The sequence below is a fragment of the Hydrogenoanaerobacterium saccharovorans genome (genome assembly GCF_003814745.1).
Taxonomy (GTDB): domain Bacteria; phylum Bacillota; class Clostridia; order Oscillospirales; family Ruminococcaceae; genus Hydrogenoanaerobacterium; species Hydrogenoanaerobacterium saccharovorans.
In genome coordinates, this window is record NZ_RKRD01000005.1 from 1 (window position 1) to 57671 (window position 57671).

Below are 57671 nucleotides of genomic sequence, written 5' to 3' on the forward strand. Positions count from 1 at the left end.
ATAAACCCGCAGGCTACAAGCTGGATGAAGAGAAATCAACAGAACTTCCGTTTACCGTAACTTCATCGAACAATGTAATTAAGGTTTATTATGCAGGGGATTATACCCAAACCAAAGAGTTGAGCTACACCGTAGAGTACTACAAAGATGATGCTAAGGTTGATACTCTCACCGAAACCCAAACCGTTTGGATTAACGCAGGGAATACAATAGATGTAAAACCTGTGGATACCTCCAACGACAAATACACCGGCTACAAGTTTGAGAAAACCAACCCCGAAACTCTACCGGAAACCATAGCAAACGGCAGCGTTATCCAGGTGTACTATGTAAAAGATGACGCACAGACACTGCCATATACGGTTGAGTATTACAAGGATGAAGAAACAGCACCGTTTGAAAGTAACGATAAGCTGACCGTACCGATGCATACCCCCACGGTCAACAGTGTAGTGTATGCAAATAAACCCGCAGGTTACAAGCTGGATGAAGAGAAATCAACAAAACTCCCATTTACAGTAACCTCGGCAAACAAGGTCATCAAGGTGTATTACATCAAGGATGATACTCAGAAACTTTCTTACAGCATAGAGTACTATTATGACGAAGAATTAGAGCCATTTGAAACATCTGAAAATACTGTTCTAAAATCTAATCCTATCGTTGAATTTGTACCCGATGCAGAAAGCTTGAAGAAAGGATTTACAAGAGACCGAATCGAACCCGATTTGCCTTTTGAAATTTCTGAAGAAAAGAACGTTATCAAGGTGTATTACAAAGAAATTCCCGACGGCAGCGTGAGTATTCCTGTAACTCATGAGTACTTTACCAATGGCGATAAAGATGGCGTTCAAAACAGTGCTGAAGTTGCACTTACCATTCCATCGGATGGCTCAGAGTTTAAGGTTGAACTTGCTAAAATGTTTGCCGAAAGAATGCGGAGTTTTAATGGTAGAAGCTATTCATTCTCTAAAATTGAAGTAAGAGGCACCTTAAAAGAAAAGCCAATCAATTCGTTGCTTGATGAATCCAAAACAGAAGCACCCGTAACGGAAGAACCTAAAGCTGAGGAGCCAAAACCGGAAGTTCCAGTAACGGAAGAACCTAAGGTTGAGGAGCCAAAACCGGAAGTTCCAGTAACGGAAGAGCCTAAGGTTGAGGAGCCAAAACCGGAAGTTCCAGTAACGGAAGAACCTAAAGTTGAAGAGCCAAAACCGGAAATTCCAGTAACGGAAGAGCCTAAAGCTGAGGAGCCCAAACCGGAAGTTCCAGTAACGGAAGAGCCTAAGGCTGAGGAGCCCAAACCGGAAGTTCCAGTAACGGAAGAGCCTAAAGTTGAAGAGCCAAAGCCGGAAGTTCCTGTAACGGAAGAGCCTAAAGCCGAAGAACCAAAGAGTGACGAACAGAATGTTTCTCAATCTGTAATTGCTAAGACAGCTTCTCGCTCAAGGGCAGTTGTAGTGATGCAATTGTCAACAATAGATGGAATTGCTGCTCAACTCGAAGCACTTGCCCAACAGGCAGCAGCTGCTGAAAAGCAAGACGCCGCACTAAATGAGGTACCATCTGTTCCGCAAGCAGGAGATAAAATTGAGACTCCTGCTCCGTCAAATGCAGAGTCTAAATCCGTTGAGCCAGCCACTGGTACAGATGCTGTTATCACAGAAGAAGCCTTATCTGATACCGAAACTCAGGTTCAACCCAAAGCAGCAGAAGTTACTATTACAAAACCTAAAACAGTTTTGTATACCGATGATTTTGTTTATGACCCTGATTATGACTACGAGGTAATCATCACTTACAAGCGTACTACCGGCGGCGGTGGCGGAGGCGGTAACAAAGACCGCGGTAACAATAATAACGATGATGATGACAATACCGTTATCATCGAAGATCCGGCTGTACCACTGGCACCATTACCGGACGGATTGGTTACTATAGTGGATCCTAAACTTCCTCTTGGCAACCTACCCAAATTTGGCGGCAGCTCCAGAGTGCTGGCTGTGTTCGGTTGCCTTGCTATCGTTGGTTCACTGGCGCTGAAACTGAAAAAAGACGATGAAGATTCTAACGAAAAATAAGCTGTAATCTCATCAACTGCAAACAAATCTATAAGCAAAGAGCTGTTTCACAAGTTAAATTGTGAGGCAGCTCTTTTTTATGCTTTGCTTTTATATTCTTGTGGTGCAATACTGTTTATGGTAACATTAATTGACAAAACGATTTATAATGTGCTAAAATAATAGAAACTAAATATTGGGGAGCTTGTATAGCAGGCTGAGAGGAAGTAATCGAACTTCGACCCTTAAACCTGATTTGGATAATGCCAACGTAGGGAAGATACTGCTTTATCAGCGGAGAACCTTATATTGGTTCTCCGCTATTTTTTTTGAAAGAGATGGATAAAATGAAAAATCTGAACAAACTTGCTCTGGCAGGGATACTAATTGCAGTGGGTGTTGTATGCTCTCCAATTTCTGTCCCGATAGGTGCTGCAAAATGCTTTCCGGTCCAGCACATAATCAACGTGGTGGCGTCGGTTTTGTTAGGGCCGACTTATGCCGTAACGATGGCATTTATTACTTCATTTATTCGTGTGGTTACAGGTACGGGCACACTTTTGGCTTTCCCGGGCAGCATGGTAGGTGCACTGTGCGGTGGGTTGTTGTATAAGTACAGTAGTAAACTTGTTTTTGCGGTAACTGGCGAAATAATCGGCACAGGAGTATTGGGAGCAATAGCAGCTTACCCTATTGCCGTATGGCTTATGGGGCGCAACGCTGCAATTTTGGGGTTTGTTGTACCGTTTTTAATTAGTACGGCAGTGGGCTCGTCCGCTGCTGTTATCATTATTCAAGCACTTAAAAAAGCTGGAGTACTAAAAATTAAAACAAGAAAAGAAGGCGAACACGTAGGCTCATAAAACCAATTGGCATAGTAATTTATTATTTTTTGGGAGTGTAAAATCATGAAAAAAGGTGAAACCTCAATTCTCAGCAATGGGCTGATTTGGTTTGGAGCAGCAGTTTCTATTGCTGAAATATTAACCGGAACATTGCTGGCACCTTTGGGCTTTGCAAAGGGTATTGCGGCAATATTGCTGGGGCATGCAATAGGTTGTATCCTACTTTATTTTGCAGGGTTGATAGGTGCAAAAAGCAAAAAAAGTGCCATGGAAACTGTAAAAATGTCATTCGGCAGCAAAGGTGCACTGCTTTTTTCGGTGCTCAATGTTCTTCAGCTGGTAGGGTGGACAGCCGTTATGATTATTGGCGGAGCAAGAGCAACCGGGGTGATTGCCAACCCGGTTTTACATACACAAGGTGAAGCACTATGGTGTGTTTTGATTGGTGTGTTGATTATTGTATGGATTTTGATAGGCATCAGTAACCTTGGCAAAATCAATGCAATTACCATGAGTGCTCTTTTTCTCATGACAATTGTTATGAGCATGGTTGTATTTCGCGGCGGCACAACATTTGCCCCATTTGGAGAGATGAGCTTTGGCGCAGCGGTAGAGCTCTCGGTTGCTATGCCGCTTTCTTGGCTGCCATTGATCTCAGACTATACCCAATACGCACAACAGCCTAAAGCTGCTACGGCGGTAAGTGCTGTGGTATACTTTTTTACGAGCTGCTGGATGTACATCATCGGTTTGGGTGCCGCAATCTTTACAGCACAATCGGATGTTGCATTGATAATGATGCAGGCGGGGTTGGGTGTGATTGGTGCACTGATTATTATTTTTTCAACTGTAACCACTACTTTTTTGGATGCTTATTCTGCAGGTATAAGTTTTGGCACTATAACAAAAAAAGTAAGCGAAAAATGGGCCGCTGTGGCAGTTTGCATTATTGGTACACTGTTGGCGATTTTTACGCCGATAGAGCAGTATGAGAACTTCTTATATCTCATCGGGTCTGTATTTGCTCCTATGGTTGCCATCTTAATTGCCGACTATTTTATACTAAAAAAAGACCGCTCAAGCCGACCCGTGGATAGTACAAATCTTATTCTATGGGGTATCGGTTTTGTTGTTTACCGCCTATTCATGTCTATAAACACTGTTTTGGGCAATACATTGCCTGTAATGATAATTACTGCAATATTATGTATTCTAGTAAATGGAGGGAAAAGCTATGTTCAGCACAATTTTAAAAAATGTAAAGATTAAAACGCCTTTGGTGCACTGCATTACAAATTACGTTACCGTTAACGATTGTGCAAATATCTTGTTGGCATGCGGTGGCTCTCCGATTATGGCAGACGATGAAGATGAGGTAGAAGAAATTACCTCCATCTGTAATGCACTCGTCATCAACATCGGTACGCTGAATAAAAGAAGCATTCAGTCTATGATGAAAGCAGGCATAAAGGCAAATGAAATGAACCACCCTGTTATTCTTGACCCTGTTGGTGCCGGGGCATCTGCCTTGCGTACTTCTACCACGTTTCAGCTCATGGATAAAATAAAGTTTTCGGTTATTCGCGGGAATATATCTGAAATTAAAACAGTAGCACAGGGCAGCGGTACAACCAAAGGGGTAGATGCTGACATCAGTGATGCCATTACAGATGCAAATTTAGACGAAGCCATTACTTACGCAAAGCAACTGAGCGCAAAAACAGGTGCTGTAATTGCCATTACGGGCGCGATAGATATAGTGGCAGACAGCAGTAAGGCATATGTTATCCGTAACGGAAATGCAATGATGTCGAAAGTTACCGGTACAGGCTGTATGCTTACTGCCGTGATAGCGGCATTTTGCGCAGCAAACCCCGCGCAGCTTACAGAAGCAGTGGCTGCCGCGGTGAGTGCAATGGGCTTATGCGGAGAATTAGCATACAGTCGGCTGCTGAATAATGGAGGAGGGACGTCCACTTATCGCAGTTATATCATAGATGAGATGAGCAAAATGGACGAAACTATCTTAGAAAGAGGGATGAAAATTGAGAGTCGATAAATCTTCCATGCTGCTTTACGCGGTAACTGACCGCACGTGGTTGGGCAGAAGTACTTTGTCTTCGCAGGTAGAAGAATCAATCAAGGCTGGTGTTACTTTTGTGCAGTTGCGCGAAAAGCAACTTGATTTTGATGCATTTGTGGCACAAGCAAAAGAAATCAAATCGGTAACCGATCGGTATCGTATTCCTTTTGTAATCAACGATAATATTGAAGTGGCGCTTGCCTGCAATGCAGATGGAGTGCATGTAGGGCAAGGGGATTTATCTGCCTCTGCTGCGCGCAAAAAATTGGGTGAGCAGAAAATCTTGGGTGTTTCTGTTCAAACAGTGCAGCAAGCGATAGCAGCAGAACAAAGCGGAGCGGATTATCTGGGGGTGGGTGCTGTATTTTCTACTTCCACCAAGATGGATGCAGATGCAGTATCTTTTGAAACATTAAAAAAGATTTGTTCGGCGGTTTCTATCCCTGTGGTTGCCATAGGCGGGATAAACAAAGACAACATTTTGCAGCTCTCCGGCAGCGGAATTGACGGAATAGCCGTTGTTTCGGCAATTTTTGCACAGCCTGACATTACTGTTGCAACAGCTGAATTGCATCAACTGGCACAGAAGATGGTAAATATATAATTAACCTTGTAAGTATAAGAACCGGAGACGCAAAGTTCAGTGTCTCCGGTTCAATTTATGTTGACGGTATCTACAAAATGTAATTCTCAGGAAATAATATATTCCTCAGGAAATTAATTTAGCGATATATTGCTAAGCCAACTTAAAAAATAGATTTACTGCTTAATCAACTGCTACTACTATAAAAAGCCCGATGTGAGATATTTCATCTCGGTTACAAAGGTATAACGCCTAAAGACCAAGCGATTATAAAGCCCCTTCAAACAATACTGCAAACAGTAAAATGATGTTAATGGCAGTTTAAAGTTGACCTAAGTTTGAAAACAATAGTATAATAGGGTAAAGGATGTAGAAAAAGAAGGAGATTTGTCATGCCCCCTTTACACTTATTGATAAAGCCTGCGTCAGGGAATTGTAATATGCGGTGCAACTATTGTTTTTATGCAGATATTACAGAAAACAGAGAAGTTGCGTCTTACGGAATAATGAACCTCTCTACATTAGAGAACATAGTAAAAAAGACTTTGTCGGCTGCTTCAATGGAATGCACTTTTGCCTTTCAGGGTGGCGAACCGACGCTTGCAGGTCTTGATTTTTATAAGAAGTTGATTGAATTCGAACAAAAATACAATACCAAGAATCTTACCATACATCATGCCATACAAACCAATGGCTATGTTATTGACCGTGAATGGGCACAATTTTTGGCGGAACATCGTTTTTTGGTTGGGCTTTCTTTGGATGGAATTAAGGATACTCATGATTTGTACCGTATGGATAATGCCCAGAAGGGCACTTTTTCCAAAACAATGCATGCGGCTCAGTTGTTCGACACCTATGGGGTGGAATACAATATCCTTACGGTAGTAGCCAAACAGCTTGCAAAAAATATTAGAAAAGTATATGCTTTTTATAAAAGAAATCATTTTATATATCAGCAGTATATCCCTTGTCTTGACCCCATTGGCGAACAGCGGGGGGGGCATGATTACTCGCTTACTCCGAAGTTATACGGTGAATTTTTGATGAATTTGTTTGACCTGTGGTATAGGGATATGATGCAGGGTGAAAAGGTTTCTATCAGATATTTTGATAACCTTATATCTATGTTGTGGGGTTACCCCCCCGAAAGCTGCAGTATGTGGGGGCAGTGCAGCAGGCAAAATGTTGTAGAATCAGACGGAGAGGTTTACCCATGCGATTTTTATGTGCTGGATGAATATAAGTTGGGGAACCTCAACAACAGCGATTTTGCGCAGATCAATGATTGCAGAGAGGGGATTGGATTTATTAATCAATCCCTTTCCATAGCAACTGAATGCAGCGAATGTCAATGGTATCCGCTTTGCCGCGGAGGATGCCGAAGAGACCGCGACTACATTGAAAACGGCGCATTGGCTCTCAACTTTTTTTGCGAATCTTATAAGATGTTTTTTAATTACGCGTACGACCGATTGAAAGAAATCGCACTAAAATACAGCAAATAAAACAAATATCATTGTCCCCAAGCATTTACAGTACATTTGCTCTATATGTTGTTTTTAAACATAAAACACAACCAAAACTTGTTTATTGCATAACGCAAAAATAATAGATTACAATAATAGCAAGTACTATGCGGCAAATGTAATTTATGCTATACTAAAATAAAAAGGGGCATTGGTATGAAACGCTTGATTGGCTATGCAGAAGAGTATTTAAAAATAGCAAACTGGAAAGATATTGCACTTTTAAAAATTTGCCTTTATGCAGCAGGCATTATGATGGGGATGGCATTGCCTAAAAAGTTCCATAAACCTGCCGCATTTATTACAACAACAGTTTTTACCGCCACCTATATTCCTTTGGTTTTGAAGTTTTTAAACGTTGTAGGCTCTCACGATTTAAAAAATTGAATGATTCACCAAGGTTTCCCATCCTCGCTTTTTTGTGCACAAAAGGCGAGGACTGTTTTTTGTTAAAATGGTAGCATAAATACAAGGAGATGATGGCATGGAATGGCTAGACCAATTGAACGACGCGCTTGATTACATGGAGCAAAATCTACAAGGTGAAATTGACTATCATCAGGCGGCAAAGCTTGCGTGCTGCTCGGTATTTCACTTTCAGCGTATGTTCTCGTACATTGCAGGGGTGCCGTTATCGGAGTATATTCGGCGCAGACGTATGACGGCAGCGGCATTCGATTTGCAAAACGGTGAAAGAGTACTGGATGTAGCACTCAAATACGGCTACAATTCACCAACCTCATTTAACCGTGCATTTCAAAGCATCCATGGGATATCGCCGTCAACTGCGCAAAAACAGGGCGTTGGTCTCAAAGCGTTTCCGCGCATCAGCTTCAAAATTACCATTAAAGGAGAAGCAGAAATGGATTACCGCATCGAAAAAAAAGAGGCATTTCGGGTAGTTGGCGTAAAAACGCCGATGGAAAAGGATGTAGAAAAAAATTTCACGACTATCCCCCAATTTTGGCAACAGGTTAGCGAGCAGGGGAAAATTCCGCAGCTTTGCGAGCTGATGAACAGCCAGCCTATGGGGATAATGGGGCTTAGCGCTTGTATGGATGCAGACGAAAACTGGGAATATTATATTGCCGTATCCAGCAATAAAAAAGCTGTAGAGGGTTTGTCTGAGTACACAATTCCTGCAAAAACATGGGCAATCTTTTCGGGGGAAGGGGCAATGCCGCTTGCGATACAGGAACTTGAAAAACGTATTATTACAGAATGGCTGCCTACCTCCGGGTATGAGTATGCAGATGCGCCCGACATTGAATTGTACCTAAATGCAGACCCCGCCAATGCAAAATTTGAGGTGTGGGTGCCCGTTCAAAAGAAAGCTAAAAATTAGCCCAAAAGTACTGTATTCTATTTTTAATTGAATTGTTTTTTATGGTATAATTAAAATGCACCTTCTGTGAGTAATTTTACTGCTCAGAAGGTGCATTTGTATTTTAGATTATTCTGTTGTTTTTTAAGCCTTGTTTTGTACAATACGGTAATAGGTGCGTGCGGTGAGCTGATATACGATTAAATAGAATATTGCAAATATCAAAACTGCACCTAAGGTACACAGCAGAAACAACGTGGTGTTGTACATATTAAATGCCATCAACATTTTGCACAGTACGCGGAACGCAACTGAGATATGAACCACAGCCATACCAAGCGGCAAAAAGAATACCATAAGCACCTGCTTTTGAATGGTACTGCGAACCTCTTTATCGCTCATACCTACTTTTTGCATAATCTGAAAACGGTCGTGGTCATCATAGCCCTCGGTAATCTGTTTGTAGTAGATAATGAGTACGGCTGCAATGAGAAACAATGTTACAAAAAAGATGCCGACAAAAAGCATACTGCCGTAAACTTGGTAAAAACCGCTGCGAGCGGAATCAATGTTATCTACCATGCCGAGATGAGGTACCGTTTCGTTGTAAGCATCTCGCATTGATTCATAAAATTCGGGCAGTTTTTCTGAATCCCCTTTTACATCATATTTGTAATTGTACCAGAGCTTATACCCATCTTTGTTGCTGTTCGTTAGCTCTAAGTTGTTGCTCAAATGTTGTAAATCTTTAAAAGTTGGCACAACAATATACACTCCGTTACCTACACCGATGGTGCTTATATACTTGGGGGGTGCAATTGTACCAGCAACTTTATAACTGCTGTTGACTATTTGAATTGTATTACCATTTAAAGGTGTGCCGCTGATATTAACCAAAACCTCGCCGTCTTTTAGAGATAAATCCGCTCCTGTAATGCGGTTATAATCCTGTAAATTCAAAGCATACATTTCATAAGTGTCTGCGTTGTATATCTTATTTATTTGAAAAGTATCGTCATTTCTTTTTGCAGCAAAAGAGAGCCCGGTATAGCCAACGGCATTTTTTACTTCAAAACCATATCTTTGAGCATGATTTTCTGCGGCTGCTTCCATAAGCTCTTCGCTTTGTTCGCTGGCAATGCTGTTTACTTGTACTTGGCGGTAAAACTTGCCCTGCAAAATATCTTCCTCACCAATAAACAAACAAACGGTGGATGACAACGTAACCAAAACACACGTAGACAAGATGCATATGTTTGCAAGTCCGGTGGCATTTTGCTTCATGCGGTAAATCATACCCGAAACCGAAATAAAGTTTTTGGGCTTATAGTAAAATGTTTTATTTTTGCGCAAGAATTTGAGTACAACAATGCTGCCTGCAATAAACAAACAATATGTGCCAATCATAACCAGCACAACTGCAAATAAAAATGCTCCGATTGCGTCTGAGGCTGTGCGCACCATCAACGAAAGTGTGTAACCGCCGCCTAAAGTGATTGCACCTATTAACGCAATCAGCCAGCGAGATTTGGGCTCGCGTTCGCCCTCTTTGGTACTGTGCAGCAAAGATATGGGGTTTGAGCGTATAATGCCAATGATATCGAATAGCAGTACAACTGCAAAACCCAAACCAAACAGGATAAAGGTAGAAAATATGGACTGTAGAGGAATTTGAAAGGTAAGTGCTGACGGTAAACCAACAATTTTTAGCAACAGAAGGAATAAAAGTTGGCTGAACAGTGCACCGCTTGCAATACCGCAAAAAATGCTGATTGCTCCGGCAATGGCAACCTCCCAAAGCATTACAATGGAGATATGCCGTTTTTCCATACCTAAAATGCTGTACAAACCAAACTCTTTTTTGCGGCGTTTCATAATAAAACTATTGATGTAAAAAAGAATAATCAGCGATAAAAATCCGCATATCCATGTGCTAAACATTAAAATGATGCCCATGGTTCCTCCACCCTTAATATTGCTGTGCGACACCATATAGGTAACCGAACTGAGGATGTAGAACAGCGAGACAATCAGCGACCCTGCCAGTAAATACGGCACGTAAATGCTTTTATTCTTTTTGATATTGGTAACTGCTAAACGAGGGTAAAAAGCCTTATTCACGTGCTTTCCCTCCTGTAGCCAGAACAGTAAGCGTATCCGATATTTTTTGGTACATTTCCTCGTTGCTCAGCTTGCCTTTATAAAGCTGATGGAACACGGTGCCGTCTTTGATAAACAATACGCGCCCTGCATGGCTTGCCGCACGTGTACTGTGGGTTACCATTAAAATTGTTTGCCCCTCGTTGTTAATTCCCTGAAAAACACGCAGCAATCCGTCCGTCGCTTTCGAATCCAAAGCGCCCGTTGGTTCATCTGCTAGTACCAGCTTTGGCGAGGTAATCAGTGCACGGGCAACAGCCGCACGCTGTTTTTGCCCGCCCGAAACTTCATAAGGGTATTTCTCCAATAAATCGGCTATGCCAAGCTTTTCGGCAATTGGTTTTAAACGTTTTTCCATTTCATCATAAGGCTTGTGTGACAATACAAGAGGAAGAAAGATGTTATCTTTCAACGAAAAGGTATCTAACAGGTTGAAATCTTGAAACACAAATCCCAAATTATCACGACGGAATTTAGACATTTGCCCGTCAGGAATATTTGCTGTGCTTTTGCCGTTTAACAAAACCTCGCCGCCGGTGGGCTTGTCCAAAGATGCCAAAATATTCAGCAGGGTGGTTTTACCCGACCCCGATTCACCCATAATTGCTACATACTCACCTTGTTCTACCGTAAAATTAACGTCGGTTAAAGCTTGTACCTGGTTACCTCCAAAACGGGTTGTATATATTTTTTTCAAATGCTTTACCTCTAAAAGTGACATCGCGTAAATCCTCCTAGATAATTTAGTTTATAGATATAGTATAAGAAAAAAAGAAATGTACAGCCATCGAAAGGACTTACATTTCTTTTCTCAAACCTTACATTTGTGTAAGGTGCTGTGTTTTACTCGATGTCGAACTTCTCTCGTGAGAGTAAAAGCTTTACGGTTGTACCCTTGCCCACCATAGAGGTAACTGTAATAGAATGCCCTAAAATCAGCAGCGCCTGTTTGCAAAGGCTTAAGCCAATGCCTGTAGAGCGTTTATCTAATCTGCCGTTATAGCCCGTATATCCCCAATCAAAAACTCTTGGTAAATCTTCCGGCTGTATGCCGATACCCGTATCCTCAATCACGAGTGTATCCGCTGAATATTTGTCAAGATAGATGGAAACTTTGCCCTCCTGTGTGTACTTTACCGCGTTGGTAAGCAGTTGTTCAATTACAAACACCAACCATTTTTCATCTGTGATGATACGTCGGTTAAGGTTGGATAGATTTACACCGATGTTTTTATGAATAAATAAAGTGGATACTCTTTTCAAAGCTTGCTTTACCAAAGCATCCAGTGAGTATTCCTGTAAAACCAAATCTTTTGCATCCATACCCAACCGCTGGTATTGCAATACCATTTCTACATACTGTTCTGTTTTGAATAATTCCTGTTCCAGCGCGCTGCAGTTTAAATTTTCTTCTTGCAAAAGCAGCCGAATGGCAGCAATGGGTGTTTTAATTTGGTGCGACCATAATGTATAATATCGGTTGGCATCAACTGCATTTTGGCGCGTTTTTTCTTCTGCATTTTGGCATCGTTCTTCCATAAGATAGAGCATATCCTGGTAGTTTTTCTCCAATAGGTCATAGGCGAGAGGTAATTCGCCTAAATGCAGTGTTGCCTGCTTTTTCAGGATATGCAGCTGTGAGGTTTTTTTGTGGTAGCTATGAAAATCCAAAACACAAAAACCAATTGTAACTGCAATTATAATGATGGATGCATAAAAGGCAGGCCCCCACGGCAAGCCATATAACCAGTATACCAACAGAATGATCGTCAAATAAATAGCAACCAATAATAAAGTGTTTCTTCGGCTTTTACAATAGGCGGTTAACACTGTAATCCAATTCATTATGAAGCCTCCACCAAATAGCCTATGCCTTTTTTGGTTACAATATAGTCTGCAAGCCCGATGCTCTCGAGTTTTCTGCGTAAGCGGGTGATGTTTACGGTAAGCGTATTGTCGTCGATAAAGCTTTCAGTTTCCCACAAAGTTTTCATGATGTGCTCTCTTGTAACCGTGTTGCCGATGTTTTCCATCAGTAACTGCATAATTTTAAACTCATTTTTGGTAAGCTCTATGCGCTCTTCGCCGTAAAGCAAAGTAGATTCGCCCAAGTTTAGAGTAACGCCATTGTGTGTTAGTATGTTTAAATCGGCACCAAAAGAATAGGTACGCCGAAGGATTGCCTGTATTTTTGCCGTTATAACTTCCAAATTAAAAGGTTTCGATACAAAATCGTCCGCCCCCAAATTAATTGCCATAACCAAATTCATATCGTCACTTGCGGATGAAATGAAAATAATTGGTGTCTGGCTGATTTTACGTATTTCGGAGCACCAATGGTAACCATTAAAAAACGGCAAAGAGATATCAAGGAGCACTAAATGCGGCTGATAAGCTTCAAACTGCTCTAGCACGCTGCCAAAGTTTGTTACCGTCTCAACTAAGTATCCCCACTTTTTCAGTTGACGCTCCAATACCTCAGTAATTGTGGTGTCATCTTCTACAATTAAAATTTTATACACCATATTCCTCCTTTATGGACAAGAAGACTCTTGAAAAAATCTGGCTCTTTATCAATAAATTTATTCTTATCATATTCATTATTTTAAATCATGAGTTAAATAAGTTAAAGCAATATTTGTAAATTCCCATACAATGCAAACATCGCGGCAAGATTTGTGCCGCGATGTTGCTGTGTTATAGTAATTAAGAATTAAAAACTAAACGGGTTGTGGGTTATATGCCAAAAAACATCATCTGCTTACGTAAATTTTCTGCTTGGGGAGGTAATGTTAAAGGATTTACATCTTTGTTTGCTTTATATAGGTGCATAATTTCGGTAAATACCTCGTAAAATCCATTTTTTAATTCAAAATTTTCGCTTAGCTTTACTTTTTTCTTGTATCTGTCTAATAATTCGTAGTATTTACCGTTTGCGTTATTCAGTTGGTATAAATCCATTTCAGAATCAGCCCAACAGCAATTAAATGGGTCTATAACTGCGGATACCGATGTCATAGGTTCATTCAACAAAATGTTCCAAGTGTTGTAATCGCCATGAATTAAACGCGCATGTTCAATAGGTAAATAAAAAACTTTGTCATAATTGTCATAAGCCTTACAAACAACTTTAAAAATAAAATCATCCAGCCTTTGCTGTAAATGCATCGTTTGGGCATTTAAAAAAATGGAATCGGCTTGTTTTTTATAGTGAACCCGCCAGTCGGTGTCGTATTGTTTTGCACCTATATCACCAAAGCCTTTAGGGTTAATGGTTTGATGATAGCTAATTAAGTTTTCCACCATTTTATCTGCAATTGTCTCTTTGGTTTGTTCAGGCAATGGTTCGATGTTTCCTGCATTTACTCCATCGATGTACTCCATTGCCAATATGTCGTATGGGATAACATCATCACTGTCATGCATAAAATAGACTTTTGGCATTTTAACAGTAGCATGGCTTGCAAGAATCTCCAATTGCAGTGCTTCTTTTTCTGCCAAATGGGGGTAGAGATAAATTTTTAATACTACTTTAAAAGGTTCCTGCTTTAATGCAGCCGCATAAACACGACCGTAAAAACCTCCGCCTAAAAATTTAATTTGTACCGGATCTTCATCATAATACCTTTGAACTATATTTTTTACTGCCTGTTCCATCTTTTCACCTCAATTACCATTATAACCCAATAAGTTTTGCGTGCCTAGCTAACTTTAATCAAAGTTTATGGACTTTTATCTCGAAATAGCCATAAAAACAATTGTAATGTCAATGCGTGGTCGCACATTACAAAGGTCGAAATGATGGAAAACGTTTTATCATCGGAGTGGACAGGTTATTGAAGATACAATATTATAGATCAAAGTAATAAGAATTCAGCAAATAATCCTGCTGATATTTCACAGCAAGCTTTAACAGGTAATTTTTTATGGTATGCTCTGAAATGTTTCCTTGTTCAAAATTTTTAGTCATCTTAATAAAACTTGCTTTTTCTTTTTCGGATGCTGTGTTTTTAAAATAGCCCCAAACATGCTGCAATGCATTTATAAATTTACCTTGATTGGTTTGTTGATAAAGTGCATCTTCGAGCAATTCGTAAAACCCAACTGCGGGATATTTGCTTTTATTTTTTAGAATCTTTCTGATTTCAAGATAATCTTGCGGAGATTTTTCTAAAACAGAATATTTGTATTTACTCCATTCATCCTCAAGCGCACCAATTTTTTTCGTATCCGAAGTACAAAGGATGCACTTAACGGCAGAAAGGTTTTTATCTTTAACTTCGAGCATAATATCAATGTCTTTTGAGTCCAAGCCGTTATAATAATCTAAAAAATCCCGTATGTGAATGGTAGATGAATGCGAACCGGGCTTTTTCGACGGTTCTTGCTGCGAATAGTGTATTTTTTGACATCCGTCGGTTTGCTTCCATGTCTTTTTGCATTCATTAATCCAAAAATTATCCGTATGCAAATTGTCGCAAGGGTTTACGGAGTGATGCAAATTATCAAAAACAACAGGGGCACTCAACTTTGAAGCAATGTCTAATACATCTGCAATATGATAGGACTTATCATCATTTTCAAAGATGAGGCGTTTTTTTATTGCTTCGCTCAAATAACTGTAGTGGATAAGAAAACGTTCGATTGCAGCCTTTTTATCTTGATAGATACCCCCGATGTGCAAGATGATTTTGCTGTCACTGCCAAGCCTCATACTGTCCATCAGGCTACAGTGGTACTCTAAATCAGATATCGCATTTTTAACCACCTCTGCATTCGGAGAATTCAAAACTGTATACTGCCCTGGGTGCATAGATAAGCGAATTCGGTTTTGTAATGCTTTATCACCCAGCTGTTTTAATTTTTGTGAAAATTTCTCTTGCCAAGAAAAAGGGTAATCGGGCCTTGAGGCGAAGGGGATCAAATCAGAACTTACACGAAACAGATGTATTCCGGTACGGATATTATAATTGAGCATATTATCGAAACAATTCAGGTTATGCTCGGTTATTTCAAAAAGGCGGGCAGCATCGGCATTTTTGAGCATACAGTTTTTTAACGCAGTATCGCGTACGCCAACGGTTAGGCATGCATATCCTATTCTCATATTACCATTCCTTTCTTGTAAAACCGTGCCAACATTATGTTACATAAACAATACAACTTTTTGATGAATTTTGTCAATTGATTTCAATTTTAACTCATTGATTCAAATGGTCACCAATTAAATGAAAAAAACGTGCAGCTAAACAATGTGTTTTGCTGCACGCCTTTTTACGCAATTATTTGCTGGCAAAGCTGTAATAATTTTTGATTGGCTCGATTGTTTTTACGGTTGGCTTTTTCAAAAGCAAAAGGCTCTCTGTATGCCATCGAATATTCACCGCATACATCCATACCGATGACTGTATGTGTGTTTGCTATTGTTTCAAATGCATTTAAAAATTCTTCAGGTTCCATTTCTCCATGATTCCAGTTGGTTTCGGCTACTTTCTTGCAAAACACGTCTTTATCAACCGAAATGTATACCGGATAATGGATTTTTTTAGATAAATCAAGGTGCCAATTGGGCGTTTTTTCAATCTTGCTGTATGGATACAAAATTACTTTTTCTTTTAAGGATTTATCAATCATATGTAAAGAATGCTCGCTGGTACCAACAATTGCAACCTGTTTTAATCGTTTTTGCTTGAGCAAAGCTGTTCTTAACCAGCCGCCGCACGAAAGCAGTTCATCAAACACAGGTTTTTGCATATCACTGTGGTTATCAAACAAAATCAGTGCGTAGTCTTCTTGGATTTTTTGTGTAAGGAATAAACTGATGTAATGGTAATTGCCTGAGCCGAGAAAGCTTAGTTTTGACAGTTGGATATCTTTAAGCCTTTCTTGCAAATTCTTTTGTGCATAAATATCACAATAAGAATTGGTACCGATTAATTTTTGCGTATCAATCCATCGGCAGTTGTGTCCTTGATAAAAATCCTGGGTTTTATAAATGCCGTCAAAGTCAAATAAAAGAATTTTATTTTCCATTGTACCTCCATCGTATTTACAAAACATTTTTAATCAAAAGCACAGTGCTTTTGTATGAAGATGCTAAATTCACTTTGTACTTTTAGCTTAAAGTCACCCCGCAAACATAAATAAACTACATTTCATTCTATCATGCAAACCAAGAAAAAGCCAATGTGCGCCGTTTAACGTTATTTATATAGCCTTATTTACAATATTCATTCATTAAACGACGGTACAGCATGTAATTTTCAAAAGAAACTTCTTCGGGCACACCATGGTCACAAGTAGGTATAAAACCGCCGCGTTTGCGCATAGCGGGCATAATATAATCCAAATGGCGTTTTATGGCATCTCCACCCTGTGTAATCATACGTTTGTCTATCCCGCCCGACATGCGCAAATCGGGGTGCTGCCGGCCGATTTTTACAACATCACAAAACGAGGCAACCTCAAACGGGCTCATATAGTCGCAGCCAATCTCTTTGTAAATTGCAATCACATCACCGCAGTATCCATCTGTATCTATTTGTAAATGCAAAGGACGTGCATGGTCAATATTTCTTGTTTTCATATTATTGTATAACTGCTGGTAATAGGGCAGCAAAAACTCTTTCATCATTTCGGGCGAAATCAATGCACCGTTGTTGTAACAAATATCTTCGCCAAAAAATAGTTCATCAAAAGCAACAACCCTTTGGTGTTCGGCAATGACAGCGTCGGCAAGCTCAAACCAGGTTTTCATACAATCGTGGATCAATTCGGGCTCGTCGTAAAACATGTAAAGCAATTCTTCAGGTCCAATCAGGCTGCGTAAGTACATATATCCACCTACACAGCATTGAACGACAGAGTTCCCTTTTTCAGCCCCGATGATTGCTTTTTCAATTTCTTCCTTTGTAGTGTTCATCCTTCCGGGCGTATTAGGGTTCATACGCCATTTTACATTGCGTTCCCATGTATCCCAGTCTTTTACGGGGTGGTCAACATATTCAGGCATAAAGCCATTGCGCCGTCCTTTAAAGCAAAGCACACTTCGCCCGGCAAAATCCTGCACCAACTCATAGTCCCCTCTGTCTTCCATCACTTTTTCATCAAATTTTGGGAAGAAACCTGCTTCACACCAGCCCAAACCGTATATTTCATTAATTGCGGGTTCGTCGTACAAAAATATCTCTCTCAAATATGCATCATAGTCTGCAACTTGATCACGAGGTTTTAAAAACCCCTCTTCAATCCAGCGGTCTAGCACATAAAAGCCAAATTCTTTTTGATAAATAGGGGCATCTGGTGTAATTGCATAAAAATCTCTTATTTTTTTTGCTGATACGCTCATGTTTTTATAATCTACTAAACTGTATCTGTTTTCTTGCATTCGAAATACCTCCATGTTAAGATTGAGATGTTATATATAGAATAGTGCAAAAATCAGAGCGAAAGAATGGATAAATCGGATATTTTTATATACTTTTCGGTTTGTGGAGGATTGTATCATGTATGTGGATTTTAGTCAGGCAATGCAGCCTGAACCCAGCCCCCGTGTTTATTTGGAGTCTGTCTACCACCTTAGTGCGGATAAGTCTTACCATGTATATCACAACCCTTTGCCCTGTGGCAGTTATATTTTGATTTATGTCACATCGGGTGAAGGTGTTATGCATTGCAGCGAAAAAACATTTTCTTTAACCTCAGGTACAGTTTTGCTGGCAACGCCCTATTACCAAAAGTTCGAGTACTACACCAACGGCGAACAATGGGGGTTTTGGTGGTTTGAGTTTTATAGTGATTTTGTCCCATTTGAGGTGAATACGAACTATCAAATTCAAATGGACAGTTTTCTTTCGCAACTTTGTGAATATAGTTTAAGCCTTCATAAGCAAGAAAAGCTCTCGGCTTCTTCCGCAATGTTATCAAGTTTACTCACACTCATATCCCATCAACTTACCGAAGAGAGCCATACGGACTGCAAGCGCAATTTGCTATACAAAGCCCAATTGTACATTAAAGAGAATCTTGCGCATGTAACGGTAGCTGCACTCGCACGGGCAGTGGGCTTAAACGAGCGCGCCTTGCGCAGTTTATTTAATGAATATGAAAATAAGTCGCCGAAAGACTATATTTTATCGGTAAAATATAATACAGCTTGTTATATGCTAAAAAACACGACAAAAAGCATAGGTGAAATATCGAACCTTTTGGGGTTTTCCAGTCAATTTCATTTCAGCAAAGCATTTAAAGAACACTTTGGGCTTACACCAAGTTCTTACCGCGACAAAGAATATTGGAGCGATTATCTTTAAAAGAATAGTGGCAGTATCCTTGCTGCTGTTATTGAGATTAAAAATTATAAAAACAGACAAAATGTCCACTTTTATTGGTTATTTTGTCTGTTTTTTGTCAAAATCAATTAGATGTTTCGCCGAAAATAATACTAAATTTCGTCAATCAAAAAATAGTACTATAAAACGAAAGCCAATGTATTTACGTAAAAGCCTTTAGTGTGTAAGATAAGAATAGAGTTATTTATAGATATTTTTACCGACATAACGGTTTTAACACAAGATGATAAAGGAGCACCAACATTATGGCACAAATAGAACAAGATTCAAGGTTCATAGCCACCCACTTGGGCGATGATTACGAAAAGTACTTGGGTGCAGTGGTTCCGCCTGTTTTTATGAATTCGCTGCACGTATTCCCGAATACACAAGCATATTTAAATTTTGATATTACAGACCCCGAGCAATACACTTACGGCCGTGTAGCCAACCCCACGGTACGTATTGTAGAGCAAAAAATTGCCGCTTTGGAAAAAGGCGCGATGGCACTGTGTTTTGCCTCGGGTATGGCAGCGGCAACCACTGCAGTTTTATCTGTTTGCAAAGCGGGCAGCCATGTAATTTGTGTTAAAAATATTTACGGCCCTATGAAGAACTTTTTAGAGCAGTACTGTGTTCAGACGCTGAATATGAGTGTTACCTTTGTAAAAGGAGATTGCATAGAAGATTTTGAGGCGGCAATTACCGACCATACGCACATGATTATTTTAGAGAGCCCAACCTCTTTGGTTTTTACTTTGCAAGATTTAGCAGCAATTGCAAAGCTGGCAAAAAAACACCACATCACCACCTATATTGACAATACGTATTGCACGCCTCTTTACCAAAACCCATTGGAGCTTGGTATCGATTTGGTGATGCATACTACTTCTAAATATCTGGGAGGACATAGCGACTTGATTGGCGGCGTTCTAGTGAGCAATGACCACGAATTTATGCAAAAAAAAGTATCGGTCATGCGTGAGTTCTTGGGGGGGATTTCAGGGCCTGCGGAAGCATGGCTCGTTATGCGTGGTATTCGCTCACTAGAAGTGCGCCTCCCGGTTCATCAACAAACCGCTTTACAAGTTGCAAACTTTTTAGAAGGTCATCCGTTGGTAGAGCGGGTATATTATCCCGGTCTCAAAAGTCACCCGCAGTACGAATTGGCGCAACGCCAGCAAAAAGGCAGCTGCGGTTTGCTCAGCTTTGAACTGAAGACTGACCCCGATACCACCAGAAAATTTGTTGATAGCCTAAAACTGTTTAAAATCGGAGTATCTTGGGGAGGTTTTGAAAGCCTTGTCAGTTTGCCTTGCTACAACAGTTCTGAACAAACATGCAGCTGGTTGGGCTGTTCGCGCGGAATTGTACGTATCCATTGCGGACTGGAAGGTGCAGAGAATCTGATTGAAGACCTGCGTCAAGCACTGGAGCAGATAAAATAATATTGTACCTCTGCCGCCTGAATGGCGTGCAACGATAGAATCATAGCAGAAACCAAATTTGAAAGGAGTAACTCATGAAAATCAAACTGTGTGCATTCATCTTGGCTGTTACTGTATTGTTTACAGCATGCGGCAAAGCCGCAAACCCTGCAAACCCGTCCGAAAGCAATGCGACTTCTGCCGGTGAAAAAGTTACAATTCGTATGATTGAATCATTGACAAGCCCCGAAAGAACCGCAGTACTGCGTGCCATTGCAGACAAATTTGAAGAAGAGAATAAAAATGTTAAAGTAGAAATTATCTCGCCTCCGCTAGAGGGCGCTGACCAAAAAATTTCTCAAATGCTTATGGCAAAACAACCGTTAGACGTAGTTGAGGTGCGTGAACAAACCGCCGCTCAGTTTATTAACAACCAGTGGCTTGCACCTTTGGATACCTACATGGAAACATGGGAAGGCAATGATACATTGACGCCTGCAGCCAAATCGGCGCTTTCTCAAATAGGCGATAAAGCCTATCTTATCCCTTACGGATTTTACCAGAGACTTTTATTCTACCGTGCAGACTGGTTTAAAGATGCGGGGCTGCAGCCGCCCAAAACCTACGAAGATATTTATAAAGCAGGTAAAGTATTAACCGACCCATCCAAAAACCGCTACGGCTGGTCTTTCCGCGGAGGAAAAGGCGGCGTAAATATGATGGATATGCTGTATTGGGCATATATCGGCAACGATAAACTGGCTGCCCCCACTGCGGCGTATTTCTTGAAAGACGGCAACGGCAAAACTATTTTCAGTACGCCTGAAGCAAAACAAGCGTTGGAGTTTAACAAAAAATTGTACAAAGATACCGCACCGAAAGATGCGATTGCATGGGGATTCAGCGAAATGGTGCAGGGCTTTATCGGCGGCACAACCGCTATGATTGTGCAGGACCCTGAGGTGATTCCTACCTGCCAGCAGAACATGAAAGAGGGCGAATGGGCAGTGCAGGTTCTCCCCGTCGGTCCATCCGGACAAGCCGTATTCCCCAATGGCTATGCGGGTTGGGGTATGACCTCTTATACGCAAAACCCCGATATGGTAGCAAAGTTTATTTTGTTCCTTTCAAATGAAGAAAACAATACACATTTTGCAAAAGAATATTCTACTATTCCTATCCATACTACCGCACCTGAAATTGATAAAAGCTTTGTTGAAGGCCCGTTCTCGGTATTTGTTGAAATGGGCAAACAACCAGATGTATTCTGCTTTGGTTCGGCTCCGCAAAGCTACGAGGCATTCGGCGAGTACTTTAATACGGTGGATCAACAATATCAAAAGTACTACAACGACCAAATTTCCGCGGATGAAATGCTGTCTTACTTAGATAAATATTGGTCGGATGCATATGCAAAAGAAGGGCAAAAGTGGTAAACCATTCCCTACCCGTTCTACAATGCCCGCTTTCCGTTTTTCAGCGCGAAAGCGGGCATTTTTAATGAAACATATTACAGGGAGTTGAGACTGTTGCGTAAAAAAATCTCTTTTAAAAAGAAAAACACTTTTTTTATTATTTTAATGCTGATACCCGCACTTTTTATGGTGCTCACTTTTACTTACTACCCTATGTTTAAGGGCATAGTCATGGCGTTTCAAGATTACAACCTGTTCAATATCACCAATATCAAATGGGTAGGGCTGGATAATTTCAAAGAGCTGTTTGACCCGACCCCGAGCAATACATTTTACACTACTTTGTGGAATACCGTAAAATGGGTTGTAATTTCACTTTTCTTTCAGTTCACTATAGGGTTTGCCTTGGCTATGATGTTGAAAAAGAAGTTCCGCGGAAGCGGTATTTACCAAGGTATTATCTTCTTCCCGTGGGCGGTATCTGGCTTTATGATTGGTATTATGTGGCGCTGGATGTTCAATGGTACCTCCGGTGTAATCAACGATTTACTGGTAAAAATGGGGATATTACAGCAGCCGTTTGGCTTTTTGTCTGAGCAATCTTCCGCTTTGAATTCGGTTATTGTAGCGAATGTTTGGTATGGCATCCCGTTTTTTACGATTATGCTTACAGCTGCATTACAGGGTGTTCCCGATGAGTTGTACGAAGCTGCTTCGGTAGACGGAGGCTCGGCATGGAAACAGTTTTTTATGATTACACTGCCATGTATAAAGCCTGTACTTGTATTAACTTTGTTGCTGCGTGTAATTTGGATTTTCAACTTCCCTGAACTCATTTACTCCATGACCAATGGCGGCCCGGGTGGTTCGTCACACATCATCACATCGTATATGATGGAAACAATCAAAGGGTTAGACTATGGTAAGGGTTCCGCTATCGGTGTTATTGTTATTTTAATGCTCAGTATTTACACCGTCTTTTACCTGTGTGTTACAAAATTTGATGAAATGGGGGACTAAACTGTGATTGTAAAAGGCAAAAAGGATCCATTAGGAATTGCTTTAAGTATTCTGAAATTTGTTATTCTATCCGTATTTCTTGTAATTGTTTTGTTCCCGTTTATCTGGATGTTTATTACTTCGATTAAAGAAACACAGGCAGAAATCTATTCTTTCCCTATCAAATACTGGCCGGATCACCCATCCTTTGCAAACTACATCCGCATTTTTAAAGTAGGCAACTTTGGGCGTTACTTTTTAAATTCACTCGTTGTATCTACGGTTGCGGCTGTGTTTTCGGTGTTGTTTGGTATTTTTGGCGGATATGTTATTGCACGTTACAAATTTAAAGCAAAGGGTATTGTTCTGTTTTTCTTTTTATTTACACAGATGATACCTATGTTTGTCATGCTTGCACCTTTGTACGAAATGATGGCAAAACTCAATTTGATTAATAATTTATGGGGACTTTGTATTTTGTATATCAACATGACCATACCCTTTTCGCTGGTTACGCTGCGCGGATTTTTTCAGGGAATACCAAAAGAACTGGAAGAGGCAGCACAATTGGATGGGTGCGGAAGAATGCGTGCTCTATTTTCAGTGATAGTGCCTATCATGCTGCCCGGCATTGCATCAACTTTTATTTTTGCATTTGTTAACTCTTGGAACGAGCTTTTTGTTTCTACCATGTTTATTGATGTGGATTCTTTGCGCACCATACCTGTTGCGCTAAACTCATTGATTTTGAAATACGATATCAAATGGGGAGAAATGGCGGCAGGTACCATTGTTACCATTCTTCCTACTATGGCAATGTTTACATTTGCACAAAAATACATGGCATCGGGTTTAACTGCCGGTGCTGTAAAAGGATAGACGGAGTTATCGCTATGGCAATTGAATTTTTAAATCGTCAAGGCATTTTTCATCTTGCTACCAATAATACAAGCTATGTTATCAAACTTTGGCAAAACACCTATCCTATGCATGTCTATTGGGGTGAGCGTATTGCAAACCCCAATATTGATTGGCATTTAGAAACCCCTTACCGCCGCAGAGAACGCATACAAGGCGGCGAGGTGGGTTCGCCGCAGTTTACCAGAGAGTACTGGCCGTTTGAATACCCGTGCTATGGTACCTCTGATTTTCGTCCGCCTGCATATGAAATACAAACAGGCAATGGGCGTACTCTTTCGGATGCTCGCTACATCGAACATCATATTTATGATGGAAAAACTGCTTTGCAGGGGCTGCCCCACGTTTATACTGAGGCAGGCGATAAAGTGCAAACTCTGGAGTTGACATTGTACGATGCCTTTGCAGACCTTACCATCACCCTTGTTTACAATGTGTTTGAAGATTACGACGCCATTACAAGACACACCCGATTCTACAGCAAAAGCCAAAATCTGTTTTTGAATTCCGCTCTATCGGTGAGTGTTGACTTTAAGAATATGCCTGATGAAATGATACAGCTTTCAGGAACTGCGCTGCGTGAAAAACATCTTCACCGCCGCAAGCTGGACTGCGGTACTACCTCAGTCGATAGTACAAGAGGCATTTCTTCGCATCAGCAAAACCCGTTTTTGGCACTGGTGAATGAAAACACCACCGAGGACTATGGCGATGCCTACGGCATAGGCTTGGTGTACAGCGGCAACTTTACGGCCGCTGTACACTGCGATATGCACCGCAGCGCTCGCGTTCAAATGGGTATCAATCCTTTTCATTTTAAATGGCAGCTGCTTGCGGGAGAAAGCTTTACAACGCCCGAAGCGGTTTTGGTTTATGCTTCACACGGGTTGGGAGAAATGTCCAGGCGGTTTCACCGTTTATACCGCAAGCGGCTTTGCCGCGGGTATTATCGCGATGCTGTTCGCCCTGTGCTGCTAAATACATGGGAGGCAGCCTATTTTAATATCAACCATGATACCATTTTAAAATATGCCGAAAAAGCGAAAGACGTAGGGGTTGAACTGCTGGTTGTGGATGACGGCTGGTTTGGAAAACGTGATGACGATACCTCTTCTTTAGGGGACTGGGTGATTAATGAAAAGAAATTCCCCGGCGGATTTCAGGTGTTGGCAAAAGATTTAAACAAGCTGGGGTTAAAGCTGGGTATTTGGGTAGAGCCTGAAATGATCTCGCCAAACAGCGAGTTATATAGGCAACATCCCGATTGGTGCATCCATGCCGATGGGTATGTTCGCACCCAATGGCGCAATCAGTTGGTTTTAGATTTTTCGCGTGACGATGTGACAGACGCCATGATAGAGGCAATTTCGCGTGTACTTGACAGCGCGGATATATATTATGTAAAATGGGATTGCAACCGAAGGCTTACTGAATGCGGCTCTGATGCCCTGCCCGCTGATAGGCAGGGGGAGTTTTATCACCGCTATGTGCTTAATTTATATCGCTTTCTTGAAACATTAACCCAACGGTTTCCGCACATCTTGTTCGAAAATTGTGCTTCGGGCGGCGGACGTTTTGATGCGGGTATGATGTATTATTTCCCTCAAACATGGGTTAGTGATAACAGTGATGCCTTTGCACGATTGAAGATTCAATACGGCAGCAGTTTATGCTACCCGCCAATTGCCATTACAGCCCATATTTCGGATGTGCCCAATGAGCAACTTGGGCGCACAACTCCGCTGAGCTTTCGTCAGCATGTATCACAGCCATTTAATTTAGGTTATGAAATGGATCTTGCAAAAATGGATGAAATACAGCTGGAGCAAACGTGCGAAAACATTGCCCTTTATAAACAAATACGAGAGTTGGTACTTAACGGAGAGTTTTATCGGTTAAAAAGCCCTTACGAAGGCAATGAAACCGCCTGGATGCTGATTGCACCGGACTGCTCGCAGGCTACTGTATGGTATTATAAAGCTTTGGCTCAAGGTGAAGAAGCTTATTTAAACGTAAAGTTAAAAGGGTTAAACCCCAATGTGCGGTACTATTGCAAGCAAACAGCCCAATTTTATGAAGGTGATGTTTTGATGCGCGTGGGGCTGCCTATTCCGTGGGAAAACGGCGATTTCTTTAGTTGCATGTGGCAATTTAAACAGGTGAAGGAATAATCGCTGATAAAAGTAGGAGAGAAGTATGGACAACAATATTCGTGTAAATCAAGTTTTGATGCAGCAGGTGTTGGATAGCTTTTCTACCTTTACCGGAATACGTGCCACGTTTGATTATGGCGATAAGGTTTTATTCGGCAACAATTGCCGCTTGAGTAGGTTTTGTACCGAGCTGAGGACAATAGCACCTTTTGAGCAACGGTGTGTAAACTGCGATAAAGTAGCGAAAGCAGAAGTAATAAGGCAAAAAAATATTTACGTTTACAAATGCCATATGGGCTTTTGGGAAGCCATTGCACCGGTTGTAGTGCAGGGGAATATCGTATCTTACTTGACGATAGGGCAAATTGTCGATCGCAATAACAAGGTGCAAACATTTGACTTTGTATGCAATCAGTTAAAAAATCATGGAGTTGCTCAACCCACTATAGAACGTTTAAGCAAATTGATGAAAGAGTTAAAGACTTTTACCTACGATGAGGTGGAAGCGGGTGCAAAACTGCTTAAAATAACAGCAGATTATTTGAGTTATCAACAGGTTGTATCAATAAGCTACAGTCAGCTTATTGATAAAGTGGTATATTACCTACAACACAACTATTCTCGCCCAATTACCGGCAACGATATCGAGGCAGCTACAGAATACCGCTATACTTATATTTGCGATATTTTCAAGCAGAAAATGGGCATTACAATCACGGAATACCTTGAAAAAATTCGTATAGACCATGCAAAAGAACTTTTAGAAAACACCTCACTCAAGATTTATGAAATTTCGGAGAAATGCGGCTACAACAGCAGTTATTATTTTGGACGCGTGTTTAAAAAGAACCTAAACTGTACCCCGCAGGAATACCGAAAAGATAAAACTACAGGATAGACAAAGATGCGATAATTGTATTCAACAAGCTGCGGTATTTTATACGAACTAAAGTTGTTCATGCAAAATGTTATAAAGCCTGTTCATTTCACTGTTTTCGGTCTGTTTCAATTCACAGACGGTTTATGGCTTCATGAACAGGCTTTTTTGTTCTATCAATTAAATTACTAGTTTAGCATACTGAATTTTCGCTTTGTATTGCTGTATACACATTAAGCGGTACGTGGTACTAAAAAGGGCTTGTAATGTCACTTTTTTAGGTTTAACGGCATTAGTTCCTGCAATAAAAAACAAAAACCTTTAAAACTTTGAAAAAAGTAATGAACTAAACAACAAAATCATTGTGCAAACTAATTAGAATTTAAAGTTATTAAAATACAAAATTCACAAAAATAAAGTTAGTAACAAAATAAGACTTTACATAACATATATCAGATGATAATATGTAAATGTAATCAATTACATATTTTGCATTCAGAATAAGTAAATTTAATCCAATAAGGCTTTAAAATAATCTTTCTGAATGCTTTTATTTATTGAAAATATGAAAACGATTACAATTATAATGCGACTTACGCTTACATAATGTTTGGAATCTCACTAAAAAATGCTAAAACGTAACTGATTATTCGCTAAATCATTGACTGACGTATTATATATTGGTATGATTTAAATGTAATGGTTTACATAAAGATTTGTAGCTATTGCATTTAAAGGAGGAAAGTCATGAGTACAATTTCTGAAGTCGCAAAAGAAGCAGGTGTTTCGGTTGCTACCGTATCGCGAGTTATTAACCAAAACGCAAGTGTTACACCTGAAACACAAAAAAGGGTAAATGCAGCAATAGCAAAGCTCAACTACCATCCCAACGTGTGGGGCAGAAGTCTAAGACGGCAGGAAAGCCGCGTGTTGCTTATTTTTGTACCCAACATTACAAACCCTTATTATGCAAATATTATATCCGGTATTGAAGATACTGCAAGGCGCAACCATTACAATACAATGGTTTGTGTAACCAATGTAGATAAAGAACGTGCCAAAGAGTATTTTGACCTTTTACGCTGCGGCAGCGCCGATGGAGCAATTTTGCTTGATACAACGAAAAATGACAAAAGCGTACCGCGTTTGGCAAAGAATTTTCCCGTTGTACAATGTTGTGAATATTGCACAGACGAAAATATAAGCCATGTTTCGATTGATAATTTAGAGGCTGCAAAACAGGTTGTACAGTATTTAGTATCGCTTGGGCACCGCCGTATTGGCTTTGCAGGTGCTGTAAACGATTTTATTTCAACCGAGCAACGTGAAACTGGATATAAAAAAGCGCTTGAAGAAGCAGGAATTGAGTTTGACAGCCGCTATGTCGCCTATGCAGACGAGGATTACAACTTTCTTTCTGGTATTAGGGCAGTAAAAGAGCTGCTTTGTTTAAAGGATAGACCAAGCGCTATTTTTTGTATTTCAGATATGATCGCTTTGGGTGCAATCAGGGCAGCAGGCGAAATGGACCTTCGCGTACCCGAAGACCTTACGATTGTGGGATTTGATGATGTTGCTTATGCTACGATGTTTAAACCGATGCTTACAACCGTCAGTCAGCCCGGATATTCGTTGGGTAAAACTTCTTGCAATATGCTTATAAAGCAGATGGGCGGAGCCGCCCCAAACCATATGTTTTTGGAGCATAAAATTATTCTTCGTGATTCTTCGGCAGCCAATGCCGTTGAATAAATAAACAGCTTATTATAGGAGGATAACTATGAAAAAGTTACTTGCACTTGTATTGGCAGCTGCAATGGCACTCTCGCTTGTAGCATGTGGCGCAGCCAAACCTGCAGCAGAATCCGAACCGGCATCAACAGCAGAATCTGCATCGGAATCTGCACAGACCGAACCCGCTGCCGGCAAACATAAGATAGGCATTCTTGCACCGGCTGTTACACACGGTTGGGTTGCGGCAGTTGCCTATAACGCAGAATTGCGCTGTAAAGAGTTGGCTGACCAAGTTGACTACAAACTTTACACCAGCACAAACGCAGACGAAATGACCGCTCAGTTGGATGACCTTAAAACTTGGGGCGCAGAGGCGGTAGTTGCATTCCCCCAGTGGGAAGGTATGGAAGTCCCCATCAAAGCAGCAATTGATGCAGGGCTTACAATTGTAAACTTCGATATCGCAATTGACGCCGAGGGTGTTTACCGTGTTTCGGGCGATAACGAGGACATGGGCGTTCAGGGTGCAAAATACATTGTTGACAAAATCGGCAAAACAGGCAACGTTGTTATTTTGGAAGTTCCCACATCCGGTTCTGTTTCTGAGCTGCGTAAAAAAGGCTTTGTAGACACTATGGCGGAGATTGCCCCTGAAATGAAACTTACCACATATGCAACCAAATTTACCCGTGAAGATGGTCTGAAAGACTTTGCAGATATCCTTACAAAGAATAAACAAATCGATGCAGTTTACTCTATGGATGATGAAACTTCCATTGGTGTTCTGCAGGCAATCAAAGAAGCAAAACGTACCGATATTAAAGTAGTTACAGGCGGTGGCGGCTGCCAAGAGTACTTTAAGCTCATGCCTGAGTACAAAGATATTTGGGTTGAGTCGGCTCTGTACAGCCCTGCAATGGTTAAAGACGCTGTTGATATGGCATTGGATGTATTGAACGGTAAAACAGTTGAGAAAGTAAAAATCATCCCAACTACCATTGTTGACAGAGACAATTGCGCAGATTTCCTTGACGAAAAATCTCCTTACTAACCCAACGGTAGGCTTTTCAATAGGGGCTATGGCAATGTCATAGCCCCTTATTTAAAGAATGGATGTGGTTTTATGACGCTGGAAATGCGTAACATCTCCAAAGCGTTTGGCGCTAATTTGGTTTTAAAAGGCGTCAGTCTTTCTTTACAAGGCGGCGAGATATGCGCACTGCTCGGAGAAAACGGCGCCGGTAAATCAACACTGATGAATATCCTGGGCGGCGTGCTCGGTGCAGATTCAGGTGAAATACTCATTAATGGGGCGGCAGTTCATTTCAGTACTCCCTCTCAATCGCTGGATTCAGGTATTGCTTTTATACATCAGGAACTTAGCCTGATAAATGACCTTGCTATTTATGAAAACATGTTTATAGGCAGGGAATTAAAAACGAAAAATGGCTTTTTAGATGCCGACCGTATGATAAAAGAAACACAGGCAGTGTTTGACCGTATGGATCTTAAGCTCAACCCAAAAACTATGGTTCGGGATCTGGATGCATCTTATAAACAAATTGTAGAAATTTCACGAGCACTTATGATGAATGCTTCGATTATTATCATGGATGAGCCTACTACGTCACTCACCGACCCTGAAATTGAGCGGGTTTTTGATATGATGAGAATGCTTCAGAAGCAGGGCGTTGGCATAGTATTTATTTCTCACAAGCTAAAAGAGGTAATGGATATTTGCACCGATTACACAGTTTTAAGAGACGGAAATATGGTGGCAACAGGCAAAGTATGCGATGTAACAATCGACGACCTTGCCCGTTTTATGGTTGGGCACGATGTTCGAACCGAGGCTTTGCACCGCAACAAGAAACTTACTCATGAAGTGCTGCGTGCAGAGGCACTTTGCGGTACCGGTTTTAAAAATATTTCTTTTTCGGTAAAAGCGGGTGAGGTTTTAGGCATAACCGGGCTTTTGGGCGATGGCAGAAGCGAATTGTTCCAAACCATTTTTGGTGCGGGCAATAGTTATGAAGGTGTCGTTTATCTCGAGGGCAAACGAGTAAAAATTACCAGTACTATGCAGGCAATGCGTTTGGGTATTGGCTATGTACCGCGCAACCGTAAAGAAAACGGCATTATCAAAGATATGGATATTTTAGATAACGGCTCGATTGTTACGCTGCCCCTCATGGTACGTCACGGCTTGATAGACAGTAAACGTCAAATAAAAGAATTTGATGCTCAGGTACAAAGTTTACATATTAAAATGGGAGAAAAAACCGATTTGATTGGCAGCCTTTCGGGCGGGAATCAACAAAAAGTGGTATTGGCGAAATGGCTGAGTGCAAAACCAAAAGTGCTGATTATGGATAACCCAACACAGGGCGTAGATGTTGGTGCAAAAGAGGAGATTTACGATATTATTCTTCAGCTGGCGCAAAACGGAGTTGCTGTTGTGGTACTTTCCAGCGAGGCTCAAGAAATTATTCGTGTTTGTGACCGAGCCCTGGTGATGTATCACGGTGAAATTCAAGGCGAAGTCATCGGCGAATCGATGAATGAACATGAAATGATGTGTCTTGCCACCGGCGGATCAGCCAATTATATTGGGGGAAAGAATTATGGTAACAACTAAAGAAAAAAAGCAAAGTGCGCTTTCTTGGTTTAAAGATATGTGGATTCACCATCCGCTGTTTAGTACCGGAATGGCTTTGGTGGTCATGGTGATTTTACAAACAGTCGCATTGGGGTTTGATTATGGCTCCTTCGGCGAATGGTTTACGGTTTGGATTACCAACTGGTTTAATATTCTGCGCAACAATGCCAGTGTGGGTATTATCGCTTTGGGTATGAGCTTTGTTATTATTTCGGGCGGTATCGACCTTGCCGTAGGCTCAACGTTAGTGGCAATCGGCGCCGCTGTTATGATGCTGATTGATGGAGGCCCCAACGGACTTCTTACACGCGTAGGCATTACGGGGGTTCCTGCTTATTTGGCGGCAATTCTTGTAGGGTTTGTATTCAGCCTTATTTTGGGTGAAATAACCGGCGTTTTAATCACCAAAGGCAAGCTGCCACCGTTTATTGCCACTTTGGGTACTATGAAAATATGCAGAAGTGTAACACAGCACTTTATGCAGGGATATACACCATCGGTTCCAAAAGGCTTTTTGCAAATTGCAGGTCTTGAAATCGGCGGTCATATGCTAATGCCCATTTTGTATTGGGGCTTACTCGCATACATCTTACATATCGTTTCAAAACGTACTGCATTCGGTCGGCACGTTTTTGCAGTTGGCTCCAATGAGCGCACAGCAATGCTATCAGGTATTAATGTAGCAAAGGTAAAACGCCGCGTATATGCTCTGATGGGGTTGCTGGTAGGTTTTTCTGCAATTCTTCAAGTCAGCCGTATCGGCTCTATGGACTACGCCAATGCCGGCAGCGGTTATGAGATGGATGCGATCGCCGCAGTAATTGTAGGCGGAACCAGCATGTCGGGCGGCAAAGGCTCGATAGCGGGCACGGTAATCGGTATGCTCATTATTGCAGTTATGAATAACCTGCTCAACCTTATGGGTGTTCCTCCGTTCCTCAGAGAAGCATGTAAGGGTATCATTGTAATAGGTGCCGTATTGCTGCAAAACAAAGAAAAAGCATAAACAACAACAATCAAGGAGCCTCACAAACAGGGGCTCTTTGCTCCAATTTATAGAATAGAGGTGCGCTATGTACAATATAGGTATCATTGGCTGTGGTAAAATTGCCCAAGTGCGGCATATTCCAGAGTATACCGACAATAAAAACGCAACGATTGCCGCTTATTACGATTTAAACACGCAAAGAGCACAAGAATTGGCAAATCAATATGGCGGTAAAGTATATCCTAGTTACGAAGAAATTTTGGCAGACCCTGAAATCGACGCGGTAAGTGTCTGCACTGCAAACAGCTCGCATGCCCAAATTACAATTGAGGCGCTGAAAGCAGGCAAACATGTTTTGTGCGAAAAACCGATGGCAACCACATTAGAAGATTGTGAAGAAATGGTTTTGGCTGCAAAACAAAGCGGTAAGTTTTTAATGATAGGGCAAAATCAGCGCTTAACCAAAGCTCATGCAAGGGCAAAACAACTGCTTAACGAAGGAATTATTGGCGATGTGATTACCTTTCGCACCACATTTGGCCATGGCGGGCCCGAAACCTGGAGCATAGACTCAGGTAAAAATACATGGTTCTTTGATAAGAACAAGGCAGCAATGGGTGCTATGGCTGATTTGGGCATCCATAAAACAGACTTAATTCAGTTTCTTTTAGGGCAAACCGTAACAGAGACAACGGCTATAATAACCACTTTAGATAAAAAGGATGCGAACGGGAACCTGATTGGAGTAGATGACAATGCTGTTTGTATTTATAAAATGAGCGGCGGTGCGCTTGGTACGATGACTGCAAGCTGGACTTATTACGGTGAGGAGGATAACTCCACCATTTTGTACGGCACAAAAGGCATGATGTGTATTTACGACGACCCTGTTTACTCTATTACAGTGACAACAGCATCTGGTGAGAACATTTATTATCAAATCGATAAGATACAAACCAACGACAACCAAACAAAATCGGGTGTTATTGACGAGTTTGTGGATTGCCTTGTGAACAACAAAGCACCTGCTATTTCGGGTGAATCGGTTCTCACGGCAATGCGTGCGGTATTTGCCAGCATTCAATCTTCTCAGACGGGGCGTACGGTTGCAGTACGGCAGTTGGATAAGGGGGAATAAAAATGAAACTTGGTTTTGTAAGTGCCATTTTAGATGGCTGGACTTTTGAAGAAATGATTGATACCGCAAGTAAAATGGGCTTTACCTGTGTAGAAGTTGCATGCTGGCCGCACGGAAAAGCAGAGCGCCGTTATGCCGGGGTAAGCCACATTGATGTGGACACCTTGAATAACGAAAAGGCAGAATACATCAATAACTACTGCAAGGCAAAAGGGGTGGAAATATCCTCACTGGCTTATTACCCCAACACGATGGATGGAAATATCGAAAAACGTGCGGAAAGTATTGAACACTTAAAAAAAGTAATTGCTGCCAGTGCAAAACTGGGCGTTAACATGGTAACCACCTTTATCGGGCGAGACCAAAGCAAAACGGTGGAAGAAAACATAGCGCTGTTTCAAAAAATATGGCCGCCTATTATCAAATTGGCAGAAGAACAAGGGGTTAAAATTGCAATAGAAAATTGCCCTATGTTATTTGGGGCAGAACAATGGCCGGGCGGGCAAAACCTTGCCACAACGCCAAAAATTTGGGAGCAGCTGTTTCGTATGATTCCAAGCCCCAATTTTGGGCTAAATTACGACCCAAGCCATTTTGTTTGGCAAATGATGGACTATATTCAGCCCATATACGATTTTAAAGATAAGATATTTCATGTTCACTACAAAGACATCAAACTGCATCCCGACAGGCTCAACAAAGTTGGTATTATGGCTTATCCGCTTGAGTATATGAGCCCGAAACTCCCCGGTCTCGGTGATGTAAACTGGAGCAAATATGTCTCTGCGCTTACAGACATCGGCTACGATGGCTATACCTGTATTGAAGTGGAAGACCGCGCCTTTGAAGGCACCCGCGAAAAAGTGTTGGATAGCCTGTGTCTTTCTAAAAAATACATAGAGCAGTTTGTAATTTAATAGTTTGAACCGGCAAAACAGTTTGTTGTTATTATGTACACAAAGGAGTGCTGTGCGTGAAACAGATTATTGCGGTAAATTCCAATTGCTACCACGGCTATTCTATAGAAGAGGCGATAGATGGCATTCAAAAAGCGGGCTTCCATTACATTGAGCTCACTGCCACCAAGGGTTGGACGGAACATGTTTTTCCCACCTTGAGTTTTGCACGCCTGTGTGAAATAAAAGATAAGCTGAAAGCTGCGGAGCTTATTCCGTTTGCAATGAGCGGACACTGCAACCTGATGGATAAAGAGCGCATCGGCGACTTTATCGCCAATATCAGGTTAGCGGCTTTTTTGGGCTGTGATTATATTGTTTCTTCTATCGGAGAGGCGCATTTGCAAGATAAGGCACTTGCGGATCATGCACAGGTTGCAGAGCATATCCGTGGCTTGCTGCCGTATTTGGAAGAGTACAATTTAAAACTTGTGCTGGAGGTGCATGGAGACCACGGATCGGGTAAAATCCTCAAAGGGATTGTTGATTTGGTTGCATCGCCCCGTGTCTTAATCAACTACGATACCGCTAACGCCATTTTTTACGGTGACGTTGATTTAGCAGATGATTTGGATGCTTGTATGGACAAAATCGGTTATATGCACATCAAAGAAAAAGCGGGAGGCAGGCAAGAGTGGAATTTCCCTGCCCTGGGTGAAGGATATGTGGACTTTCCCATGATTTTTGATAAACTCCGCAAGGCGAAAAACGACTGCCCTTTGAGCATTGAAATTGAGTTTACCCAGGCTGGCGCAAAAGATTTGGAAGAGATAAACCGAGCAGTGCAAACTTCTGCCGAATACTTGAAACGCCTTGGCTTTATACTATAAAACAAGTGGGGGATAGCCTTATGATTTATATTGGTATAGTCGGCGCGGGCGGTATGGGTACGGTGCACCACAGCAATTATGAGCATATCGAAGGCTGCAAGGTGGCCGCAATAGTAGGGAACAGCGAGCAAGACAGGCAGCGGGCCGCCATGTGGGGGCTGCCCCTTTACGATGACATTGCAAGTATGGTAGCACACGAACAGATTGATGTGGTAGATATCTGTACGCCAACTTTTTTACATAAAAAACATGTGATGAAGAGCCTTGCCCTCGGTAAGCATACCATTACCGAAAAACCCATCGCCTTATGTAAAAAAGATGCGGAAGAAATGTACGCACTTGCAAAAGCAAAGGGCGTACAGCTGCTGGTTGCGCAGGTGCTGCAATTTACCAAAGAAGTAGAGGTGCTGCGCGGGCTTGTGCAAAGCGGCGAGTACGGTAAACCTTTGGATGCTTTTTTTGAGAGGCTTTCTGCAGCACCCAGATGGGCACAGGGAGGTTGGCTGTTCGATAAAGAAAAAAGCGGCCTTGTGCCGTTTGATTTACACATTCATGATTTAGACATCATAGTAAGCTTGTTCGGCAAACCAAGCAAAGTAGCTTACACAAGCTGCGGCGGAGCAGACAAAACCTATCCGGAGCATTATCGCTTTTTGTATACCTACAATGAACTACACATAGCAGCCGAAGCAGGCTGGCTGAATGCGGATATTCCGTTTATCGCGCGCTGGCGTGTCTATTTTGAAAATGCAATGGTAGTAAACGATGGTACAGCGGTTACCGCCTATCAGTTTGGAAAAGCCCCGCGTGTTTTTGATACCGAAGATAAAATGAAAATACCAACCGGTATTAATGTGCCACCAACAGGTTGGTACCTTGCTGAACTCAGCCATTTTATGCAGTGTGTTAAGCATAATAAACCTTCGCCCTATGTAAGCGAGCAACAAGTGCTGACTGTATTGGAAATTTTGGAGCATGTCAATAACAGCTGAACAAGGTTTTATATTAAAGACGCAAAAACAGTGCGAATTCTTTTTAAGAGTTCGCACTGTTTTTTGTTTTAAGCCGTATTGTTTCAATTTTTACAAACCAAAACCGTACATTGCTCTATGCACACGCTCGGGGGAGCCTGCACAAACGACAAGCCCCAAAACGCAATGGGCATTTTGAGGCCCTCAGTAAATAATTGAGCACTTTCTAAGCGTGCACAGATAGAATTCAATTTAAAAAGACGTACCCAACTTATATAAAATGAAGCGATTTTGGATAACCGTAAGATTGAAAAACAAGTGCCAAATCATCTTGCCCTTTGTTAAGAGCATCCTGCAAAGACATGTCGTTCTCTAATATATCGTGCAAAACCTGGCATAAGATAGATTCTATTTTGCTCTGCGGGATGACAAGTGAATTGTTTCGGTAAGGGCCTACTCGCTTTTTGCAATATTCAAAGCTCTTTTCCGTCAGCCTAAGCCAAGGGTAAAGCTTTAGTAGTTCTTGGCTGTGATAAGGATCAATTACAGTGGATTGCCCATCTAAAATAGTTAGATAATAACTGGTATCGTGTTGGCACAACCAGTTAAAATATTGATAGGCAATTTCTTGTTTCGATGAAAAATTACTGATACCAAAATTCCAACCGATGCTAACCGGAGTTTTTCCCGGCAAAGGCTTGTATCCTACCCTGCCGCTGATATCCGATTTGATATTGTTGCTGATTTGCGAGGCATATTCGGTATAGGTTATAAGCATAGCGGTATTGCCCGAGCAGAAATCTGAAACGGTTTGGTTAATGGAGGTTTGAAATGGGCTTTGCTTTACATAATTTAAGGTTTGCAGTATATTCTGAAATGCCTTTATATTTTCGGGATTGTTCAGACAGGCATTGTTATACCGATCCCATAGCTTGCCGCCAAAAGACCATAAACGTATTAAAATTTCGGGTGCCAGTTCTTCGTCGATGATACCTGCAAAAGAAGTTCCGTATTCGACGGGGGAATAAGGATTGTAATCTTTTGTAAAAAATTCTGCAATACCGTTAAATTCTGTCCAAGTTCTTGGCGGTGATAATGAAATTTTATATTTATTTTCAAATCGTTTCATAATTTCGCGGTTTTCAAATAAATCTTTACGGTAGAACATAATTTGCGAACCGCCAATAATCGGGATACCGTAACATTTATCCTTGTAATAGCAATTATCCATGTTTTGTTTAAAAATACGCGAACGGTCAAATTCTCTGCCTTCAACAAAACTTGTAATATCGGCTACCAGCATATTTTGCACAACATAATCAAGCCAAGGTACATCGTACATATAAATATCGTATTTGCTTTCAGTACGATTGCTATCATCAATAATACTTTTTAACAATTCATTTTGCGGAACAAAATCAAAATGAATATCGATACCTGTTTGATTTGTAAAATTTTGGGATATGACCTTTGTAGAGTAGGAAGTTGCAAGGTCTACCATCAGTACATTAAGATATTGCCTTTGCTCAGAAACTATGGGATAGATGCTTTCTATTTTTGCAGGAGGGGGAAGTATAAATTCTGTATTTACAAAATTGTCGGTAAATGTAATGGTTTGCTTTTCAAAAAGTATGGGAGAATTAATATTTTGGAGTAATAACTTAGATGCGGATACCCCCAGCTCGAATGGCGTGCGCGAAGTATGGATTACACCCGGGGTTTTACTTGTATTGTTCCAGCTTTCTTCGCCAAGTGTTATTACTTTTATGTCATCCGGTACGTGCAGCCCTTGGACATGAAGTGCCTCAATAACACCTTGTGCAATAGTGACGGATGATGTTACAACAGCTTGGATTTTTTGGCTGCCGAGAGAAATCATTGTCGATTTAAAAGCATCTTCTTTTGTCATATTGGTCATACAAATCAGTTCTGAATTAATATTTAATCCATGGTTGTAAAAGGCATCTTCGTAGCCTTTAATGCATTCTTCTTCGGATGATAAATGTTCGTACCCCGAAACCAAAGCGATGGAAGTATATCCTTGCTCAATTAACCTGCTAACTATAAAATTGAGAGTTTTATAGTTATGAAAAGATACAAAATTCGTATCTAAATTGACAGGATGCCGTTCAATAAAAACAGTAGGTATATTATAATGCTTAATGCTATTTGCAAAAAAATCGGTATTATGCGGCTGGCATGTAATAATAAGCAGCCCTGTTACGTTCTGCCCAATAAAATCATCAATTTTTTCACATTCAATATCGGGTAAGTTGTTGGAAAATGCAACGTTTAATGTATAATTTTCGTTTTGTAAGTAAGAGGAGATACCTTTAAAAATTTCTGCATGATAAAGGTTATCAATGTCCGTCAAAATTACACCAATACAGTTGGAGGCAATCCCTTTCAAATTTCTTGCGGAATTATTGGGTATGTATTTTAATTTTTCGATGGAGTCGAAAACTTTTGCTTTTGTCTCTGGCTTTACCACACGGCTGCCGCTTAAGCAGCAAGAGACTGTGGCAATGGATACACCTGCATCTTTTGCAACATCTTTTAAGGTTACCATACAGAACACCCTTTTCAATCTGATTATCTAAACGTTTACGAAAAAAACAGTATAACTTCAATTTACATTAATATATCATTTATTAAAAGGCTAGTCAACGTTATCGAGGTAAAATTTAGTAGTATCTAAACGATTAGAAAATATTTTTCGAAATTGTAATGAAAATGCACTCGACATTCGATATAATGAAATCAATGAGAAATATAATGCACAAAAAATACAATTAAAGGGGAAATGTTTTGTGAAACGTTACGGGACTGTCATTCGTGTAAAACCCGAAAAATTAGAGGAGTACAAAAAATTACATGCAGATGTTTGGGAAGATGTAAAAAGAAAAATAAAAGAAGTTCATATCGAAAACTACTCCATCTATTACAAAGAAGGCTATCTCTTTAGTTACTATGAATATTCAGGCGACGATTACGAAGGCGATATGAAAAAGATGGCAATGGATGAACGTACCAAAGAGTGGTGGAAATTGACCGACCCTTGTCAGCAGCCGGTAGAGTCTGCAAGTCCGGGCGAATGGTGGTCTGTAATGGAAGAAGTGTTTCATCTCGATTAAAGTATTTAAACATAGAAAGGAAAAGCTTGAATGACTTCACGAGAACGAATTATGGCATCGGTGCAGCACAAACAACCGGATAGGGTGCCGTTGGATTTGGGTGCAACACCCAGTTCGGGAATTTCTGCAATTGCTTACAACAACTTAAAAAAGCATTTAGATATGAACAATGGGCATACCAGAATTTACGATGTAGTTCAGCAGGTTGTTTATCCAGAGCAAGAGATATTGGATTTATTTGGTGTGGATGTCATTGACGTTGGGCGGGTTTTTAACGAAAAAGACAGCGATTGGTACGATACCACACTTGCGGATGGCTCGATTGCGCAATACCCCAAATGGTTTCGTCCTACATTGCAGCCAAATGGCTCTTACTTGGTGTTTGATAAAGAAGGAACGCAGATAGCGAAGATGCCCGTGGGCGCAACGTTCTTTGACCAAACGTATTTTCCTTACGAAGATGATTATCCCGATAACTACGACAATCTCGATAAGGATATGAACAAAATTCTATGGCAGGCGTTGGTGCATAGCCCATGGGACCATGCATCGGAACCAAACTTTTACGAAGATTTAAGAAAGCGTGTTTTGCAGCTGCGCCAAAATACAGACAAAGCACTTATGATTACCTGTGGCTGCAATCTGTTTGAATGGGGAACATTTTTAAGAAGAATTGATAATTTCCTCATGGACATCTATTCAGATGAAGATGCTGTAAAAGAATTGCTCGAACAACTCATGGTACGGCATCTTGCAACGTTAGAAAAGGTATGCGACGCGGTGGGCGATATTGTAGATATTCTTCGTTTCGGTGATGACCTCGGGATGGATACGGGGATGTTTATGTCCCGCGAAAAATATCAAACAATTTTTAAACCGCATCACACTGCTTTGAATGAATATGTACATAAACACAGCAAGATGAAAACTTTCTTGCATTCCTGTGGTTCTATTTATCCGATTATAGGCGATTTAATCGATGCAGGGTACGATATTCTTAACCCGGTTCAAACCACTGCATACCAGATGGACCCTGCAGTGTTAAAACGAGAGTTCGGTAAAGATATTACGTTTTGGGGCGGCGGATGCAACACCCGAACCATCTTAAACCGTGCCACTCCGCAGGAAGTATACGATTATACAAGGCGTATGATAGACATTTTCATGGTAGACGGAGGTTTTGTATTTAACACAGAGCACAATATTATGCCCGATGTACCACCTTCAAATATTATTGCGATGTATCAGGCAGTAAAGGATGCGGATTTATTATGAAAACGGTTGAGATGATGGGAGCTACTAAAGTGAAAAACGCACTCTTGGCGAAAGAAAAAAAAGGTATCAAGCGGCTTTTGGCAAGAAACGAAGTAACCGTAATAATTGCTGTATTATTTTTAGGGGCAATCTTTACTCTTTTTTCAGACAGTTTTTTTACCGGTTATAATCTGTTCAACATTGGCCGTACAGTAGCAATCTACATATTTATCGCTTTGGGCCAGGGTATGGTTGTAATCGTTGGCGGTATGAATCTGTCCCTTGGGTTTATCGGCGGTATGACAGTGGTAGCGGTGGGGTACTCCATGCAGGTATTGAGGCTGCCGCCCGCCGTTGCGGTTGTAATTGGTTTAATTGTTGGCTTGCTTGCAGGCTTACTGAATGGTGCTATTATTACAGTTTTAAAACTCAATGCCTTTGTTGTTACCCTTGCCACATCATTTGTATTTGCAGGGCTGATAAACGGGGTATCGCAAGGCTTCCCCTACAACGATATTCCCACCAACTTTACGATTATTGGACGAGACGGATTCCTTGGCATCCCTCACTTGCTATGGCTGGCAGTTGTAACACTTGTTATACTGGGGTATTTCTTTAAATTTACCGTAACCGGCAGAAAAGTATTGGCTACGGGCGGTAATGTTGAAGCAGCGCACATGTCCGGCGTAAATACAAACAAAATGATTATATTGGCAAATGTTGCTTCGGGCATGTTTGCTGCAATAGCGGGTATTCTTTGGATTTCAAGAACCGGTTCTGCGCAGCCTTCTACAGGAGCAGACTGGATGGTGGTATCTTTTGCAGTTGCGGTAATCGGAGGAATCTCTTTGAAAGGAGGGGTATTTAACCCTGTCGGCGTATTTTTTGCAGGCTTTTTGATTGTAATGGTTAAAAACGGGCTTGTCATGCTAAATGCGAACGTTTACTTTGAACAGACATACTTAGGAATCATCCTATTGCTGGCAGTATCTTTGGAGAATATCAAGGTTATTATAAACCGCAATAAACTCAAGAAGAGTCTCAAAGCAGAATCCAAAGTGTATGCAGAAGGCAATACGTAATGCATACACTTTAATTTAAGCTGTACTTTAAGTACACAGATTGGAGAGTAAGTATGAAAAACGTAATGAAAAAAGCAGTGGCAATTTTACTGGCATGTATACTCATCGTGGGGGTTACGGGATGTGCTAAGGCACCGACTAAAACGGAGAGAACCGGAGAAAGCGCTGTAAACGAGAGTAAAAGCGCTTTGAAAATGGCATGGTATGCGCCTGCACCGCACCCCTATTTTGATGAAGTGAAAAAGGGTGTTGAACAATTTATTGAAAAAGAAGGCGTCGACGTCACCATTCAAATCGGGCCGGACTGGACCCAGGCAAGCGAGAACGAAAAAGTAGAAGCACTGATTGCACAAGGCATAAACGCACTTTCCATTTATCCGTGTGATGCATCGGGTGCGAACGGACTTTATGATGAAATCACGAAAAAAATGGGCGTTAATGTAGTCAATTTCGGTACCGATACCTCTAAACCCACGGCTGCCTCTTTTGCCGTAGGCACCGATGTTAAAAAAGCAGCTTACGACGCAACCGAAGCTGTTATCAAAATGATGGGTGAAAAGGGAAATTTGGTTAACGTGTTGGAGGTTTTGGAGGATCCGAACACGGCTCTTCGTAAACAAGGCGTAGAGGAAGCAGTTGCAAAATACCCGAATGTTAAAATTATTCAAGAAGTAGCGGGCATCAAAACACAAGAAGAGGCGGTAAGCAAAATCGAAAGTGTACTATCAGCAAATGCAGGTAAAGTAAACGGTATGGTTTGCACAGGTTTTGTAACTACGGTGGGTATGTCGCAGATTTTATCCGATTACTATGCTAAAAACAAAGACCAAAAAATTTATGCAATCGGCATTGATACAGACCCCGGCGTTATGAAAGCCATTGAAAGCGGCATTATAGATGCAACCATTGCACAAAATCCGCTGGGTCATGGATATATCTCTTGCATGCTGCTCAAGCTGATGAACGAAGGGTACAAGGCAAAGGATGGCCAGTATTTTATTAACTCGGGCAACGTTTTGGTTACAAAAGAAAATATGACAAGCTTTGAAAAAGATTTGGAAAAAGTAACTGATTTTATCCTTTTAGATCTTACCAAAACTTATTTATCCAAATAAAAATCAACCAAAAAGTTGAGGTAGCAAAATGTTAGAACTCAAGCATATCAGTAAAATATTTCCGGGAGTAAAGGCGTTGGATGATGTATCGCTTTGCTTTGAGCGCGGAGAAATTCATGCTCTCATGGGCGAAAATGGGGCGGGTAAATCAACACTGATGAAGATTATCACCGGTATTTATCATTCTGACTTGGGTGAAATGTATCTGGACGGCAAACCCGTAGAAATAAAAAATTTTAGGGATGCAGTCGATCATGATATCAACATAGTCAGCCAAGAAATTCAGATTATACCCGATGCTACAGTGGCAGAAAATATCATATTAGACCGAATTGATAAATTTAAAACCGGTGTTGTGGTGGATTGGAAAAAAATCAATGAGGTTGCCGCTAAGTATTTGGATATGGTAGGGTTGGATGTAAAGCCTACAGACCGTATCGAACATCTTTCTGCAGCGCAAAAGCAGCTGATTCAAATTGCCAAGGCGTTGTCTTCCGAAGCAAAGTACATCCTGTTGGATGAACCTACTTCATCTCTGACATCTTACGAAAGCCAGAACCTGATAAAAATTGTCAAAAAGCTCAAGCAGCAAAATGTTGCAGTTATCTTTGTTTCTCATAAAATCGAAGAGGTTTTGGAGCTGTGCGATAAAGTTTCGGTTCTCAGAGACGGCAAATATGTTGGCACCAAATCCTGCGAGAATATATGCAGACAAGACATTGTAAAAATGATGATAGGACGAGAGGAATCGGTAGCCTATCTCGGTTCGCTGGATATTAAGAATGAGCGGGTGTTGGAAGCCAAAGATATTACTACCTACGGGCAGTTTGATAAAGTAAGCTTTCACCTGAATAAAGGTGAGATACTGGGTTTTTACGGGCTGGTGGGTTCGGGCAGAACCGAGCTGGCACGTCTGCTGATAGGTGCCGATAAAATGGATGGCGGAGAGGTTTTTATCAACGGGAAAAAGGCACATATCAAATCAATACAAGATAGTCTGGATCTTTATCATATGGGTTATGTTACAGAAAACCGCAAAGAAGAGGGCTTAATGCTTGATTTTAGTGTTTCAACAAACCTTACCATTACGGTGTGGAAAAGAATATTAAACAAGTTCCGTAAGATCAGCTGTAAAGAAGAAAACTCAATTGTCAGCTCTATGGTAGATAAAATGAAGATTAAAACGCCGTCTCAAGAAACAAAAGCCTACAGCCTATCAGGTGGTAACCAGCAAAAGGTGAGTATTGGAAAATGGTTGGCAGCAGACTGTGACATTTTAATTATTGATGAGCCTACCGTAGGTGTGGATGTGGGTGCAAAAAAATATATCCATGATTTAATTTGGAATCTTGCAAAGCAGGAGGGAAAATCAATCATTCTGATTTCCTCGGATATGCCCGAAATGATTACGCTTGCTAGAAGAATTCTTGTTTTTAAAGACCAAAAGATTACAGGGGAGATAACCAATCTCAATGAAATTCATAGGTCTTACGAAGAAGTAAGCGAAGAAATTGGGCGGTTGATGGCTTAATTCTGAGAGGTTTATAAAAAGTTTAACCGTTTATAAAAAGCCGTCTGAAAGTATTAGTTTACTTTCAGACGGCTTTTTGCAGCTTTAACGAAATAGAACCAACTGCTGCTGCATTGTAGCAGCAGTTTTTAGATACAAGAAGAAAGCGCTACTGCTGATTTTTGAAGCAGGTTGCCAACTGCACGATTAAGCACGGGTGGTTTTTGTCTTGGATGAAAACAAAAGATACGTTGAGAATACAAAGGCATAAAAAAGGGCAGTCGCTTTAGCGGCTGCCCTTAGAAAAATTTGCTCTATTGGGTTTTGGCAAAACACCTGTTTTGCGGGTGAGTGTCAAACTTGTCTGCCCAAACAGCAAACAGGTTATTTACCCATTACAGTTGCACCGGCAATTCTGCCGAATACAATAATATCCGCAATTGCGTTACCGCCCAAACGGTTTGCACCGTGGATACCACCGGTTACCTCGCCGGCTGCATACAAACCGGGGATAGGCTGATCGTTTTTATCCAGCACTTCGGTTTTGGTGTTAATCTTCAAACCGCCCATAGTGTGGTGCAGTGCAGGGAAACGAAGTGTTGCGTAGAAAGGAGCTTTGTCAATCTTTTCGCCCCATACTTTTCTGCCAAAGTCAGCATCGCTTTTAGATGCAACATAGGAGTTAAAGGTTTCGGTTGTCTTTTTCAAAGCATCTGCCGGTACGCCTATTTTTTCAGCAAGCTCATCCAGCGAATTAGCCTCTACAACCAGTCCTTTTTCAATCAGGTTATTCAAATCCTCACCGGAAAGGGTTTTTCTGTTTTCCGGAATGATTTTGCTGTCGTTAATCATAAAATACTGTCCGTCTTTTTGTTCAAAGGTTGCCAAGCAGATTTCATCTCTTGCGCCATCTTCTTTTACAAAGCGTTTGCCCTCTTTGTTGATAAAGAAGGAATGCTCAACGTTGATGGAGGGACCAAATCTATCACTGGGCATAGGCAGCAACTGAATGTGCTGCATGTCAATCAGCTGTGCACCGATTGCTTCGCCCATCTTAATGCCGTCGCCTACAATGCCGGGAGCATTGGTGGAAACAACGTCTGCGGGCAGGTTATCTTTGGTGTAAACACCGTCGGAGAGGTATTGTCTAACCATTTCGGGGTTAGCAGCATAACCGCCGGTTGCCATAATAACGCCTTTTTCTGCTTTCACAGTCAAGATGCTGTCGGGACCTTCGGCTTTTACGCCTACCACACGGCCGTTTTCAATAATCAGCTCATTGGCTTTGGTGTCAAGCAGTATCTCGCAGCCTTTGGCTGTAGCAGCTTTGGAGAGTGTTTCGATGTAGCCTGTTCCCAAAGGTGCAACCGTCTGGTTAGATCTCTGCCACATGGAACCTACAACAGAGCCGATTTTATCCTGCCACTGCAGTCCCAAGCCTTCCAACCAAGTAACACCGTCATAAGCATTGTTGCAAAGAACCTTAATCAGTTCCATGTTACCTACTTTATGGCCGCCCTCGTAGGTTTGCTGAATGTGCTTTTCAATCGAGTCTTCAATCCCCTGAGCTTTTTGCTTTTCGGGGTTAACAGCATTGTAAGCACCGCCTGCGCGGATGGTATTTCCTCCGAGAGTTGCTGCTTTTTCAAGCAGAATAACGGATTTTGCACCATTCTCATAAGCAGATTCTGCTGCGGCAAGACCTGCACCGCCGCCACCGATGATAACAACCTCTGCTGTTTTTTCTACTTCTTTTTTCTCTGTGTCTGCAACTTCGGCTTTTTTCTCCAGCTGTTTCATATCAACGCCTGTTTTTTCAAGCGCATTTTTTACTGCCTCAATAATACCTTTGCTAGAGAATGTACAGCCTGCTACTGTATCTACAGCAACCGATTGCTGTTCTACAAATGCTGTAGGGAGTTTTTCAAACGCACCGTCAGAAACGCCGGCGCTTTCTTTATGTTCCAAAACTTTTACACTTAAGATTTTGTTTGCGTCAACTTCAACTTCAACTTTAATTTTGCCGCCGTAACCTTTGCCTTCGCCCTCGTATTTGCCGGGTTTGAAGATTCCTTCGGTTATTGTGCCTTGTGTGTCAGCAGCAGGTTTTGCTCCGCATCCTGCAAAGCTCATGAAAATCATGGCAAAGCAGAGCAAGAGTGCAGCTGTTCTTTTTAATTTTGTCATTATTATCCTCCTTTTGTTTGCTATTTAACAAACAATTAGTGTTCTAAGTATAGTACCTTTTTAAATATTTGTCTATCTCATCTAAGCTTATTAGTAAATCTTTGGCAATCTTGTAGAATGTTTTAAAATTATTTTGTTATTCAGCTACAAAAATTTCAGGTAAATAAAGATTGTTTATCCAAAATGTTGAAAAAGGCGAAGAAATTGTCTACAAAAGAGACAAGTTATAATCTTCCGCCGGTTTGTATAGCAATTGCACGTTCAGTATATCAATTTATATTACTGTCATTATTGTTTTTAGAACATTACAACCGGTTGGATTAAGAAAACTGTCAAAATAATAACTTTAGATATACTTATACAGAAAAAAGATTGCAAACACCGTAAAGGCAATTGCAATCTTTTTTTTATAAAGAGTTAGTATTATTGAAAATCACCGCGCAATTCGCGAACGATTTCTACCATGTTGAGGTAGCCCTGTGCAGGCACATAATCGGGGATGGAATTGCCTGAACCGAAAGCAAACCCGCCATGTCCCTTGCATTTTTTTACTACATCGGTAATATACTCCCGCATTTCTGCCTTACCTAAGCGGCACACCGCATCGGTGTCAATACCGCCAAAATTTCCGATACGGCTGCCGTAGCGCTCTACCCAGACTGGAAAGCGGGCAATTTGGTCTTCGTTGGAGTGCTTGGCATCAATGCCTGCTTGGTCAATGATATCATCCATTACATCAAAAATACAGCCGCAAGAGTGTAGCAAAAATGGTTTGCGGTAAGAATGCACCTCATCAACAATGCGCTTATACTGGGGAATGATAAGACTGCGGATGTCATCTGCGGAAATAAGCGTGGTGGATTTAAATCCAAGGTCATCGCCGAAACGACAAACACAGTAAATATCACCAAATTCCCTAAGAAAACGCGACCATATCTTTAAATTGTTATCGCCTACTTTATGAAACATCTCCTCATAAAGCTCAGGGTCATCCGCTGCCATATAACACAAATCTTCGTATCCCACGAGGTCTTGCACGCATTCAAAAATACCGTATCCAATACCGCCGATGGCTCGCATACCTGCCGGCATATTGTTTCGCAGAGCCTCGAAATATTTGGAGTACATTTCAAAATAGGTATCACAAATTCCGTCCCACGGGTAACGTTCAAAATCGGTTCTGTCTTGAATGGCGCCTTTTACATGTTCACCCAGTGCTCCGCTACCCGGCATGGCAGGGCCGATAAGTTCTTCGAACGATACCGTATCGTACCCCATCTGTTGATAAAACCCGCAGTAATTGCGAAAGAATTCATTGATATCACTTTTATTGCCTTGATACAGTTCTGCAAATTTTTTGCCTGTAATCTCTTCCATCTTTTTAGGTGAAATTTTATGTTCATACAACGGCAGCCGTTTTGCCTCTTTGTTGTAAGCTGCGTCTAAAATATTTCTAAAATCAGGCTGAAAAATCATTTCGTATTCACTCTTTCGTAAGAATAGAATTATTTTCTGCATTTAGAGAATTGTTAATTCCATGCGTCTAACAGTGCTTCTATATTTTCCAGCGGCACATCACGGTTGATTTCACTCTGCCCAATCAAACCGCCACCGTTTACAAAAAGGTTCTTCTTCATAATTTCTGCACATTTGCGCACATCTTCGGGGGTACCAAGGGGCAAGGTATTCTGGCGGCTGATTTCACCCCAAAAGGTGATTTTACCCGCATATTTTTCCGCCACTTTTTCTACACCCATACACCATAGCTGTGAATTAATTGCATCCACACCCAATTCAATCATTTCGGGGTACAGCTCTAAAATGTACCCATCGCTGTGGAAAAATACTTTTTTGCCTGCTGCTTTAATTTTATCGATAAGTTCTTTGTAAAGCGGCTTGAAAATAGTTTTCCAGCTGTCGGGCGCTATCAGCAGGCTGATTTGAGTTCCCCAGTCATCACCAAACGCCATTGCATCAATATCCATCTCAAGCCAGCGGTCTGTGTATGCACGCATAAAATCCATAACAAAATCGATCATCTGGAACATCTCAGGTTCTTCCAATGCAATATCGCAATAAAGGTCTTCTGTGCCGCGCAGATACTGCATTCTCTCAAACAGGCTCATCCAGCCGCCGATAATAAATTTATCGGCTCTGCGTGCCTCACTGATTTGTTGGCAGAGGTTTTCTTTGTTTTCTTCCCATTCACGTAAAAAGCCTTCAATGGGGGCTGTATAGCCATCTAATTTATCATAATCACTGAAAACAGGGTTTTTTACTTCACCGATAATACCTGCTTGAATATTAGTCCATTCACTGCCCCAAGGGTCAATATATGTACCAAGCTGATAGTATTCGGGAGTATAACCGTGGTCATACGGACCGACTAAAGAGACAATATCCCGATTGTGTTTGGAACATATTTCATCCAGTTTGCTGCCATAATGCATTTTTGCGGCGGGCAGTACCCATAAATCTACCGGTATGCGGTCGGGATTTTGAAACTCTAGTGTTCTCAGCACTCGTTCTTTACTTGTCATAAAAGCCTCCATCATATCTCATTCTTAAATTGTGCGGTTTATTTTTTATGAACCGATTGCAGAGTATTTACCAGTACTGCTGCTAAAATCAAACCGCCACGAACTACGTATTGTATATATTCGTTAATATTAAGCAAAGTCATACCGTTCATCAGTACTCCCAGAAAAATAAGCCCTACAAAGGTACCGCGTACTTTACCAATACCGCCGTTCATACTTGCTCCGCCTATGATAACCGAGGCGATAACATCCATCTCCCAGCCTTTACCAAAGTTGTGGGCACCCGACATAACCTGCGATGAACACATAATACCACCCAAAGCCGCAAGCACCTGAACCGCTATCATAACTACAATTTTAACTCGCTTTACATTTACACCCGATAATCTTGCCGATTCCGGGTTACCGCCCGCCGCATATACAGAGCGCCCAAATTTGGTATATTGCATTACTATATGTATTAAAGCAAATACAATAATCAAAATAATTGCGGGTACAGGAATGCCTGCAATTTGGCCGGCACCCAGTACGCTGAACCAAGCAGGTAAAGTGGTGACAGGGAAACCTTTGGAAAGAATAGCCGATAAACCATACAGTACATTCATCATTGCCAAAGTAATAATAAAGGTAGGAATATTAAACTTCGTTCTTACCCATCCATTAAAGGTACCGACCAGTGCAGCAACGATCATTGCAAGCAAAACACCCAATATCACTCCATACTCCATAGGCATAATGCCCGCTGAGGCAAGCTTGCCTGAAACCAGTGCGGTAATAATACCCGACATAGCTACGGTAGACGAAATGGAAAGGTCAATTTCGCCGCAGATAATAACCATTGTCATACCAAATGCAATAACGCCTTTTAATGAGGTATTGCGCAAAATATTAAGCAGATTTGCCGCCGTTAAAAAGCCGGGAGCAGAAAAGGCGATGCAGATGCTGATAATCACGAGTACAATTTCCATAACATAAGTTTTTAAAAACTTTTGAAAATTAAAGCTTGCAGTTTTCATATGAACCTCCATATGCGGGTAGCCCGCATCTTAATTTATTCATCAGTCGTTACCCATGCATAATGCATAAAGGTCCTGTACCGTAACATCCTCGGGTTTTACTTCGCCTACGATTTTTCCATCCTTCATGATCAAAATGCGGTGGCAAACCTCAATCAGCTCTTCAAGCTCGGAGGACACCATGATGCTTGAAACACCTTTGCGCGACTGGTCCCAAATAATTTGGAAAATCTGCTGTTTGGCGTTTACATCAATACCGCGGGACGGCTCATCGAAAAACATGATTTGCGGGTTGGTGTTAAGCCAGTTGCCCACAACTACTTTTTGCTGGTTACCGCCTGAAAGCGATGAAACCGGCTGATGTACATCCGGCACTTTGATTTGCAAATCCTTCACCTGACGGCGTACATATTCCTGCTCTTTGTTTTTGCGTATAAAAGCACCTTTGGCAATGTAATCGAGGCTTGCTACACAAAGGTTGCCGTAAACAGGCATAATTTGAATAAGCCCTTCGTTTTTACGGTCTTCGGGGGTAAGGGCAAAGCCGGCATTGCGCATTTTAACCGGATTGGGATTCGTAATCTTTTTACCCTTAAATATAATTTCACCGCTGTCAAAATGATCGGCACCGAAAATAGATTTTAACAGCTCCGTTCTGCCCGAACCGAGCATGCCTGCTATGCCCAACACTTCTTTTTCGCGTACCTCAAAGGTAATGTCTTCAAAAACGCCTTTTCTGCAAAGATTGTTAATTTGTAAAACAGGCTTATCGCCTACCGTTAAGTCATCCGGTCTTGTTTTTATTTCAACATCGCCGAACATCATGTTTACCAGCTGCTTGTGCGATGTTTCTTTCATGATTGTTTTGCCAATAAATTTTCCGTCACGTAAAACCGTACAGGTATCTGCGATTTCCCACAATTCTTGTAAACGATGTGATATGTAAATGATAATGACATCTTTTTTCTTTAAATTGCGAATCATTTCAAACAGAAGTTCTGTTTCGTGGTTTGCAAGCGAAGAAGTTGGTTCATCCAACAGCAACACCTTGGGGTAGGTGCTCATTGCCTTTACAATTTCAATCATCTGGCACTGCCACATGCTCAAATCAGCAACCAACTGCTTTGGCGAAATATTTACATTTAGGTCATCCAAAATTTTCTGTGCCATCTCATAAGTCTTTTTCCAGTCGATGATGGGGCCTTTCATAGGCAGCCTGCCCATAAAAATGTTTTCGGCAACCGTCAGGCCGGGTATCAGGCTTAGCTCTTGATAAACAGTGGAAATTCCTTTTTCAATAGCCTCCTGAGGGTTCGACAGTGTGATTTTTTCATCATCCAGATAAAAACATCCTGCGGAAGGTTCGATGGCTCCCGAAAACACCTTCACCAATGTGGATTTACCCGAACCGTTTTTTCCGATAAAAGCATGCACCTTGCCGCTTTCAAACGCAACAGAGACATTATCAAGTGCTACAGTACCGGGATAATTTTTGGTGATATTCTCGGCTCTCAAAACACTCATCGTATTTACCTCTCGTTTTCATAAAGATGTGTGCATTTCTGTTTATTGCCGGACGATTTTTGTTATCCGTCCGGCAATAAAAGAAAAGGAAAAGGTTTTTTTAATAATTATTTGGTTTTTTCTGCAAGCACAGTAGCAAATGCATCTACTGCTGCAATATCACTACGAGAAAGAACGATACCCGGAACAATTGTTTCTTTGCCGTATTCGCCTTTTTCGCCTCTGATTGCTTTAATTAGTACTTCCATCGTATTATAACCAATCTGGAATGGGTCTTGACCGGTTACACACTGCAAAATGTTATCGTCAGATTTAATCATAGCAACCTGCTGTTCTGCTGCGTCGGTACCAAATACAAAGGTTTTGCCTGCTTTGCCTGCATTTTTTACTGCCATAACAGCACCAATCGTACCGCCATCGTTTGCAGCCCAAACAATGTCAATGCCGCCTTTTGCATCGTTTGCGGTCAGCAAATCGCCTACTACCTGCACTGCCTGATCTTGCATCCACGCATCCTGATCTGCAACGATTTCGACATTGGGCAGGTCTTTGAGCTGGTCAACAAAACCATTCATACGTTCGGTAGACTGAGTGGGAAGCTGAGATTTAAACTGTACAACTGCAACCCTTGCTTTGCCGCCGAGTTTTTCCTCTATAAATTTTTTAGCCATCTCGCCGGTTTGCTGGCCAAGCATGTAGTTATCAGAGGTATAGCCTCCGCAAACAAAAGGTGCATCTTTCAGCTTGGTATTGCCAACTGAAATTTCAAGCCCTTTTTCACTCGCTGCTTTCAATGCCTGCATCGAGGATTGATCGTTTAGAGGTGCAATTGCAATGCCGTCAATTTTTTGTGAAACATAGGTGTTAATGAGTTCTGCCTCTTTTGCCTGGTCGTTGTTAGTATTGCTTACCATGCATTTTACGCCAAGGTTTTTCGCAGCCTCTTCGTAGCCTTTTTGCATTAGTTTCATAAACTGATCTTCTTGGAACACAACACCTGCTACCGTAATTTCTTTTTCAGCGGGGGCAGCTTCTGAAGATGCAGTTTCGGCTGATGCACTTTCTGCGGGGGCAGCTTCGGATGCAGCAGGTTTCGCGCCGCATGCCGACATAGAAAGGGTCATCGTACCGGCAAGTAACAAAGCTATAATTTTTTTCATGATTATGCTCTCCTCTTTTTGTTTATATTTCTTGAAAACCGTTTGGTTTGCAATACAATTTAATGGTAGATGCCTTCTTCTCTCCATATCTTGTGTATCAATTCATAACGACGAAGATCCAGACCTGTAAAAGCGCAGTTGGATGAGGAGAAAATGTACCCGTAACCCGGCATGCCTTCTTGCAAAGAGCGCCGTACATCGGCAACCAATTCTTCTTCCGTTCCGGTTTGCATCAGCCCGCAGTTTACATTACCAATAAGACAAACTTTATCGCCGTACAAGCGCTTTGCTTCTTTTAAATCAACATAGCCTTGTGGGTCGAGCGAATGTATCGCATCGGGTTGGCATTCCACTATCTGATTAAGGATGGGCATCACGTTTCCATCGGTGTGCTTGATGGAATAAAAGCCGTTTGCACGGTAATAAGCAAGAATTTCTTTTAAATAGGGCTGAACAAATTCTGCAAACATTTCATTGCTGTAAAATGGGTTTGCATTAAAGCAGTAATCAGAGCAGAGAGCATAACCGTCTAGCAACCCGCTGTGCCGTTTCATTTTGTCGCACAGTTGCATTGCAAATTCTACCCGTTCTTTTGTTTCATCGTGCAGAATTTCGGGTTCTTCGTACATTTTAGTGGTGAAATCCATCATCGTATCTCCGGTAGGGATGGGGTGTGTGGGATCACCGTGGATCATTAAAAAGTATTTATCGCCCGAAAGCTCACGGATGGTTTCGAGTATTTCGCGGGTTGCCTCCATGTCATCGGGCATTTCGCCGATAGGGCCTGGGTTGGGGTGTACAAAAATAGCACTGTGGTTGTATTTTTCTGCAATTTCTATGTAACTTAAAGCCATATCTTTTAAATGAAGTTTGCGTTCATTACGGCTCATTTGGTACCACTGTGAATAGTTGCGATGAGAAGGATGGATACGACCTATGGACTCCATAGTAAGAAAAAACACCAACTCAAAATGAGGAACATGACCTTCGATTTTTTCACGTTTTAGCGCTTTTATAAATTTTATACGCGGTGTCACAGCTCTCTCTCCTTTGCATCAAAATGGTATAGTTTTTTGAATCAATTAAAATTATTTTTATTTGATTTTTACAATACTTATTATATAATTAATTATATAGTATCGCATTCAATCGTATCGATTGTACAAAATTAAACCTATACAAAATAAGTATATTTAAGGAGACGTTTATGCAACCGATTAACTGGGCGGATAAATATTTTGATAACGGTGAACGCATTGTGCTTACTAACAGCGAACTGCATATAAATGGGTTGCGCATGTTTGGCAGGCATTTTCTTACAAAGGCAATATCGCCATTGCAGCTGCATTTTCATGAAAACAGCTTTGAGTTTACTTATATTATTAAAGGTAATGTCACTTTTTCTGTAAACGATAAAGAATACAAACTATCCGGAGGTGATATTTTCGTTGCATTTCCCAATGAGATTCATGATACTGGCTCAATACCGATGTCAGCGAATGAAATGTACTGGTTTCAGCTTGATATTAGTCGATATCAAGATTTTTTGTTTTTGGGGAATGACTGGGCGTTGGATTTAATTAAGAATCTAAAAAAAATCCAGAACCGTGTTATAAAAACCGATGATAAAGAAATGGCAAGCTTGATTAAACGCTGCTTTTCTTTGCTTTACCAATGCGACGATAGCAATCGTTATGAAGCTACAGGTCTGCTCGTCGTTTTTTTACATCGGTTATTGGACTATGATAAGCAGATTCAGTTTAAACTTACCCCGGATATTGCAAAGGCGGTGGACTACATATTTAACAACATTAATGAAGAAATTTCACTCGACGACCTCGCAAATCAGAGTGGTCTTTCTATTTCACGGTTCAAGCAGAAGTTCAAAAATGAAATGGGTGTTACCCCTAGGGAGTTTATTAATTTTCGCAAGGTAGAGATTGCGAAAACAATGCTGCTCAACAAGCAGTCTATTACATCCATAGCAATGGAACTGGGTTTTTCAACAAGCAATTATTTTGCTGTGGTTTTTAAGCGTTTTACCACATATTCACCATCAGAGTATATGAAGAAACACAACAAAAACAATAATATAAAGTAAAAAACAGGCATCGTTAACGCCTGCTGCAACACAAGACGAGCAAAATGATAGACAAAACCGAACCTGGCGCCAATCATAGTTTGTATTGCTTATTACGGTTGGGGTGGTATCATCTTATATAAACAGAAAAAGATAATATGGTAAAAATATTTTAAAATACAGTTAAATTTGAAATTTAAGCTCCCATTATGGTACTTAGCTGAATTGCGGATTATGTTATATGAATCCCAATAAATCCTTAGCAACTTGGAGGACACAACTTGAACCAAAGAGAAAATTTGATTTTACATAACGGGCAAGACATCACTGCTGATGTGAAGTTTTGCCAATACAATCCAACCTATAAAATGTATGATATTACCTTTCAAAGCGATAAGATCTATCAATACAACTACAATTCTATTGAATGGATTAGAAAACCAGAATTAATAGATCCTACATTAGTACACATCACACACGGTGATCGCGAGCTGTTCAATATCGAAAATATCTTTAGTTTCCGTGGTGCTGTAACGGACTACTGGCACGTTTGTTTTTCAAATGGAAGCGAACGAACCTATGACAAACGAGAATTAAAAATTGCAACATCCTGTCTTAGTAAAAAGAAATCTCAGGACTGCCTTGATTATTTACGGGAACTTGCGTCCATTAACGAACTTAAAAGCGATGATGGCGAAGTTCTTTTACAAAAACAGTATGATAGCTTGGACTTCGTAGGCTCAGACAGCACCATGGCTCTCTATCTAAATCCGAATGACAATAAAATTCGCACCTATCAAAAGCGGAGTCTGATATTCCCATTTGGCGGAAACGCCAGCCAGTTTCGCGCCGTGGAAAATGCGATGTGTAATCAGCTTAGCGTAATTCAGGGACCGCCTGGTACCGGAAAAACACAAACGATTCTGAATATTATCGCGAATCTTTTGGTAGAAAATAAATCCATTCAGGTAGTCTCCAACAACAACTCCGCCACCGCCAATATATTAGAAAAGCTTGCCTCGCCCAAATACGGTATGGAGTTTCTTGTTGCACCTCTAGGTAGTTCTAACAATAAAAAGCAATTTATTCAGAATCAGAACGGTCGCTATCCAGATCTCTCTAGCTGGGAGATGGAACCTGGCGAACAAGAAGAATTGAGAGAGAAGATTAAGGGACTCTCGGAAGAAGTATCCAATACATTTAAAAAGCAGGAACGCCTTGCTCAAACCAGATTGGAACTAGAATCACTACTTCTGGAAATTAAGTATTTTGAACAGTACTGCTCAGAATCGGAGTTGCCATACGCCGATATCAAACTACGCCGCACGCTAAAATCAGAAAAGCTGATGCAGCTTTGGCAGGAATGTTATGCGTTTTCAGAAAAAAAGCACAGCGTTTCTTTTTTGTTTAAAATTAAAAGTGCTCTTATTTATGGTATTTCAGACTGGAACTTTTACAAAAATAGTTTGCCTACTATTATTACGTTGCTGCAAGCTTTGTTTTATCAAGCGCGGAGAAAAGAACTGGCAAGCGAGATCCACGATTTGAAAGAATATCTGGACGATGTTGAAGCGACAAGAAAAATGGACAAGTTGACAAGGTGGTCTTTGGACTATTTGCATGCAAAGCTTTTTGAGAAGTATGGCAACAAACATACAAGAAAGTACTTTACTGGAGATGACCTATGGAAACGAGCCATTGATATTCCAAAAGAATATCCTATTATTCTCAGCACCACCTTTTCGTCCCGAAACTGTCTTAAGGGTGTTACATACAATTATGTTATTATGGATGAAGCTTCTCAAGTGGATATAGCTACGGGGGCGTTGGCTTTATCCAGTGCCAAAAATGCAGTTATTGTAGGGGATTTGAAACAACTTCCCAATGTGGTCGCGGAAGATGCGAAAAAGCGCAGCGACTCGGTATTCAATTCCTATAAACTCGCAGCGGGGTATTCTTTCTCTGCAAACAGTTTTTTAAAATCTATTTGCTGTATTCTACCCGAAGCCCCACAAACATTGCTTCGCGAACATTATCGCTGTCACCCTAAAATTATTGGATACTGTAATCAGAAATTTTATCATAATGAGCTGATTGTTATGACAACAGATCACGGTGAAGATGATACATTATCTGTCTATAAAACAGTGGAGGGGAACCATCGTCGTGACCACACCAACCAGCGCCAGATTGATGTATTGATTCAGGAGGCTTTACCCAAATTAAAAAGCAATGTAACTGCAGATGAAATCGGTGTTATCGCTCCATACAGGGATCAGGCGACGAATATCACAACGCAACTCGATTCCAATTTAATCGAAGTAGACACTGTCCATAAGTTTCAAGGTCGAGAGAAAGACACGATTGTGCTAACAACGGTTGATGATGTTGTTACTGATTTCTCTGATGATCCGTATCTATTGAATGTTGCTGTTTCTCGTGCAAAAAAGCGACTTTGTTTGGTGACATCCTGCAACGAGCAACCGACCGACAGCAACATTGGCGATTTGATTTCCTATATTGAATACTACAATTTTCAAATCGTCCAAAGTGAGATTTATTCTGTGTTCGATTTGCTTTATCGACAATATACTGATGCGCGCATTGCATTCTTAAAAAAACATCCCCGTGTATCCACTTATGATTCTGAAAATGTGATGTACGGAAACCTTATGGAACTTTTGAAGCGACACACAAACCTGCCATTGAATGTAATTTGCCATCAGCCGCTGAATATGTTGATTCGTGACCCTAAGCGATTGAATGATGAAGAATGCCGCTATGCTATGAATACGGCAACACATTTAGATTTTCTGATTTATAGCACGATTTCCAAAAAACCGGTTTTAGCCATCGAAGTAGATGGATTTCATTACCATAAACGCGGTACAGCACAGTATGAGCGAGACCGTATGAAAGACCGTATACTGAAACTCTATGGTATTCCGCTGCTGCGTTTCCCCACTAACGGAAGCGGAGAAATAGAACAAGTTGCTCATTTTTTGAACGAGTATGAGAAGTTGATTTAAAACGCTGCCTTTTATGCTTTTCACTGGATTAAGCAGTGGATTAAACAATTATATATAATGT

Annotated in this window: 46 protein-coding genes and 1 riboswitch; of the genes, 30 read left to right on the forward strand and 16 right to left on the reverse strand. The window is 41.1% G+C overall.

Going from position 1 to position 57671, the window contains the following annotated elements:
- From EDD70_RS15030 to EDD70_RS14300, 8 genes are all read left to right on the forward strand, one after another.
- On the forward strand, positions 1-2081 hold a 2081-nt coding region (locus tag EDD70_RS15030), incomplete at its 5' end, for a prolipoprotein diacylglyceryl transferase (protein WP_341466717.1).
- Between the two features lie 166 nt (positions 2082-2247).
- Positions 2248-2355: riboswitch (TPP riboswitch) on the forward strand.
- A gap of 52 nt (positions 2356-2407) precedes the next feature.
- Positions 2408-2923 carry an energy coupling factor transporter S component ThiW gene (thiW, locus tag EDD70_RS14270; protein WP_341465137.1) on the forward strand — a complete coding sequence of 172 codons (516 nt, stop codon included), beginning with the start codon at positions 2408-2410 and terminating at the stop codon, positions 2921-2923.
- A 45-nt stretch (positions 2924-2968) separates the two neighbouring features.
- Positions 2969-4174: a putative hydroxymethylpyrimidine transporter CytX gene (gene cytX / locus EDD70_RS14275; RefSeq protein ID WP_092756529.1), complete on the forward strand. Its 1206-nt coding sequence runs from the start codon at positions 2969-2971 to the stop codon at positions 4172-4174.
- Entirely contained in the window at positions 4140-4964 is an 825-nt protein-coding gene (gene thiM / locus EDD70_RS14280) for a hydroxyethylthiazole kinase (protein WP_092756527.1), read from the forward strand. Before cytX ends, thiM begins: the two co-directional genes overlap by 35 nt.
- Positions 4951-5592 (forward strand): thiamine phosphate synthase, encoded by a 642-nt coding sequence (gene thiE / locus EDD70_RS14285; protein ID WP_092756525.1) that lies wholly within the window; start codon positions 4951-4953, stop codon positions 5590-5592. Before thiM ends, thiE begins: the two co-directional genes overlap by 14 nt.
- A 371-nt stretch (positions 5593-5963) precedes the next feature.
- Entirely contained in the window at positions 5964-7079 is a 1116-nt protein-coding gene (locus EDD70_RS14290) for an anaerobic sulfatase maturase (RefSeq protein WP_092756523.1), read from the forward strand.
- A gap of 177 nt (positions 7080-7256) precedes the next feature.
- Entirely contained in the window at positions 7257-7487 is a 231-nt protein-coding gene (locus EDD70_RS14295) for a hypothetical protein (protein WP_092756521.1), read from the forward strand.
- Positions 7488-7584: 97 nt separating this feature from the next.
- On the forward strand, positions 7585-8445 hold the full coding sequence (locus tag EDD70_RS14300) for an AraC family transcriptional regulator (protein WP_092756519.1): 861 nt from the start codon (positions 7585-7587) through the stop codon (positions 8443-8445).
- Between the two features lie 123 nt (positions 8446-8568).
- On the opposite strand, the gene EDD70_RS14305 is transcribed toward EDD70_RS14300, so the two are convergent.
- The 8 genes from EDD70_RS14305 to EDD70_RS14340 form a co-directional block, all read right to left on the reverse strand.
- Positions 8569-10545, reverse strand: a complete 1977-nt coding sequence (locus EDD70_RS14305; protein ID WP_092756517.1) for an ABC transporter permease — start codon at positions 10543-10545, stop codon at positions 8569-8571.
- Positions 10538-11305: an ABC transporter ATP-binding protein gene (locus EDD70_RS14310; RefSeq protein ID WP_092756515.1), complete on the reverse strand. Its 768-nt coding sequence runs from the start codon at positions 11303-11305 to the stop codon at positions 10538-10540. Before EDD70_RS14310 ends, EDD70_RS14305 begins: the two co-directional genes overlap by 8 nt.
- 122 nt (positions 11306-11427) lie before the next feature.
- On the reverse strand, positions 11428-12429 hold the full coding sequence (locus EDD70_RS14315) for a sensor histidine kinase (RefSeq protein ID WP_205408628.1): 1002 nt from the start codon (positions 12427-12429) through the stop codon (positions 11428-11430).
- Entirely contained in the window at positions 12429-13106 is a 678-nt protein-coding gene (locus tag EDD70_RS14320; RefSeq protein WP_092756511.1) for a response regulator transcription factor, read from the reverse strand. Before EDD70_RS14320 ends, EDD70_RS14315 begins: the two co-directional genes overlap by 1 nt.
- Before the next feature lie 214 nt (positions 13107-13320).
- On the reverse strand, positions 13321-14241 hold the full coding sequence (locus EDD70_RS14325; RefSeq protein WP_092756509.1) for a phosphotransferase: 921 nt from the start codon (positions 14239-14241) through the stop codon (positions 13321-13323).
- Positions 14242-14434: 193 nt separating this feature from the next.
- Positions 14435-15691 carry a UV DNA damage repair endonuclease UvsE gene (gene uvsE / locus EDD70_RS14330; protein WP_092756507.1) on the reverse strand — a complete coding sequence of 419 codons (1257 nt, stop codon included), beginning with the start codon at positions 15689-15691 and terminating at the stop codon, positions 14435-14437.
- 167 nt (positions 15692-15858) lie between these two features.
- Positions 15859-16617 (reverse strand): arginase family protein, encoded by a 759-nt coding sequence (locus EDD70_RS14335; RefSeq protein WP_162840947.1) that lies wholly within the window; start codon positions 16615-16617, stop codon positions 15859-15861.
- A 184-nt stretch (positions 16618-16801) separates the two neighbouring features.
- Positions 16802-17971: a uroporphyrinogen decarboxylase family protein gene (locus EDD70_RS14340; protein WP_205408626.1), complete on the reverse strand. Its 1170-nt coding sequence runs from the start codon at positions 17969-17971 to the stop codon at positions 16802-16804.
- 118 nt (positions 17972-18089) lie between these two features.
- Here EDD70_RS14340 and EDD70_RS14345 point away from each other — a divergent pair, with 118 nt between their 5' ends.
- The 15 genes from EDD70_RS14345 to EDD70_RS14415 all read left to right on the forward strand — a co-directional run bounded on the left by EDD70_RS14345 (position 18090) and on the right by EDD70_RS14415 (position 36000).
- Entirely contained in the window at positions 18090-18896 is an 807-nt protein-coding gene (locus EDD70_RS14345; RefSeq protein ID WP_092756501.1) for an AraC family transcriptional regulator, read from the forward strand.
- A 284-nt stretch (positions 18897-19180) separates the two neighbouring features.
- Positions 19181-20362 carry a trans-sulfuration enzyme family protein gene (locus tag EDD70_RS14350; protein ID WP_092756499.1) on the forward strand — a complete coding sequence of 394 codons (1182 nt, stop codon included), beginning with the start codon at positions 19181-19183 and terminating at the stop codon, positions 20360-20362.
- 74 nt (positions 20363-20436) lie between these two features.
- On the forward strand, positions 20437-21777 hold the full coding sequence (locus EDD70_RS14355; protein ID WP_092756497.1) for an ABC transporter substrate-binding protein: 1341 nt from the start codon (positions 20437-20439) through the stop codon (positions 21775-21777).
- A 93-nt stretch (positions 21778-21870) separates the two neighbouring features.
- Positions 21871-22776 (forward strand): carbohydrate ABC transporter permease, encoded by a 906-nt coding sequence (locus EDD70_RS14360; protein WP_242943194.1) that lies wholly within the window; start codon positions 21871-21873, stop codon positions 22774-22776.
- 3 nt (positions 22777-22779) lie between these two features.
- Positions 22780-23634: a carbohydrate ABC transporter permease gene (locus EDD70_RS14365; RefSeq protein WP_242943193.1), complete on the forward strand. Its 855-nt coding sequence runs from the start codon at positions 22780-22782 to the stop codon at positions 23632-23634.
- A gap of 14 nt (positions 23635-23648) precedes the next feature.
- Positions 23649-25844 (forward strand): alpha-galactosidase, encoded by a 2196-nt coding sequence (locus EDD70_RS14370; protein WP_092756495.1) that lies wholly within the window; start codon positions 23649-23651, stop codon positions 25842-25844.
- Positions 25845-25869: 25 nt separating this feature from the next.
- A complete protein-coding gene (locus EDD70_RS14375) occupies positions 25870-26724 on the forward strand; it encodes a PocR ligand-binding domain-containing protein (RefSeq protein WP_092756493.1) in 855 nt (284 codons plus the stop codon).
- Positions 26725-27450: 726 nt separating this feature from the next.
- Positions 27451-28455 (forward strand): LacI family DNA-binding transcriptional regulator, encoded by a 1005-nt coding sequence (locus tag EDD70_RS14380; protein WP_092756491.1) that lies wholly within the window; start codon positions 27451-27453, stop codon positions 28453-28455.
- Positions 28456-28483: 28 nt separating this feature from the next.
- Entirely contained in the window at positions 28484-29488 is a 1005-nt protein-coding gene (locus EDD70_RS14385; protein ID WP_092756489.1) for an ABC transporter substrate-binding protein, read from the forward strand.
- Positions 29489-29560: 72 nt separating this feature from the next.
- Positions 29561-31075 carry a sugar ABC transporter ATP-binding protein gene (locus tag EDD70_RS14390; RefSeq protein ID WP_092756487.1) on the forward strand — a complete coding sequence of 505 codons (1515 nt, stop codon included), beginning with the start codon at positions 29561-29563 and terminating at the stop codon, positions 31073-31075.
- Positions 31062-32102 (forward strand): ABC transporter permease, encoded by a 1041-nt coding sequence (locus EDD70_RS14395; protein ID WP_092756485.1) that lies wholly within the window; start codon positions 31062-31064, stop codon positions 32100-32102. The genes EDD70_RS14390 and EDD70_RS14395 overlap by 14 nt, the downstream gene beginning before the upstream one ends.
- Positions 32103-32169: 67 nt before the next feature.
- The gene (locus EDD70_RS14400; RefSeq protein ID WP_092756483.1) at positions 32170-33222 is read left to right on the forward strand and encodes a Gfo/Idh/MocA family protein; all 1053 of its coding nucleotides are present in this window, start codon (positions 32170-32172) and stop codon (positions 33220-33222) included.
- A 2-nt stretch (positions 33223-33224) separates the two neighbouring features.
- Positions 33225-34139, forward strand: a complete 915-nt coding sequence (locus EDD70_RS14405; protein WP_092756481.1) for a sugar phosphate isomerase/epimerase family protein — start codon at positions 33225-33227, stop codon at positions 34137-34139.
- Between the two features lie 56 nt (positions 34140-34195).
- Entirely contained in the window at positions 34196-35008 is an 813-nt protein-coding gene (locus EDD70_RS14410) for a sugar phosphate isomerase/epimerase family protein (RefSeq protein ID WP_092756479.1), read from the forward strand.
- Positions 35009-35028: 20 nt separating this feature from the next.
- Entirely contained in the window at positions 35029-36000 is a 972-nt protein-coding gene (locus tag EDD70_RS14415; protein WP_092756477.1) for a Gfo/Idh/MocA family protein, read from the forward strand.
- A 250-nt stretch (positions 36001-36250) separates the two neighbouring features.
- Here EDD70_RS14415 and EDD70_RS14420 read toward each other — a convergent pair whose 3' ends face one another.
- Positions 36251-38548: an extracellular solute-binding protein gene (locus tag EDD70_RS14420; protein ID WP_092756475.1), complete on the reverse strand. Its 2298-nt coding sequence runs from the start codon at positions 38546-38548 to the stop codon at positions 36251-36253.
- Between the two features lie 241 nt (positions 38549-38789).
- On the opposite strand from EDD70_RS14420, the gene EDD70_RS14425 reads away from it, so the two are divergent.
- The 5 genes from EDD70_RS14425 to EDD70_RS14445 are packed head-to-tail and all read left to right on the forward strand — an operon-like array spanning position 38790 to position 44095.
- Positions 38790-39113, forward strand: a complete 324-nt coding sequence (locus EDD70_RS14425; RefSeq protein WP_092756473.1) for an L-rhamnose mutarotase — start codon at positions 38790-38792, stop codon at positions 39111-39113.
- Between the two features lie 30 nt (positions 39114-39143).
- Entirely contained in the window at positions 39144-40388 is a 1245-nt protein-coding gene (locus EDD70_RS14430) for a uroporphyrinogen decarboxylase family protein (RefSeq protein ID WP_092756471.1), read from the forward strand.
- The gene (locus EDD70_RS14435; protein ID WP_092756469.1) at positions 40385-41449 is read left to right on the forward strand and encodes an ABC transporter permease; all 1065 of its coding nucleotides are present in this window, start codon (positions 40385-40387) and stop codon (positions 41447-41449) included. Before EDD70_RS14430 ends, EDD70_RS14435 begins: the two co-directional genes overlap by 4 nt.
- A gap of 53 nt (positions 41450-41502) precedes the next feature.
- The gene (locus EDD70_RS14440; RefSeq protein WP_092756467.1) at positions 41503-42564 is read left to right on the forward strand and encodes a sugar ABC transporter substrate-binding protein; all 1062 of its coding nucleotides are present in this window, start codon (positions 41503-41505) and stop codon (positions 42562-42564) included.
- Positions 42565-42592: 28 nt separating this feature from the next.
- Positions 42593-44095, forward strand: a complete 1503-nt coding sequence (locus tag EDD70_RS14445; protein ID WP_092756465.1) for a sugar ABC transporter ATP-binding protein — start codon at positions 42593-42595, stop codon at positions 44093-44095.
- 363 nt (positions 44096-44458) lie between these two features.
- Here EDD70_RS14445 and EDD70_RS14450 read toward each other — a convergent pair whose 3' ends face one another.
- The 7 genes from EDD70_RS14450 to EDD70_RS14480 all read right to left on the reverse strand — a co-directional run bounded on the left by EDD70_RS14450 (position 44459) and on the right by EDD70_RS14480 (position 53538).
- Entirely contained in the window at positions 44459-46261 is a 1803-nt protein-coding gene (locus EDD70_RS14450) for a flavocytochrome c (protein ID WP_242943192.1), read from the reverse strand.
- Positions 46262-46684: 423 nt separating this feature from the next.
- A complete protein-coding gene (locus tag EDD70_RS14455) occupies positions 46685-47737 on the reverse strand; it encodes a uroporphyrinogen decarboxylase family protein (protein WP_242943191.1) in 1053 nt (350 codons plus the stop codon).
- A gap of 53 nt (positions 47738-47790) precedes the next feature.
- Positions 47791-48801: a uroporphyrinogen decarboxylase family protein gene (locus EDD70_RS14460; protein ID WP_092756463.1), complete on the reverse strand. Its 1011-nt coding sequence runs from the start codon at positions 48799-48801 to the stop codon at positions 47791-47793.
- Between the two features lie 38 nt (positions 48802-48839).
- Positions 48840-49817 carry an ABC transporter permease gene (locus EDD70_RS14465; protein WP_162840946.1) on the reverse strand — a complete coding sequence of 326 codons (978 nt, stop codon included), beginning with the start codon at positions 49815-49817 and terminating at the stop codon, positions 48840-48842.
- A 42-nt stretch (positions 49818-49859) separates the two neighbouring features.
- Complete coding sequence (locus tag EDD70_RS14470; RefSeq protein WP_092756459.1) at positions 49860-51341, reverse strand: sugar ABC transporter ATP-binding protein; 1482 nt, start codon at positions 51339-51341, stop codon at positions 49860-49862.
- A 107-nt stretch (positions 51342-51448) separates the two neighbouring features.
- The gene (locus EDD70_RS14475; RefSeq protein ID WP_092756457.1) at positions 51449-52501 is read right to left on the reverse strand and encodes a substrate-binding domain-containing protein; all 1053 of its coding nucleotides are present in this window, start codon (positions 52499-52501) and stop codon (positions 51449-51451) included.
- 59 nt (positions 52502-52560) lie between these two features.
- Positions 52561-53538 (reverse strand): uroporphyrinogen decarboxylase family protein, encoded by a 978-nt coding sequence (locus EDD70_RS14480; protein ID WP_092756455.1) that lies wholly within the window; start codon positions 53536-53538, stop codon positions 52561-52563.
- A 170-nt stretch (positions 53539-53708) separates the two neighbouring features.
- On the opposite strand from EDD70_RS14480, the gene EDD70_RS14485 reads away from it, so the two are divergent.
- Positions 53709-54602: an AraC family transcriptional regulator gene (locus EDD70_RS14485; protein ID WP_092756453.1), complete on the forward strand. Its 894-nt coding sequence runs from the start codon at positions 53709-53711 to the stop codon at positions 54600-54602.
- A 260-nt stretch (positions 54603-54862) separates the two neighbouring features.
- Positions 54863-57610 (forward strand): AAA domain-containing protein, encoded by a 2748-nt coding sequence (locus EDD70_RS14490; protein ID WP_092756451.1) that lies wholly within the window; start codon positions 54863-54865, stop codon positions 57608-57610.
- Positions 57611-57671 lie beyond the last annotated feature (61 nt).

Coding starts and splice junctions, on each gene's coding strand:
- thiW (WP_341465137.1), top strand. CDS start 2,408: ATGAAAAATCTGAACAAACTTGCTCTGGCAGGGATACTAATTGCAGTG.
- cytX (WP_092756529.1), top strand. CDS start 2,969: ATGAAAAAAGGTGAAACCTCAATTCTCAGCAATGGGCTGATTTGGTTT.
- thiM (WP_092756527.1), top strand. CDS start 4,140: ATGTTCAGCACAATTTTAAAAAATGTAAAGATTAAAACGCCTTTGGTG.
- EDD70_RS14290 (WP_092756523.1), top strand. CDS start 5,964: ATGCCCCCTTTACACTTATTGATAAAGCCTGCGTCAGGGAATTGTAAT.
- EDD70_RS14295 (WP_092756521.1), top strand. CDS start 7,257: ATGAAACGCTTGATTGGCTATGCAGAAGAGTATTTAAAAATAGCAAAC.
- EDD70_RS14300 (WP_092756519.1), top strand. CDS start 7,585: ATGGAATGGCTAGACCAATTGAACGACGCGCTTGATTACATGGAGCAA.
- EDD70_RS14310 (WP_092756515.1), bottom strand. CDS start 11,305: ATGTCACTTTTAGAGGTAAAGCATTTGAAAAAAATATATACAACCCGT.
- EDD70_RS14315 (WP_205408628.1), bottom strand. CDS start 12,429: ATGAATTGGATTACAGTGTTAACCGCCTATTGTAAAAGCCGAAGAAAC.
- EDD70_RS14325 (WP_092756509.1), bottom strand. CDS start 14,241: ATGGAACAGGCAGTAAAAAATATAGTTCAAAGGTATTATGATGAAGAT.
- uvsE (WP_092756507.1), bottom strand. CDS start 15,691: ATGAGAATAGGATATGCATGCCTAACCGTTGGCGTACGCGATACTGCG.
- EDD70_RS14335 (WP_162840947.1), bottom strand. CDS start 16,617: ATGGAAAATAAAATTCTTTTATTTGACTTTGACGGCATTTATAAAACC.
- EDD70_RS14340 (WP_205408626.1), bottom strand. CDS start 17,971: ATGCAAGAAAACAGATACAGTTTAGTAGATTATAAAAACATGAGCGTA.
- EDD70_RS14345 (WP_092756501.1), top strand. CDS start 18,090: ATGTATGTGGATTTTAGTCAGGCAATGCAGCCTGAACCCAGCCCCCGT.
- EDD70_RS14350 (WP_092756499.1), top strand. CDS start 19,181: ATGGCACAAATAGAACAAGATTCAAGGTTCATAGCCACCCACTTGGGC.
- EDD70_RS14355 (WP_092756497.1), top strand. CDS start 20,437: ATGAAAATCAAACTGTGTGCATTCATCTTGGCTGTTACTGTATTGTTT.
- EDD70_RS14370 (WP_092756495.1), top strand. CDS start 23,649: ATGGCAATTGAATTTTTAAATCGTCAAGGCATTTTTCATCTTGCTACC.
- EDD70_RS14375 (WP_092756493.1), top strand. CDS start 25,870: ATGGACAACAATATTCGTGTAAATCAAGTTTTGATGCAGCAGGTGTTG.
- EDD70_RS14380 (WP_092756491.1), top strand. CDS start 27,451: ATGAGTACAATTTCTGAAGTCGCAAAAGAAGCAGGTGTTTCGGTTGCT.
- EDD70_RS14385 (WP_092756489.1), top strand. CDS start 28,484: ATGAAAAAGTTACTTGCACTTGTATTGGCAGCTGCAATGGCACTCTCG.
- EDD70_RS14390 (WP_092756487.1), top strand. CDS start 29,561: ATGACGCTGGAAATGCGTAACATCTCCAAAGCGTTTGGCGCTAATTTG.
- EDD70_RS14395 (WP_092756485.1), top strand. CDS start 31,062: ATGGTAACAACTAAAGAAAAAAAGCAAAGTGCGCTTTCTTGGTTTAAA.
- EDD70_RS14400 (WP_092756483.1), top strand. CDS start 32,170: ATGTACAATATAGGTATCATTGGCTGTGGTAAAATTGCCCAAGTGCGG.
- EDD70_RS14405 (WP_092756481.1), top strand. CDS start 33,225: ATGAAACTTGGTTTTGTAAGTGCCATTTTAGATGGCTGGACTTTTGAA.
- EDD70_RS14415 (WP_092756477.1), top strand. CDS start 35,029: ATGATTTATATTGGTATAGTCGGCGCGGGCGGTATGGGTACGGTGCAC.
- EDD70_RS14420 (WP_092756475.1), bottom strand. CDS start 38,548: ATGGTAACCTTAAAAGATGTTGCAAAAGATGCAGGTGTATCCATTGCC.
- EDD70_RS14430 (WP_092756471.1), top strand. CDS start 39,144: ATGACTTCACGAGAACGAATTATGGCATCGGTGCAGCACAAACAACCG.
- EDD70_RS14435 (WP_092756469.1), top strand. CDS start 40,385: ATGAAAACGGTTGAGATGATGGGAGCTACTAAAGTGAAAAACGCACTC.
- EDD70_RS14440 (WP_092756467.1), top strand. CDS start 41,503: ATGAAAAACGTAATGAAAAAAGCAGTGGCAATTTTACTGGCATGTATA.
- EDD70_RS14445 (WP_092756465.1), top strand. CDS start 42,593: ATGTTAGAACTCAAGCATATCAGTAAAATATTTCCGGGAGTAAAGGCG.
- EDD70_RS14450 (WP_242943192.1), bottom strand. CDS start 46,261: ATGACAAAATTAAAAAGAACAGCTGCACTCTTGCTCTGCTTTGCCATG.
- EDD70_RS14455 (WP_242943191.1), bottom strand. CDS start 47,737: ATGATTTTTCAGCCTGATTTTAGAAATATTTTAGACGCAGCTTACAAC.
- EDD70_RS14460 (WP_092756463.1), bottom strand. CDS start 48,801: ATGACAAGTAAAGAACGAGTGCTGAGAACACTAGAGTTTCAAAATCCC.
- EDD70_RS14465 (WP_162840946.1), bottom strand. CDS start 49,817: ATGAAAACTGCAAGCTTTAATTTTCAAAAGTTTTTAAAAACTTATGTT.
- EDD70_RS14470 (WP_092756459.1), bottom strand. CDS start 51,341: ATGAGTGTTTTGAGAGCCGAGAATATCACCAAAAATTATCCCGGTACT.
- EDD70_RS14475 (WP_092756457.1), bottom strand. CDS start 52,501: ATGAAAAAAATTATAGCTTTGTTACTTGCCGGTACGATGACCCTTTCT.
- EDD70_RS14485 (WP_092756453.1), top strand. CDS start 53,709: ATGCAACCGATTAACTGGGCGGATAAATATTTTGATAACGGTGAACGC.